This window comes from Pseudomonas sp. ERMR1:02 (assembly GCF_002277815.1).
Lineage (GTDB): Bacteria > Pseudomonadota > Gammaproteobacteria > Pseudomonadales > Pseudomonadaceae > Aquipseudomonas.
In genome coordinates, this window is the sequence record NZ_NKJI01000017.1 from 1 (window position 1) to 56,490 (window position 56,490).

Here is a 56,490-nt window from a genome sequence, read left to right on the forward strand (position 1 = left end):
TGCCCATTACCAGCCTTACACCGCTGAAGAGATCACGACATTACGCGCCACAACCATGCTCAACCTGCCCGGCACCCGTGCTGAGTTGATCAAGGCCATGCGTGCGCAAGGTATCGCCATCGACGACGGCATGAACTACTGAGCAGGATCGATAGCGGCCAGCCTGAGTACGCTATAAGCGTCCACCAGTTGATCAAGGCTGAACGCTCGGTTTCGCCCACTGGGGTTGGGCAAAACCCACACCGCCGCATTGCCGAAGGTCTTCGCTTGAAGCCCCCAGGCCACTTCGCTGACCCGATAGCGCCGAGTACGCCGCCTTGCCGAGAAACGCCACGAAACGTGGCGCATAGCGCGCGATCTTCTGTTCGAAATCCGCTGCCGCTGCGATGAATCATGCAGCGACAGCTGATCCGCACGCGCCGTCGGTCGCTCGACCACGGCGGTCAAGCCGCATTGAAAGTGCAAGATCGTCCGATCGTTTTCCGGGCGCACTTCTTCAGGGGTAAATCCGGCCAGGTGCAACGTGCGCCAGAACCGATTGCCACGCCCCGCAAAATGATGACCCTGGGCGGCGGCCAGCACGCCGGGGTTGATGCCACAGAAAATCACCGCCAGCCGTTCGGCCAGAATGTCTTCGAGTCCTTCACTCACATCGACCTCATCCACCGCAGATCACGTTGACCGCGTTACGCGCAAGCTCGCTCAACTCTTCACGCGGTTTGCCCGCCCGTGCACGGATAGAAATGCTGTGCAGCAGTGATGAGGCGAGTACGGCCAGCGCTCCAGCATCGACATCGCTTTTTAACTCGCCAGTGTCGATGGCCATTCGCAGACGCACTTCCAGATCGGCATCGAGCCTGCTGAGACGGTCTGACAGAACCTCGCGTATTTCAGGGTCCTCGACGGCCTCGGTAGTCGCCGTACCAATTGCGAAGCAGCCGCGCGCCGAACCTTCACCCGAGTAGTAAATCGACAACTGACCCTCGTAGAAGCGCAACAGCGCGTCGCGCAATGGCAGTTCGTTGTCCGTCAGCGCTGCCTGCATATCGGCGGCGGCGAACTCCCAGTACTGCTCAAGCGCCTTGATATACAGCGCATGTTTATCGCCGAACGCTGCATAGAGGCTGGGCCGATTCATGCCGGCCGCCGTAGCGATGCTATCCAGCGAAGCGCCGGAATAGCCGGTGCTCCAGAACACACCAAGCGCTTGCTGCAGCGCTGTCTCGGGATCATAGGCGCGAGGCCGGCCGCGGCCTTTTCCTTCTGTAACTTTATTTTGTGCCATGTCGTATAAAACTCTTGTCGGAAGATGAGTGCAGGGATATTCTTACACCATCGCACAAAATAAGGAACCAGAAGTTCCTCAATTCACGTTTGTTGTAGCGAAGCTCGAACCGGGTATTGCAGCGACGAAACAAGCGAGGCGGAGCAACCCTCCTCACCACGCACGGGTTTGCTTACTAACAGCAATTATTCGTTTTGAGGTGTTTTCGATCATGACCAAACAGTTCGATATCCCGGCTTCGCAGACCTTCGAGCACCCCGAGCGGATCAAGAAACCGCTTAAGGAAAAACTGCGCCCATGGCTGATGGTTGGCGTACCTGCGCTCTTCGCTGTCATCGGCTACACCAAGTACGTGGCAGGCGAACCCTTCGTTACCACCGATAACGCTTACGCCCGGGTGGCCAAGGCCTCGATCAACGCGCGGATTTCCGGGCAGGTCGTGGAAATTGCGGTCGAGGACAATCAGCCAGTGCACAAGGGCGATGTGCTGTTTCGCATCGACCCCAAGCCGCTGCAGATCGCGATTGACCGTGCCCAGGCCCAACTGAGCGTCGCGCGGTTGCGCATCGACGGCCTCAAGGCCAGCTACCGCCAGCAGCAGGCGGAATTGCAGTCGGCTAAAGAGTCGGCGGACTTCGATCAAAAGGAATTTGGCCGCAAGAAAGCCCTGGTCGCCACCGAGTTCGTTTCCCGCGCCATTTACGAGCGCGCAGAAACCGACCTGAAGATTTCACGGCAGCGCATCGCTTCGATTGAACAACAGATCGCCAGCACCGTTGTGGCCTTGAATGGCAACCCGAACATCGAAGCCGACAGCCACCCGACTGTCCGCGAAGCCAAGGCGCAACTGGACGAGACGCAACTTTATCTCTCGTACGCCACGGTTTATGCGCCGGCCGACGGCATTGTCGCCAAGGTCGATGATCTGCAAGTTGGCAATTACCTCAATAACGGCGCGCCAGCGTTTGCGCTGATTTCCGATCACGAGATCTGGGTCGAGGCCAACTTCCGCGAAACCCAGGTCACGCATATGCGCCCGGGCCAGGAAGCGACCATCAGCATCGACACTTACCCGGATCGTGTATTCAAGGCCCACGTCACCAGCATGAGCCCCGGCGCCGGGTCGGACTTCTCGCTGTTGCCACCGGAAAACGCCACCGGCAACTGGGTGAAAGTGGTTCAGCGGGTACCGGTTCGTCTCGAACTGGATGAACTGGACCCTGCCCTGCCGCTGTTTTCGGGCACCAGCGCCACCGTCAAAGTCGACACCGGCCATCGCACGCCGTGGTGGAGCCCGCTCAAATCGCTGTTGACCGCAGGTAACTTGTGATGAACGCCAACCCCGGTGCAACTTCAGGCGCAGGTGCTGCAGGCTCGCTCAGGTTCGCCGTGCTGTTGGCGACCTATATGCAGTCGGCAAACCTGCCTTTGCCAAACGCGGTGCTCAGGCTGATTCAAGGCAGCTTGTCGATGACCGACGACCAGGCCGGCTGGATTTTCACGGCTTACCTGGCGGCAAGCGCCATCACCCTACCGATTGCCCAGTGGCTTGCTGGCCGCTTTGGCTTGAAGCGGGTGTATCAAGCCGCATTGGCCTTCTTCATGCTGGGCCTGCTGCTCGGCACGGCGTCCTCGACACCGCTGGAATTCATCGGCGCTCGTATCATCCAGGGCATGGCCGCTGGTGTGCTGGGGCCGCTTTCGATGGCGATTGCCCTGGAGACGCTGGCACCGGAAAAACGCATGAAATTTGGCGCAACCCTGGCGGCAGTCGTGCTCATGGGCATCGCCACCGGTCCAGCTATCGGCGGCTGGATCGCCGAGCATTTCGACTGGCGTCCGATCTTCTACATCAGCCTGCCGTTGTCGGCCTACATCTTCCTGGTGATTGCGCTGTTGCTGGCCGAGAAGAAAGCCGAGAAGACGCCGACCTACGACTTCTTTGGCTTCGGCACCTTCACGCTGGCGATGATCAGCCTGCAAATGCTGCTCGACCGTGGCGAACGCATGGACTGGTTCGACTCGCCTGAAATCTGGATCGAAGCAATAGCCTGTGGACTGGGGCTGTATTTGTTTTTTGTCCACGTGCTGACCAGAAAGGTGCATTTCTTTAACAAGAGCCTGCTGCGCGATCGCAATTACGTGCTGTCGACGCTGATCTTTTTCGCCATCGGCTTCGTGCTGCTGTCGACCATGGCGCTTACGTCGCCGATGCTCGATGAAATTCTCGGCTACCCGCCTGACACCACGGGCGCCCTGACCCTGCCGCGCGGTGCGGGAATGGTCGCTGCATTCATGCTGACAGTGCGTCTTCCAGAGCGTTTCGACCGCCGGCTGTTCGTTGCCATAGGCGTCGCTTTGGTGATCTATGCCAACTGGCTGATGCTCAGCTACTCGCCGCTGATGGACTGGCCGCCGGTAGCGATTGCCGGGGCCATTCAGGGGATTGGCATCGGCATGTCGATGGCATCGCTGGCCAAGGTGGCGTTCAGCACGCTGCCCCCCAACCTGCGCCCGGAAGCCACCGGTCTTTACAACCTGTTGCGTGCGTATGGAAGCACCTTGGGCGTGGCGATTGTGCAGATCTACTTTTTCAACAACACACAGGCGATGCATCAGGCGCTGGGCGCCAATATCACGCCCTATCGCGCAGCGTCGATGTCCTTGCCGGCACTTGAAGGGATTAACCATCTGATCACGCACCAGGCTGCTTTTATCGCTGTTATCGACCAGTTCAAGATTTTGATGGTGGCGATGCTCGTCGTGAGCCCGCTGGTTGTTTTCTTCGCAAACCCGTTCCGACCAACTAGCTATTGTGGAGTGTGCCAAATGAAATCCAGTCATCTGTTCCAAACGCCATTCCCAACGAAGCTCAGTGCTCTGTCGGTGTTTGTTTCCTCGCCGCCTGTACCGTCGGCCCTGACTTCAAAAGGCCTGCCGATAGCACTTCGCAGCACTATGACCAACAGGCCGAGCAGCGTCTTGGTCAGGGTGGCGATCAGCACATCGAGTTCGGCAAGAAAATCACCGGCCAATGGTGGTCTGCCTTTCGCTCGCCCAAGCTCGACCAGGTCGTTCGCCGGGCCATCGACGGCAACCTCGAACTGGTCGCCGCCGACGCCACCATCCGTCAGGCGTCCTCCTCCGTGGCCGCGGCCGAAGGTGCGTTGTATCCGCAGGTTGACTTCGGCGCAGCAGCAGGCCGCGCTCGCACACACAACGCCAAGGAGCCTTCGATCAACAACTTCTATGCGATCGGGCCACGGGTCGGCTTCGACCTGGATGTTTTCGGTGGCAACAAACGGCAAGTCGAAGAGCAGCAAGCGTTTACCGATTTGCAAAAGCGTCGTTACGACGCGGCGTACCTGACCATGACTGGCAATGTGGCCAGCCAGGCGTTGCTGGTGGCTTCGGCCAACGCGCAAATGAAGGCGGTAGAAAAGTTGCTCGCCAACGACACCAAGAACCTCGAACTGGTGCGCGCGGCGCATATCAACGGCACCACCACGCAGATCGATGTGTCGCTGGCCGAGACGCGGCTGGCCCAGGACCGCACACTGTTGCCGCCGCTGGCCCAGCAGCGTGATGCAGCGAGCCATGCGCTGTCGATTCTGACCGGCAAAGGTCCGGCCGACTGGATCGCGCCGCAGTTCGATCTGGCCGACTTCACCTTGCCCGCCAATGTGCCCGTCAGCTTGCCTTCGGAGATGGCCCACTCTCGGCCGGACGTGCAGCAGGCCGAGGCCGAGTTGCATATCGCCAGCGCCGCCGTTGGCGTGGCGACTGCCAATCTCTACCCAAAGGTCACGCTGTCAGCGTCGCTGGTGCAGGCCGCTTCCGGCAATGGCGGCGCGGCACTCTGGGGCTTCGCGGCGGGTATCGCCGGTCCGATCTTCAATGGCGGCACGCTCAAGGCTGAACGTCAGGCCGCCGTCGAGGGTTACAACGCGACGCTCGCCGGCTACCAGCAGACCGTCATCAGCTCGTTCGGCCAGGTCGCCGACACGCTGCAGGCCATCAACCATGACGCCGAGGAGTTCCATGCCCAGGAAGACGCGTTACGCGCCGCCGAGACCAGTTCTCGCTTGAACCAGCAAGCCTATGCCCAGGGCGAGAACAGCATCCTCCAGGTGCTGGAGGCCGAACGCGCTTACCAGCAGGCATTGCTGGGCTATATCCGCGTGAAGACTGCGCAGTATCTCGACACGGTGCAGTTGTTCGTGGCGCTGGGCGGAAATTCCGTGGGTGTGTTTGAGCAAACCGTTGCCAGTCGCGAAACGCGCAACCCGTTGTAGGAACGAGCTTGCTCGCGATGGTCGTTAGCGATGACGCGTGTTAGCTGGATGAACGCGGCGCTCTCGAGACCATCGCGAGCAAGCTCGCTCCTACAGGGATTTTTTAGAACCTGTTAGAGAGTGGGAATCCAGACATGTCTTACGAACCGTTTTTTGATGAACTGGCCGACACCCGATTTGCGCTGAACAATGGTTCGGGGACAATGCCCGCCGTCGGCTTCGGCACCTTGTTCGAAGACCCCGGCGTGACCACCGAAGCGGTCAGCCATGCGCTGCTAAGCGGCTTTCGTCATTTCGATTGTGCCGAGCGTTTTCGCAACGAAGAGCAGGTCGGCGTTGCGTTGCAAGCATTCATGGAAGCGGGCAAGGCCCGGCGCGAAGACTTGTTCATCACCAGCAAACTGTGGAACAACAACCATCATCCGGAACGGGTGTTGCCGGCCTTCGAAGCCAGTCGCCAACGGCTAGGGGTGGACTACCTTGATTGCTACCTGATCCATACGCCTTTTGCCTTTCAGGCCGGCGACGATCAGGACCCCAGGGATGTGTTCGGCCATATCCTGTACGACTCGGGCGTGACCTTGATTGACACCTGGCGCGCGATGGAGCGCCTGGTGGATAAAGGCCGCTGCAAGTCCATCGGCTTGTCCAACATCAATCTGCAAGCGTTGCAGGAGGTCGTCGCCGTGGCGCGGATCAAACCCGCCGTTGTGCAAGTGGAAGCCCACCCTTATCTGCCGGAATGGGAACTGCTCGAATTCTGCCAACAGCACGGGATCATCCTTCAGGCCTTTTCCCCGCTCGGCCATGGCCTGGAGCCAAGCGTGTTGAAAGATTCGGTGCTGACCCAAATGGCCCGACGCCTGCAGAAGACTCCGGCGCAAGTTGCATTGGCCTGGGCCGTACAGCGCGGCACGGCGTTTCTGACCACCTCTGCATCATTGAGCCATATTCAGCAAAACACCGATATTTCGACCCTGCCCCACCGGGCCATGCATGAAATCCGTCAGGACATCACAACCCGGGTGCGATTCAACTCGGTGGCTGAAACCGGTGTCCACCTGTTTATGTCACCCACCCGGTAATCCCTGAACCTGTAGGAGCGAGCCTGCTCGCGATGGACTAATGAGCGCTGTGTTTAACCGGTAAATACGCGTTATCGTTAACGACCATCGCGAGCAAGCTCGCTCCCACAAGGGGGTCGTTGTGCCAGCCAGCCCTTATAATTTTCGAATTCCCCCCTCGAGGTGAAAACGATGGATGTTTTCCAGACCATGCGGTTTTTCATGGCGGTCGCCCAGAGCGGCAGCTTCACGGCGGCGGCCGATCTGCTGGACACCTCGACGACCAACGTCTCCAAAGCCGTGTCGAGCCTGGAGACCAGGCTGCAGACACGCCTGATCAACCGCACGACCCGACGCCTGGCATTGACCGAGGCCGGAACACGTTATTTGCTGCGCTGCGAGAGAATTCTGGAGGAGTTGCGCGAGGCGGAGGAAGAAGCGGGTACTGCACAGCTCAACCCTGTGGGCCGCCTGAAGATTCACGCGATGTCGGCCATCGGCAACCATTACGTGATCGATGCCATCGCCCAATACCGCGAGACGCATCCCTCGGTATTGTTTGATTTGACCCTGACCAATCGGCTGCCCGATATGCTGGAGGAAGGCTATGACATGTCGATCGTGTTGGCGCGAGACCTGCCCGACTCGGGATTTGTCGCTCAGCGGCTCGGCATCACCTACAGCATTCTCTGCGCCTCGCCGGCGTATCTGAAGAAACGCGGAATGCCCGACACGCCGGGTTCGCTCAATGCACATGATTGCCTGAGACTCGTCAACACAGTCATGCCGGCCGAGCACTGGGTATTTGAAGGCCCCGAAGGCATGGAGACCGTCCACACTCCGGTGTCGCCGTTTCACGTCAATACCGCCGATGCCATGACGACCGCCCTCACCCGTGGCATGGGGATCGGGATTCAGCCACTTGCTTCTGCAGCTGCCGGTCTCAAGGCTGGAACGTTAGTACGGGTACTGCCCGAGTATCATTTTGAAGAGTTGAATCTGTTTGCGATCTATCCATCACGAAAATTCGTCGATGCAAAAATAAAAACCTGGGTGGAGTTTTTGAAGGACTACATTCCCGGGTTGTTGGCTGCCGATGAAAAAATTGCTCGTTCCTCAAAAAACGTCGAAACCGTTTGATTGTGTTTGCGCTACCCGGATGGAGTGTCGACCCTCCACCGTCCGCACAGCACTCAACCGTTCGAACATCCGGTGCCTAACACTTGATACTGCAGGATATGGCGTTGACCTTGAGAGTCTTCATAGGTCATTTGCGCAGAAACCGGACCGCACTCAGGCGGAATATCGGTCACTGCGATGACCTTTTTATGTCCAGGTTCGAGCCGTAGGTGTAGGTCTCGATTGGTGGATTGTTGGTTTGCGTCTTGGCTTGGCTTTCTTCGGCAAAGGCTTGTGCGCCGATACAACTGAGCGCGAGAAAAATCGCGATTTTTGAAATGTTCATGGTGTTCACCGTCTCGTTCTGGTGGGTTTGTTTAGGCCTTGTGAACCGGTTGTCTTGGTTCATTTGGTAGAGACGATGCTAGGGGTTTGATCCGGTGCCAAACAGCGCTGGGCGGGACAAACACTGTGAACAAAATGCGTATGAATGGGTTGCCTGAAACACCGCCTTCGCCAGCAAGCCGGCTCCTACAGGTGTGTGTTCTGATCGTTCCCACGCGCAGCAAAGCAATGCATCCCGTGACGCTCCGCGTCACCATTGCGCAAGGCTGAAGTCCGGCGTCGTCAGCAAAGAAGCGCGGTATGCAGGCGTACCTCGACCCTGTAGGAGCTGGCTTGCCAGCGATGATCGCGAACGATTACGCGCATTGTTTGGTGAAACAGTGGCAGGCGTCGACCGTGACGAAATGGATTGGCCCTAACCCAATGTGATCTGGACGCTTTCAGGTTCTGGCGACGCTGCTCTGGAAATCTGTCGCCAGGACCTTTTTTATATCAGCGCCAATGAGGCAGGCTCTTGTGCGTTACCCGGCGTGGTGCGCGCCTGCATTGGCCCACTGCGGCACAATGGGGTGTTCTGGCGCTTGGCTCGCTGAGTCAACACCAGCATTGTCAAGAAGCCCAGCACGATCAGCACCGGATACGCCATCAACAGTTCGGAGAGAGAATATTTCCAGGCCAGCGGACGCCCGACACCGAGCATGGCGGCATACATCCAGGACACCGCCGACAGCGAGCCACAAAACAGGGCCAGCATCCGCGCACTGAACCCGAGGTCGAGCAAGGAGCCGGCCTTTTGTATTGCCGGCAATACCAAGCGGTGCAGCAGAGTTCCGTTGTAGGTCAGCAGCAGGACAATAATCACCTTGGCTTGAAGCTTCGGATTCATAAAGTATTCCGTGCCTTTGTCCAGGTAATCGATGCCGACAATGGCAGCGCCTGTCACCCATAGACCGATCAATGCCAGGACGACAGACTTCTGAAGACTTTCCATGTGCGCATGATCATGTTCAGTGAATGCCTTGCGTTTCAGCAGATCCCTAACCATTGCAATATCACTGGTCAACACTAAACCAATCGCCACGCAACAGGCGACCAAATGAACGTAAACAACGCCCAGCCGCAAAAACTCCATGCATTCTTTGTTTTCGATCAGGCTCATAATTGTATTTATCGCCACGGGTATTTTCTCCACCTTATTCGATAGTACAGATCGGCCAATCAACAGAGCATTTATTGTAAACAACCCTGAACGACCTTGCTCATACAAGAAAACGAAACAATAGGTTTATTATCGAAACCCTATTGATCCAGTTAGGAAATTGAAGAAAGCTTAGTTCGTACCTCTCAAATTTTTGGTAAAAAAATCCCCATTTGCATTAACTGCATTTGAGGTTCTTGTTCCACTTCTTTAATGCGATCTCAAGAGCAGCCATGAGGTGACATGCTGCAGGATCTGAGGGCCACAGCCCCGAAATGTTCATTTTTGAGCACGTCACCGACAAGCGGTCGCTGGCTGGAGGCCAACGGCAACCGCAATTGCTCATCCACTTCCCCCGTCGAGGCCCATTCCGACTGCGCTGGTTAACTTACATGAACCTCGACATTGCCAATTGGATCCACTAGTTGCCCCTCAAGCAAAAAATACGAGCCACAGAGATCAACTATCATTTACACCCTGACTACCAAAACAGTCATACTATTTTTCGATAATATTGAGCGCGCAGGAGAACGCCATTAAAAACAAGTTCAAGCATATCCTGCCTGATAAACCAACTTCGTAATTAGATGTACTGCGAGATAGTTAAACTCAGATCAGTTCCCAGCACTTTAAATCCGCCAGGCCTTAAACGTGTTCAAGTCCTGGCGACGCTGTCCCGAAATCTGTCGCCAGGATTTTATTTCAACTCAAGCGAGCTTGACCACGACGTTGATGTTGTTGCGCGTGGCTTTGGAGTACGGGCAGTACTTATGTCCGGTGTCGACGAGTTTCTGAGCGGTTTCACGGTCCAGGCCTGGCAGGCTGACATTGAGCCGTGCCTGCAGCAGGTAGCCACCTTCATTGGTGCCCAGGTCGACTTCGGTGTCGACGGCCACATCCTTGGGCAGTGCAACTTTCAACTCCTTGGCCGCAACGCCCATCGCGCCGATAAAGCAGGCTGACCAGCCGGCAGCGAACAATTGCTCCGGATTGGTGCCACCGCCCCCCGCGCCCGGGGACGACAGTTTGATATCGAGAATGCCGTCCGAGCTTTTGGATGCGCCGTCCCGGCCGCCCGTGGTGTGGGTTTTGGCGGTGTACAGTACTTTGTCGAGCTGGGTCATGATGATCTCCTGATTGAATTGAGGTCTATGCGAGTTCAGGTGAATCAGAAAAACGGTCTTGAAGCCTGATGCCGGTCATTCAATATAGACGTCGCTGTTCGACCTGTAGCTCGATCCGACAAAGGCACCTTTTCGCTGATTGCGGGAGCGGCGGTGCGACTTGCTCGCGAAGGCTTTGTGTCAGGCGAAGAGGGTTTTGAGGGTGTACATATCCATTCCTGCGGTAACGGCCACTGACGGTTTCGCCCTTACGGCGAGTCCCTTTTCCAAACGCCGAAAAGGAACCAAAAGGCTTTGCCCCACCACTCGGTGCCTCGCTTAGGCTCGGCATACCCTCACTCCGGCATTGCTCCGTGGGTCGCCGCGATGGGCCGTCCCTGGCCCAGCGCGGCTAAACCGGCGTCCTGCCGGTTTACCCACGGAGCAATGCCTGCGTTCGGCCATCGTGGTTTAACGGGGCGCCTGGATCAAAAGCCAAAGCGAGGCGGCCTGACAGCCGACCTGATTTCAAGTAAACGCATTCCACCTGTGGGAGCGAGCCTGCTCGCGATGGACGTCAACGAAAACGCGCCCTGTCTGAATGATCGCGTTGTCTGGACGTTTTTCGCGAGCAGGCTCGCTCCTACAGGAGGCTGTTCCAAGTGACTCGCTGTAAGGGCGAAACCCTGAGTCGCCGAGACTGTCAGAAATTTTGTGTTCGGGCATAACATGTTGAAAAGGAGCATGTATGCCGACCAAGAAGAAAACGGCCTCGGAGGCCAAACCCGAGCTTCCTTCGATCCCGAAGGAGCTGATTGATCAGTTCGTCAAAGGTCCAATGAGCGCCGAGGCGATTCAGGACGCCGCGATGGCGTTCAAAAAGGCGCTGATTGAACGAGCCCTTGGCGCCGAACTGGGTCACCACCTTGGCTATCTTCAGGGCGCACAGCGCCCTGAAGAGACGAGTAACCAGCGCAACGGCACAAGCGGCAAGACCGTGTTGACCGACGATGGCCCGCTGCGGCTGGACATCCCGAGGGATCGCGACGGCAGCTTTGCGCCGATCCTGATTCCCAAACACGAGCGTCGTTTTACGGGTTTCGATGACAAGATCATTGCCATGTACGCCCGTGGCATGACCGTTCGCGAGATCCGGGCATTCCTTTCGGAGCAGTACGGGACTGACGTTTCCCATGATTTCATCAGCTCGGTCACCGACGCGGTCTTAGAGGAAGTTGCTGCCTGGCAGCAACGCCCACTTGAGCCGATGTATCCGGTGATTTTCTTCGATGCTCTGCGGGTCAAAATCCGTGAGGAAGGGCTGGTTCGCAACAAGGCCATTTACCTGGCGTTAGGGGTACTGCCAGACGGCACCCGAGATATCTTGGGCATTTGGATTGAGAACACTGAGGGGGCCAAGTTCTGGATGAAGGTCTTCAACGACCTCAAAACCCGAGGCGTCGAAGATGTGCTAATCGCGGTGACCGATGGCCTCAAAGGCATGCCAGAAGCCTTGAGCGCGGTGTATCCGACAGCGACCTTGCAGACCTGCATTGTGCATCTGATCCGCAACAGTCTTGATTACGCCGCCTGGGACAAGCGCCGTGAATTGGCCAAAGCCCTCAAGCCGATTTACCAAGCGCTTAATGTAGAAGCTGCCGAGCAAGCGCTGGACGCATTCGAAACCGGGCCTTGGGGCAAGCAGTACCCCACAGTCGTAGCCGCTTGGAGACGCGCCTGGGATCGAGTCATCCCGTTTTTCGTCTTCCCGCCTGGCATCAGAAAAGTGATCTACACCACCAATGCCATCGAGAGCATCAATGCTCAGCTGCGCAAGATCATCAAGACAAGAGGCCACTTCCCGACTGACGATGCGGCAACAAAGCTGATTTGGCTGGCACTGCAAAACATCACTGCCAATTGGGGCAGCGCGGCGCACGACTGGAAGACAGCCATGAATCAATTTGCGATTCTTTATGGAGATCGATTTACCAGGTCAAACTGGTGAAATGAGGGCTTGCCTGACGGCAGGCCGTTACCGGCCCGCACACAAAATATCTGACACTCCCTGGTCGCCGTTACCGCGGCAATGGATATGTTCCCCGCCAAAGCCTCAAACCTCAACAAACCTCAAACCTCAAACCTCAAACCTCAAACCTCAAACCTCAAACCCTCACTTACGCGCCAACTTATACCGAACGCAATCTTCATAAAAACTCTCCCGCAAAGCTGCAGGCTTGATCCGCGTGGGACTGTCATAAGTCTGCTCTGTAATTCCCATAGCCATCATGCGCATCCATGACTTGGCAAACTTGTAAGCCTGAATCTTCTGCCGCGCCGCATACAACGAAACGCCGGACAACTTGAGCTCCTGCGCTCTTGCCGCGGTACCCGCCCCCCAACTGCACATATAACGATCATTGGGCATCAGCTCCCTGGCCTGGGCAGACACTGCAAGACTCGCGATACCGACCGAGATCAACGCGATCCATATAATGCGCATTCGCTTTTCACCCTAACCGACTGAAATTTAAGCGATTCTGGGGACAAGCGAGCAACCTGGGGGCCAGCATAATGCCTTACTGCGCATTCTCTGAGCCCACGTCAGCAAACGAGAGTCATTTTCTTACGTCTCGCCCCCCGCTACGCGGAGTTTCTGCTTTACGCTCCCGCAGAGATCACACCCGACTGTCCACTCATGGCAGGTTCGACCCTTCATCGCTGGGGTTTCGAGCGACTACGGCGGAACGAAAGTAATTGGTCGAAGCAAACACACTATTTTTGCTGATGCAGGTATTTCTGAATTGCGTCAATTTCAAGTTTGCTTGGCTTTGCACCGTTGTCAGACTTGAAGCCAGCGCCAGCCCAATGCGGCATTGGCGCCTTCAGAGGCTGTCCATGGTCGTCGATACCGCTCAACACCGCTCGCTCAAATACTTTTGATTTCCATTCACTGGCATCTCCGGCTAGCTTAGGCGCCGATCCTCCCATGCCTCGAGCCCCGTGACAGACAATGCAGTTATCTTGAAAAAGTGTTTCGCCATCTGGCGGTGATGCCATTGCCGATGAGCAGATAAGTAGGGTTATGAATGTAACAAATGCGCATTTCATTTTAGGCTCCTGGCGACCCAACAGTGACGTGAGCTGCTTAGGGGGCGCTAAGTTAAAGCCTAGCAGGAGGCGAATGACGATGGAGCGAGAGAATTTCAGGTAACGAAAAGCCCGGCCCTGGGCCGTAATGCTGTTCAGTTAAGCGAGAATGATCCACTGTAGGAGCGAGCCTGCTCGCGAAGACGGACTGGCATTCAACATCGATGTTGGCTGGACGGTCGCCTTCGCGAGCAAGCTTCGCTCCTACAGGAGATCTGCGTCGCTCCAAAGACCCTATGGGCAAACTCGATCACAGCGCTCTATGATTGAACCCCATGACCACCTCTGCTCCGATACGCCAACCCTGCCCGCCCGGCGCCTGCGATTGCGGGCGTGACCCGTTGCTGCAAACACCGGGTGCGGACGCGCGCATCCTGTTTCTGACGCGCACGGAAGAGAAGCGCCTGATCGAGCGTCTGGAAAACCTGCAAAGCCTCAAAGACCTGGAGCACCTGCAACGGCGGATGTTCGAGCAACTGGGCATCCGCATCGACATCGTGCCCAGCTTCAACGAAGTGCGAACCATGCGTGGTATCGGCATCTACGTCGGAGAACTGCCGGGGCTGTGCCGTAAAACCCGCGCATCGATCCCGGCCGCGATCCGCCGCGCCATGGAAAAGCGCCCGGAAATCGCCTACGAAGTGCTCAACGCCAATGACCTGTTGCGGGATGCATGATGAACCCTGTTCTGGAATTCCCCATCACCGACGAAATACTCACGTCGTTCGCGCTGGCGGTCGGCACTGACCTGCAGGGCTATCGCAATCACATCTATCGCGTGCTGAATTTCTATTGCGCGCTCAGCGGTACCGAACAGCCCGGTGAGGCCGTGCAAATCGCGGCGGCGTTTCACGACCTGGGCATTTGGACCGACAACACCCTCGACTACCTGCCCCCTCGGTTCGCCTGGCCACGCATTATCTCGACACCCGGCAACGCGGCGACCTCAATAGCGAAGTGAATGGGCTGATTCTGGAGCACCACAAGGTGCGCCCTATCGATCGGAACACGCGACGACCGTTGAGACTTTCCGGCGAGCCGATCTGATTGATGTGTCCCTGGGACTGGTGCGCTTCGGCCTGCCACGGGCGTTTATCAAAACGGTGCAGTCGACGTTTCCCGATCATGGTTTTCACGCAATGCTGATCAGACTTTGCGCACGGCAATTCATTCGCTCTCCGCTGCGCCCGCTGCCCATGTTGCGCTGGTGAAACAGGCGTCCATCACACCCCTTGAAAATACCCCGAAACAGGATCAGCGGTCGTACGCGCGATGCGGCGCGCTGCTATGCCTTCACATGGGAGCTTTCGCTACACACCAGCCAGGACGGAACTGGAAACCCTGCGAATCTGGTCCAGGCGCCAACCAGATGAGTGAAGGAAAACAGGTGCCAATCCGCAACAGGAGGTGGCAAATGTTATTCATCGTCACTTGGTCGATCAGCCCGGACAATCGCAATGCTGCAGTCGAACGCTTTCTCAAGACCGGTGGAACACCACCGGCCGGCGTCACGATGAAGGGACGCTGGCATGCCGTCGGTAGCTCGGCCGGTTTTGGCGTTGCCGAGGCCAGTGATGTGGTGCCGATTCAGCAATGGGTGCTGGAGTGGAACGACCTCATGAACATGGAAGTCCACGCGGCATTGACCGATGAACAGATAGCGCCGCTGCTGGCAGGCATTTCCGGCAAATAATCGTCATTGGGGCGGCGGGTGCTGCTCGCCGCCTTATCGCTCGAGTTCAAAACAGCCGACTGGATTTTTAACGATTTGAACCTACGCTCTTTTCCCGGGACTCCATATTTGCAGCGCTGTCGGGGAACGGATCTCGGTATAGACGCCATGCAGCCAACAGTAACCGCTCTGCCCGTCGTCACCCTTGCTCGCCCAGTGCTATCAGCAAGCCTGGGCGGGCGGGATCATGCGTTATGAAATCGGCACCAATAATACCGGCCTCGCCAACGCCGGGGCCGCTGCTCGGGCCCAGGGACCTTCGACCATTGCCGGCAACCAGACGATGCCCGTTCGACCACCATCGACGCAGGCTTCAAGGACACCTGGCACCTGTCGCTTGGCGCGCAATACCAGGCCACCCGGCAACTCCCGTGGAACCTGGGTGTGGCTTACGACAGCAGTGCCGTTTCGGACAGCAGGCGCTCGGTGATCGCGCCAATGGCCGAATCCTGGCGCATTGCGACGGGAGCCACCTATGCTCTGAACAGGGACACCGACGTCAACGTCAGTTGGGCCATGATCTGGATGGGCGACATGCCGGTGGACCAGACCAAATCTGTGTCGGGCAATCGAATTTCCGGTCAATTCGACAACGCCTGGATTCATGCCGTGACCGGAAACATGACCTGGCGTTTCTGATTGTCTGCTAACGAAATAAGACTTAATCCAAGGAGCACACAGCACTATGAACCTGTCCCGCAAATTGCTCGTCGGCGCTGCACTGACCGGGCTCCTGCTCGGTGGTTGCACCTCCAAAGTCACCGAGAAGGAGCAGTACTCCGGCTTCCTGTCCAACTACAACAACCTGCAAGAGGTCGCCACGCCCAGCGGCGGAACGGCAATGCGCTGGGTGAGCCCGTCGTGGAACCCGAACGCGTATGACACGGTGGCCTTCAACCGGCTGGAACTCTATCCGGCGCCCAAGCCCAATGAACAGGTCAACAAGAAGACGTTGGACGACATTCAGAACTACATGACCAGCAAAGCCAAAGCCACGCTGGGGCAAAAATACCGGGTGGTTTCCAGCGCGAGCGCAGCACCGGCCGGTGCGAAAACGCTGATCATGCGCGCCGCCATCACCGGGGTCAGCGCCTCGAACGCAGGCATGCAATGGTATGAAGTGGTGCCCATCGCAGCGGTGGTCGGAGCGACTCAGGCCGCCACCGGCCACCGGGACCAGGACACCGAACTGTTTATCGAGGCCGAGTTCATCGACGCGAAAAACAATCAGACAGTGGCAAAGGTAGTGCGCAAGGTATTCGGCAAGCAGCTCTCGAATGAAAGCCAAAAAGTCACCGCTCAGGACTTCAAGGCGGCAATCGACAAGCTGGGCACTGACTTCCAGGCGTTTATAAAATAACTGGATTGCTTTTCTGTAGGAGCGAGCTTGCTCGCGAAGGTCGTGAACGATAACGCGTAAACCAGATGCCCAACATCGCCCTCTGGTTTTTCGCGAGCAAGCTCGCTCCTACAGAGGCGTACGATTATTTTTTCATGCCGACTCGCCGCCGCATCTCGGCGGTGATCGTCTGCCGGGTTTTCTTCATGTCGGCCCAGGGCTCGTCGCCCACTTCGGCCAGGCGTTCGTGCACGTTGTGCACATTCCACTGGTTGCCGCCCTTGAGCTCAGCGACCTCTTCACGAAAAATCGGCACCGACACCGGCAGCCCTTCGCGGGTGCGCACGGCGTAGGCGCAGATGGTGGTGGCGCCAAGCCCGTTGCGCAGGTAATCAATGAAGATCCGCCCCACCCGGTTCTTCGGCCCCGAGACCGCGGAAAAACGCTCCGGCAGCATCTTCGCCATGTGGCTGACAATCCCGTGGCTGAAATCCTTGACCTCATCCCAACCGAGTTTGCGGGTCAGCGGCACCACCAGGTGAATGCCCTTGCCGCCGCTGGTCTTGAGAAACGCCTTGAGTCCCAGCTCATCGAGCACCGACAGGGTTAATTGGGTCGCCTCGATCATGCGTTTCCACGGTAATGCCGGGTCAGGATCGAGGTCGAGGACGAAACGGTCGGGCTTGTCGAGGTTGTCCGAGGTGGCGTTCCAGGTGTGCAGCTCCACGGTGCTCATCTGCACCGCGCCGACCAGCGCTTCGGCGTTGTTGATGATCATCACCGGTTGGCCCGTGAGTTCCTTGTCCAGGGTGGTAATGCCGGGAATGGCCAGGCGCTCGGCGTTTTTCTGGAAAAACAATTCGCCGGCAATCCCGTCCGGCGCACGCACCAGCGCCACCGGGCGATCCTTGAGCTGCGGCAAAATCCACTCGGCGACGCTGGCGTAATACTCCGCCAATTGCACTTTGGTGGTGCCGCTCGTGACATCGATCACCCGGTCCGGATGGGTAATGCGTACCTTACCTTCGGCCAGACCGAGTTGTGATGGCGCAGGTTCGGCTTTCTTTTGCGCCGCGGATGGCTTGGCGGCGGCCGCTTTTTTCTCAGGGGTAGGTTTCGTAGGGGTAGGCTTCGCAGGGGCAGTTTTCACGGCGCTCGGACGCTCCTCGGTGATGTCTTTGGCAGGTTTGTCGTCACGCAGGCCATGGAACACCGCATGGCGCACCGAACCTTCCTTGGTTATTTCAGCAAAGGCCACTTCCGCCAGCAGGCGCGGTTTCAGCCAATGCACGCCCTTTGATTCCACGCCACTGGGTGGATTGACCACCGTCGGCTTTTTCGTCTGCAAGGGTTTGAGTTGCTCATGAATGCTGCCCAAGGTGGCTTCGGTAAATCCGGTGCCGACCTTGCCGGCGTAGCGCAACTCGCCGCTGTCGTGATCATGCAACCCCAGCAGCAATGCACCGAATGCACTGCGTGAGCCTTTGGGATCGGTGAAACCGACGATGATGAACTCCTGCCGATGCTTGCACTTTAGCTTGATCCAGTCGCTGCTGCGCCGCGATACATAAGGCGAGCCCAGGCGCTTGCCGATCAGCCCTTCCATGCGCATCTGGCATGCGCTGTTGAGCAAGGCTTGCGGTTCTTCACCGAAGCTGTCGGAAAAACGCAGCAGCGGGTCTTCACTGGCTTTTAGCACCGTCGCCAACGCAGCCCGGCGCTCCTCGACTGGCACCTCGCGCAGATCCACGCCATTGAGGTACGGCAGGTCAAACAGGTAGTACAGAATATTGCCGCTACGATTGGCATCGAAGGCATTTTGCAGCGCCTGGAAGTCCGGGATGCCCTGCTCGTCCGCCACTACCATTTCGCCATCGAGCCAGGCGGACTCCAGGCCCAGCCCCGCCAACGCCTTTGCCTGGCCGGGCAGTTTGTGGGTCCAGTCATGGCCGTTGCGGGTGAAGAGTCTTACTTCGTCGTGGTCGATACGCGCCATGATCCGATAGCCGTCGAACTTGACCTCATAACTCCATTGGCCGTCCGGGGCCTTTTCCACCAGTGTCGCCAGTTCCGGCTTGAGCTGATCCGGCAATTTGGCTTTGTGCGCACCGGTGAGTTGCGCGGGCTTTTCCTTGCGCGCTTCCTTAGGCGCCGCAGCGGCCGGTTTTTTTATGGCTTTAGGTTTGGCGGCTTTTGCAGCCTTGGGCGCCTTGGCGACAATGGTTCGGTCGCTGAGCACACTGTTCGGCTCGGCGGCGACCACGTCGTAATCGACTTCAGGCCGGGCGGCGCCGTCCTGATGCTTGATCAGAAACCACTGTTCCTGCTTGCCCGGCATGTGCGTGCGCACCAGGTTCCACAGGCCGCCGAGCTTCTCGCCTTGCAACTCGAACTTGAGACGGCCCTTGGCGTAGGCCTTGGCCGCATCTTCCTGGGGAATCCACACGCCCCGGTCCCAGACAATCACATCGCCCGCGCCGTAGTGACCTTCGGGGATGCTGCCTTCGAAAGTGGCATAGTCAATCGGATGGTCTTCGACATGCACCGCCAGGCGCTTGACCTTGGGGTCCAGCGACGGACCTTTGGGCACCGCCCAGCTCTTGAGCGCGCCGTCGAGCTCCAGGCGGAAGTCGTAATGCAGGTGTGAAGCGTCGTGCTTCTGTATGCAGAACTGCAAGGCGTGATCCGTGGCGTTTTTTCTGCCCTTGGGTTTGACGGCGGCAGGCTCGGACGTCGCCGAAAAATCACGCATGCGGTTGTAGTCATCGAGGTCCTTGTTCATGGCTCACCCTGCTGGTCGCTGCAGGACGCGCAATCAACGCGTCTCTTCCTCAGCAGAGCGAGCCGCACGGATAAAAATTCCATTGGCATTGAAATTGCCCGGACAGACGGCCCCGTGGTACGGCTGCCCTCGCTGACTGATCATTCCCACGCTCTGCGTGGGAATGCCTCACGGGACGCTCCGCGTTCCTGCCCCGTAACCTGAGCCGTGCACGACATTTGTGACGCAGAGCGTCACGGGCTGCATTCCCACGCAGAGCGTAGGAACGATCATCAAACAGCACCACCCCTCGCTTGTTGTTCCAGGTGTACCTGTAAATCCGGATCGATGTTCAGCGCCGCAGCCAGCTCATCCAGATAATTACGCTCGGCATCCTGCTGATCATCAACAACCATCACGCTGGCCAGGTACATCTCGGCAGCCATGCCGGGGTCGGTGGCCAATTGCGCCACCTCGGCAGGGTCCAGCGGTTTGGCGACTTCATCGTCCAGCCATTGCTGCAATTGTGGATCGTCGGTATGGCGGCCGATTTCGGTGCTGATCATCTGCTTCTCGGCCGGGTCGATCCGGCCATCGGCCTTCGCCGCTGCTATTAATGCACGCAGGATCGCATGGCTGTGCTCCTCGACTTGCGGACCGGCCAACAGATCCACCGTGCGCATCGCCTGTTGTGGGGCCTGTTGCTGCTGCGTAGTCTGACTGCGTTGCCAGGCCTGATACGCCTGGAACGCCATCATCCCCAGCGAAGCGAGCGCGGCATAGTTGGTGCCACCCCCGGAGCGCGATTGTGGTGAACCGCCCATCGGCGAGCCACCGCCCAGCAAACCACCGAGCAATCCGCCCAGTCCACCGGCACCAGCGCTGGAACCACCGCCCCCGCCACCACCCAGCAGACCGCCGAGCAATCCGCCCAGATCTCCGAGCCCACCTTGAGTCGACGCCCCACCGCCGCCCTGTTGCGGCATCGAGCCCTGGCCGCCGCCCCGCAGTAATCGTTCGAGCAGATCGCTGGTGTTCATGACGACATCCTCTTCGTTGGAGTTGATCCAGTCAGACAACGATAGTCCTCGCCGGCAAATGTGCTACCACCGTTTGGCCGACATGCCCCGAAACATAGCTCGTAATATAGCCCCGGAACATAGCCCCGCACCTGCCTTCGCAGATTAATCCAAGGCCTTTTTTTACGGCCCAGCTAAGATTCATAGGCGGTGAACCTTATTCCCGGATACCCGGTCGATACCTGCAATCCGACCCGGTTTGCCGCCGCCTTCGATGCTGAAGGCGATGACTGGCTTGCTTCACTTTCTGGAGAACGCCCCCGTGATATCGACTCTACACATCGCCAGGCTCAAAGCGTGGGGAGCCCATGGTTTTACCGCCACCGGCGTGGTCACCGCCTTCCTTGCGACCCTTGCCCTGCTCGATAACCAGCCGACCAATTGCCTGCTCTGGCTGGGCGTGGCCCTGATCGTCGACGGCCTGGACGGCGCGCTGGCGCGCAAGGTCAATGTGCAGTCGGTGCTGCCGAGTTTCGACGGCTCGATCCTGGATCTGGTCATCGACTACCTGACGTATGTGTTCATTCCCGCGCTGTTCATCTATCGCTACATTCCGCTGCCGGACTACACGCTGTTGCTGACGGTGTCGCTGATTCTGGTGTCGTCGCTGTTCTGCTTCTGCAACGTCAATATGAAAAGCAAGGACAACTACTTCCAGGGCTTCCCCGCCGCGTGGAACGTGGTTGCCCTGTGCCTGTACATCATTGCGCCGTCGCCGTGGATCACCTTCCTGACGGTGATCGGCCTGGCACTGCTGACGCTGACCCGGATGAAATTCCTGCATCCGTTCCGTGTGCGCCGCTTCATGCCGATCAATATCGCCGTGACGGCCATCTGGCTGCTGTGCAGCCTGTCGCTGGTGATCAACCACCCGGTGATCAACCCGATGGTGATGGGGCTCTGGCTGCTGATGTCGGCCTATTTTCTGGGGATCTGCTTCTGGCGTACCGCGCTGGAGTGGTTCGACGAATCGCGGCTCAAGTAACGCCATGCCTATCCATATCGTGCGACTCGGCTCGCCTCGAAGCCCCGGTGAAGGCCTGCGCCTGGGCACCGTGCGCCGCCCGCCCCGGGGCGTACCGAAAGCCGAGTTTGCCAAGCGCGATTTCTTTGACGTGTGGCAGCCGCAGCTGTCACCCAGCGCGGAGCTGGTTGGCGAAGCACTGGCGGCGGACGATGCCAAGGCCTGGGCCACCTTCGTGCGCAAGTTCAAAGCCGAAATGAAACACCCGGCTGCCAGCCAGATGCTGGATCTGCTGGCCGCCCTCTCCCATCACACTTCCCTGGCCGTGGGTTGTTATTGCGAGGATGAAGCGCATTGTCATCGGTCTGTGTTGCGCGAGTTGCTGGAGGCTCGGGGTGCGGAGGTGATTTAAATCCCCAAACGCCACGAATCCCTGTAGGAGCCGGCTTGCTGGCGAAGACGGCTGTCCAGTCAGCTATCCAGCGCCTGATACACCGCCATCGCCAGCAAGCCGGCTCCTACAGGGTCCTGCGCCCCCGATCAACGCCTTGTGATAACCACCTCCAGATACTCACTAGGCACCACCAGCGACCTGTCCCCCGCCCTGTTCGAGCGGTTCAGCAGCTCGGTCAGGTCATTTTCCAGAGCCTTGGCGCCGTCCGCCGGCAGCGCCGCGAACGCCTTGTGCAGCGGGCCGTACCAGCTGCGGAACGTATCGATGAAATGCCCGGCGTTGCGATAGCGGAACGTGAAGGTCTTGCGCGTCACCTGCACCAGGAAGTTGCGCTCGTTGAATTGCGAGTGCAACCAGGCTTCGGTGCCCCACTGCGATGGCGGTTGTGCGCCTGGCGGTGGTGGCATGTGCTTGCCAAGGGTCTTGAACATCTGGCCGACAAAGCCTTCCGGGGTCCAGTTGGCCAGGCCGATCCGGCCTCCCGGCCGACAGACCCGCGCCAGTTCCGCGGCAGCCTTGGGCTGGTCCGGCGTAAACATCACGCCGAAGGTCGAAAGTACGGCATCGAAACTGGCATCGTCAAAGGGCAGCGCTTCGGCATCCGCCACTTGAAAGGTGACGTTGAGGCGTTCAGCCCTCGCCCGGTCTTCGCCGCGTTCGAGCAGTGCGGCTACATAGTCGGTGGAGGTGACAAGGCAGCCACGGCGCGCCGCAGCCAACGTGGCGTTGCCGTTGCCGGCAGCGACATCCAGCACTTGTTCATCACACAACAGGTCGCAAGCTTCGGCCAGATTCTCACCGACAATCTGCAAGGTGGTGCCGATCACGGCGTAGTCGCCACTAGCCCAAGCGACCATTTGACGGTTTTTCAAGGCAACAAGATCAATAGGTGTACTCATGAATTCCACTCCGTTGCGGGTTGGAACGCAGCCCGGCTTATTCTGCCGTGGTCGGATCGATGATGGACGTGACTTGGGAAACGCGGTTGGCCGGGAAACCGCTCTGCCTGGCGTGCTCCTGAATCAGCTCTTCGCTCGGTGCAATGTATACGCAGTAAAGCTTGTCACCGGTGACATAACTTTGCAGCCACTGCACCTCTGGCAACTCGCGCAATGTCCTGCAGGATTTTTGCGCCGCTGCTTTCAAATCCCTTTCTGACAGTGTTCCAGCACCTGGTATTTCGCGTTCAATAACGAACTTCGGCATGGCAACCTCTCATACTTTTTATTGATGACAGGGTCGGCAGTGGCCCTGTAGACGAACTATCGCTCTGGCGCACGCCGGCGTCCTGCCCGATCGTCGGCCAAGACTGTCCGATCGTCCGGAGATTCCACGCTACGCGAGGACGCGTTCACAATCAGGCTCTTCACCCACAGCCCCTTACACGGGAAAAGACAATGGACGCCCTGTCACAGACCCTTCGTGTCGTCCGCCTGGTCGGCGCCATTTTCATCAACGCCAGGTTCACCGCGCCCTGGTGCTACCAGTCGCCGAGTGCCGACACCGCAGCACCGTTTCTGGAGCCGAACGCCGAACGGGTGGTGATCTTTCACCTGATCACCGAGGGCGAGTGTTACGTCGAACTGGGGGATGATCCACCCCTGCTGTTGACCGCCGGCGATGTCGTGGTTTTCCCCCACGGCGATGCCCATCGCATGAGCTCCCGTCCCGGATTGACCCCGGCCAGTGGGACGCGGCTGGATAAGGTCCTGGCGCGGCGGCCTCGGCAATTGAGCTATGGCGGCGGCGGTGCGGTCACGCGTCTGGTGTGCGGCTATCTGGCGTGTGATACGCGGCTGGCGGGCATGTTGCTGACCGGATTGCCAGCGGTGGTGAAGGTCAATGTACGCGGCTCGAATGCTGGAGTCTGGCTGGAATCTTCCGTGCGTTACGCCCTTGCCGAAGCCCGCTCGCCAAGGCCCGGCGGCGAAGGCGTGCTGGCGAAACTGGCCGAGGTGTTGTTTATTGAAGTGCTGCGCCTGTACATGCACGAACACGGCAAGGGTCGCACCGGTTGGCTGGCGGGCGTGAGCGACCGAATCGTCGGCGCCGCCCTCAACGCCTTGCATAAAAAACCCTGCCACGGCTGGACCCTGGATGAACTGGCGCGTACTGCCGGCACGTCAAGATCGGTATTGGCCGAACGCTTTCAGCAATTGGTGGGGTTTCGCCGATGCAATACCTGACGCAATGGCGCATGTTGCTGGCGGCCAATCTGTTACGCAGCAGCAACAGTTCCCTGATGCGGATTGCCGAAGAGGTGGGTTATCAGACCGACACGGCGTTCAGTCGGGCCTTTCGGCGTGAATATGGAACCCCGCCAGCGGCGTGGCGGCGTACTCATGCTGCTGCGGTTCATTGATTAGCCCTGCGTTCCCTGTAGGAGCAAGCTTGCTCGCGAAAATGTCTGGGCAACGCGTTCGTTCTGGCAGTACGCGTTATCGTTGACGTCCATCGCGAGCGAGCTCGCTCCTACAGGTTTCGCCAGCTGCCTTTTGCGGGTTTACGCAGCTGGAGAAGCGGTCTTGGCTTGAGCCTTGGCCTCGTCTAGCAACTGCTGAATCACCTTCTCTTGCGTGTCATAACTCCCTTCACCAAAGTGTGTGTAACGCACCTGGCCCTTGGCGTCGATTATGTAGTGCGCAGGCCAGTACTGGTTGTCGAAGTTGCGCCAGATCGCGTAGTTGTTGTCGATCGCTACCGGGTAGGTGATGCCGTATTCCTTCACCTTGTCCTTGACGTTGTCGATGATGCGTTCGAACCCGTACTCAGGCGTGTGCACGCCGATTACCACCAGTCCATCCTTCTCGTATTTCTTTGCCCAGTCCTTGACGTAAGGCAGGGTGTGTTTGCAGTTGATGCAGTCGAAGGTCCAGAAATCCACCAGCACCACTTTGCCTTTGAGCGATTCGTTGGTCAGTGCCGGCGAGTTGATCCATTGCACGGCGCCGGACAGCGATGGCATGGCACCCTGGGCGTTGTCCATGGACTCGGCCTTGACCTTGCTGACGAAGTAGTCGACGACTTTCGGTACGGTTTCCAGCACGCCTTTTTCGACGCTGCTGACACCTTGCGAAGAGGTGTTGGCCAGCAGCACGTTATCGGCACCAGTGGAGATCACCGCCGCACCGGCCAGCACCGCGACACCGGCGCCACGACGCAGCCAGCCCGTGACCGGAATCGATGGTTTCAAGCGATTGACCAGACCGCGACCGGCGAAGATGAGGGTGCCAAGGGACAACGCGCTGCCCAGTCCGTAGGCCAGCAGCAACAGACTGGTGTTGGCGTTCGCGCCTTGCAGCATGGCACTGGTGAGGATCACCCGAGGATCGGCCCTGCGCAGGGTGCCCAGAGCAGACCGGTGGCGACGCCGATCATCAACGACCCCAGCGGGCCGGAGACTTTGCGGCTGTTCGGGTCGAGGCGATTGCCCAGCAGGACGAAAGGACGTGCCAACCAGTCGCCGACTCGGGCGGAGATCAGCGACAGGGCAAACAGCACCATCACGATCAGGGCTACGTGACGGCCGGCGTTGCTGGCTTGTATCACCCATTCGCTGCTGACCACGGCCAGGCTGGAAATCAGGGCAAACGTCAGGGCCATGCCGCCGAGGGTCAGCAGGATCGATGAGCGCTTGCGGTCGGCACCGGCGAACAGGAACGGCACGACCGGCAGGATGCAGGGGCTGAGGACGGTCAATATGCCGCCCAGGAAAGCGATGAGGAACATGGGATCACCTTTGAGAATGAGCGGGACGTTGCACCGCAACCCCCTGTAGGAGCGAGCCTGCTCGCGATGGTCGTACATTCGAAATCTTCATCGACTGACACACCATCGCGAGCAAGCTCGCTCCTACAAGGGATCGGTGGTGTTTGGGCTTTAGGCGGTTTGTTCATCCAGCCACTTGCCCTGGGTCGTACGGCTGGAGCCGTTTTCGGCGAGCAAGGCATCGGCGCCCTCCTTCGCCACCGGCGTCAGTTGAAAGCAGGTGCTGCTACCGCAAGCGCTCTGTTCTACAGCGGTATTGGCGTGGGCCGCGGCACCGGCGACGGAGAAGGCAATGGCGGTCAAGAATCGGCTGACGTTGATCATGGTTTTGTTTCTCGCTTCAAAAGGGATGAGCAGTGGTTGGTCGCAGGACTCAGTTGTCATTGCTGCAGTTGTCAGCAAATTTGCGGTAGTCCAGTACCTGGGTTTTGTTGTGCGAATCCAAGTAGGTCAGCTGCGCATCCACCACCCCGCAGGAAGGCGAAGCATCCTCTTTCAGCGACACCACTTTCTTGATGTCCAGTTGCGTGCCGTAGCTGTAGGTTTTAGGGCTGACATCGGCTTCGGCCCGGGCCGACAGGGTGCAGATGTTCAGAGCGGCAAACAGGCAAGCGGCGTAGATGGCTTTGGTGTTCATGGCGGATTCCTCGAGGTTTAAACAGGTAATTCGTGAGTTGGGCCAAGGCGGTTTGGGTTTGCCTCGATGGAACCTATTTAAAGCTCGCGAGGTATCGGGCATGTGTCGGGAAAAGGCGCGTGTAAATCGGTAAGTATCAAAGCCGGGCCGAGATACAGAGCGATACAAACCAGGGGAAAACGTGCGTTTTTTTGTCTGTGTGTATCCCTAGACAAGCCAGATACACTGCAATACAAAGCCCTGCGGGCGAGCGGACAAAGGCTCGATAGACTGTGCGACATCCCCCACTGACAGAGGCAAGTCCCCATGGAACACGTCGATCACATTCTCATCGTTGACGATGACCGCGAGATCCGGGAACTGGTGGGCAACTATTTGAAGAAAAACGGCTTGCGCACCACGGTCGTGGCGGATGGTCGGCAGATGCGCACGTTCCTCGAATCGACCCCGGTGGACCTGATCGTGCTGGACATCATGATGCCGGGCGACGACGGCCTGATGCTCTGCCGCGAGCTGCGCGCCGGCAAACACAAGGCCACTCCGGTGCTGATGCTCACCGCCCGCAACGATGAAACCGACCGCATCATCGGCCTGGAAATGGGCGCCGACGATTACCTGGTCAAGCCATTCGCCGCCCGGGAACTGCTAGCCCGGATCAACGCCGTATTGCGCCGCACGCGGATGCTGCCACCCAACCTGGTAGTCACCGAATCCAGTCGCCTGCTGGCCTTCGGACGCTGGCGCCTGGACACTTCCGCCCGGCACCTGCTCGATGACGACGGCACCCTGGTCGCTCTCAGTGGCGCCGAATACCGACTGCTGCGGGTATTCCTCGATCACCCGCAGCGGGTGCTCAACCGCGACCAGTTGCTCAACCTGACCCAGGGCCGCGACGCCGACCTTTTCGATCGCTCCATCGATCTGCTGGTGAGTCGCCTGCGCCAGCGTCTGCTGGACGATGCCCGCGAACCGGCCTACATCAAGACGGTGCGCAGCGAGGGCTATGTGTTTTCCCTCCCGGTGGAAATCGTGGGTGCGCCAGTATGAACCTCTCGATGCGTTGGCCTCGCACCCTGGCTTCGCGGCTGTCGCTGATTTTCCTGATCGGCCTGATCCTCGCCCAGGCGCTGTCCTTCGGTGCGCAGTATTACGAGCGATATGAAAGCGCGAAAAACACCATGCTCGGCAACCTCGAAACCGACGTCTCGACCTCCATCGCTATCCTTGACCGCCTGCCCGTCGAAGAGCGGGCCAGTTGGCTCCAACAACTGGAACGACGCAATTACCGGTATCTGCTTGACGAGGGCACACCCGGTACGCCCATGGGCGAGGACATGCCCGATGCGCCCATCGCGATGGCTTCGATCAAGGACGCCATCGGCAAGGATTACCCGATGACCTTCAGCGACATTCCGGGGCCGAGAAAACACTTTCAGGTGCACCTGAAACTGTCGGATGGCAGCCCGCTGACCATCGATGTGCGGCCTTCGATGGTGCCGCTGTCGCCCTGGCTGCCCATGGTATTGCTCGGGCAACTGGCGCTGATGATCGCCTGTACCTGGCTGGCCGTGCGGATCGCCATCCGTCCCCTCACCCGTCTCTCCAAGGCCGTGGACACCCTCGACCCCAACACCCACCCGATACTGCTGGACGAGAAAGGCCCGACCGAAGTGGCTCACGCGGCCACGGCCTTCAACGCCATGCAGGCGCGCATCGCGGCCTACCTGAAAGAACGCATGCAATTGCTGGCGGCAATCTCCCACGACCTGCAAACGCCGATCACCCGGATGAAACTGCGCGCCGAGTTCATGGACGACTGCGTGGAAAAAGACAAACTGTGGAACGACCTGAGCGAGATGGAACACCTGGTGCGCGAAGGCGTGGCCTATGCCCGCAGCGTGCATGGCGCCACCGAAGAAAGCCGCCGTACCGATTTGGATTCGTTCCTCGACAGCCTGGTGTTCGACTATCAGGACATGGGCAAGAACGTTCAGCTGAGTGGTAAAAGCACCAGCGTGATCGACACCCGCCCCCACGCCTTGCGGCGGGTGCTGGTGAACCTGACGGACAACGCCCTGAAATTCGCCGGCGCAGCGGAGTTGCTGGTAGAGAAAGAGGCTGATGGCGGCTTGTCGGTGAAGGTCATGGACCGTGGTCCGGGTATTGCCGAAGCGGAATTGGCCCATGTCATGGAGCCGTTCTACCGCGTGGAGAATTCACGTAACCGCAGCACCGGCGGCACCGGTCTGGGCCTGGCGATTGCGCAGCAACTGGCGTTGGCGATCGGGGGATCGTTGACCTTGAGCAATCGTGAGGGCGGCGGGTTGTGCGCCGAGCTCAAGCTGAAAACGTAAAGGCATCACCGTCACGACGCTCACTCGCCCCACTGTAGGAGCGAGCATGCTCGCGAAAAACCCAAGGGCACCGCAGAACATCTGGCTTTACGCGTTATCGTTCACGACCATCGCGAGCAGGCTCGCTCCTACAGAATCCAGGCGCCGATCTTTTTTCACATGACGCGGTATTTTTTCTCGGCGTGATCTACGGTTAATCATCGTTCCCACGCTCCGCGTGGGAACGCAGCCCGGGACGCTCTGCGTCCCATCCAGAGCCGAACGCGGAGCGTCCGTTGAGGCATTCCCACGCAGAGCGTGGGAACGATCAGACAAAAACACCAACTACTCCCTCCCCATGCATCTGCCGCAACAACGCCAACCCGTTATCAAAGAACTCCTGCGACCCGCTCTTCCCCGCCTCCACCGCCAACCCTTGCAACTGCGCACGCCCGCTCAACTCGGGAAACTCGTCAATGCGCTGCAACAAGCGCCACGCCAACGGGGTCAACGCGGAAAACTTCACACTCCAGTCGTCTGCACGGCGCACCAGCAGCAACGTTGGTTCGGCCGGCGCTACATCGGGCTGGTAATCCGGCCCCACCCGCTGCACCGGCCAGGCATACGCCAGCGGCCAGGCCAGCGGCGAGACCTGCAACGGGCGATCCAGCAACAAGTCTGCATCGCCGGGTAACAACGGCTCGGCCTCGGATTGTTGCAGGGCCATTTCCACCCATTCGTAGTGCGCCAGTTCGACCATGAACGGCGGCCACGGGCCGTCGGCCAGCGCCGGTGGTTCGCAGGCGAGAAACTCGACGAACTCCCCGGCGATTTCACCGAATTTCGGGGTGTGGGCCCGATAGTCACGCAGGAAGATCCGCACCAGCGCGCGCCACTGTTTGTCGCCAAGAATCTTCACCAGCACTGGAAAGGTGCCGCTGATCAGCGACGACAGGTTGGCGAACACCAGGTCGCGATAAACCTGTGCGCGGGCCGGGTCCATTTCCGGCGGTGGCGCGCAGCGGTCGGGATCGCGCAGGTACAAACCCATGCTGTTTTGCTGATCAAACAGCGAGCGCTTAGCCACGGTTCACCTCCTCAGTTTGCAACCGGCGAATGGTCTGCAATTCGGCGACCAGGTCGCAAAACGCCGGAAAGTTGAAGTCCCGTTCCAGCAAGGTCGGTTGCGCGCCGAACCGGGCATAGGCCTCGGCCAGCAATGACCACACCGCCGGTTTGACCGATGCGCCATGGGTGTCGATTTTCAAGGTGTCGGACTCATCGAAGTGCCCGGCGATGTGCATGGCCACCACACGGTTCGCATCGATGCCAGCGAGGAAGGTACGCGGATCGAAGCCGTGGTTGATCGAGTTGACGTACACATTGTTGACGTCCAGCAACAGGTCGCAATCGGCTTCGCGCAGCACGGCGTTGGTGAAGGTCACCTCGTCCATGTCCTGCTGCGGCGCGGCGTAGTAGGAGACGTTTTCCACTGCCAGGCGCCGACCGAGAATGTCCTGGGCCTGTCGGATGCGCGCGGCGACGTGATGCACCGCCTCTTCGGTAAAGGGCAGCGGCAACAGGTCGTACAGGTGACCGTCATCGCTGCAGTAACTCAGGTGCTCGCTGTACAGCGGCACGTTGTAGTGATCGAGGAAGACCCGCACCTCTTGCACAAACCCGACGTCCAGCGGCGATGGCCCGCCAAGCGAGAGGGACAAGCCATGGCAGGACAACGGATAGCGCTCAGCCAGGGCCCGCAGCGCCGCGCCATGGGCGCCGCCGATGCCGATCCAGTTCTCCGGCGCGACTTCCAGAAAATCGAAATGGCCGGCCGGGGCGGCCTGGAGGTCCTTCATTAAACCGCGACGCAAGCCGAGCCCGGCGCTGGCCTTGGCTGCTGTGATGGGGGTCTGCATGGTGTCGATCTCAAGGGTTGTCGGAACAAAAACACAGTTAATCGCAGTGATGTATCGGGTCTGTGTTTGGCGGAGCGCCGCTATTGGAGGGCACTGTATCGAGAGCCTGGTTAGATACATTGCGATACATGCGAAGCCACTGCGCACGCACGCCCCCCCTGTAGGAGCGAGGCTTGCCCGCGAAGGCGCAGTGTCAGACAACATCCTTGCCGACTGATACTCCGCCTTCGCGGGCAAGCCTCGCTCCTACAGGGGCTCAGCGGTAATTCATGGGAATGTGGTCGACAACGGACTTTCGTCGCCTCGGGTACCCGCTTACAACCCCCGAACTAAACTTACTTCACCCAGGACATGCTTATCGTCCTGTTCATTCCCACGACCACCGCCCAGAAGCGAACGCCTCGATAAACAATGCCTCTGGACCGTGATCCTCTTGAAGGAGCACACGTGATGGACGAGGCCAGACTCAATGATTTCATGGGCAAACTGGTGAATGACATGGGCGGCGCGGCGATGCTCGCCAACGTCATCCTCGGCGAAGAACTCGGCCTGTATCGGGCAATGGCCGACAGCCGGCTGATCAGCCCTGAAACACTCGCCGACAAGACCGGCTGCAATCCTCGCCTGGTGCGCGAATGGCTCAGCGCCCACGCCGCCTCCGGCTACATGGAACACTTAGGCGGCCAGTTCCGCCTGCCCGAAGAGCAAGCGCTGGCCTTGGCCATCGAAGACTCACCGGTCTACATAGCCGGTGGTATCGGGGTGGTCGCGTCGTTTTTCCATGACAAGGACAAACTGGTCAAAGCCATGCGCGGCGACGGTGCCCTGCCTTGGGGCGATCACCATCCGTGCATGTTCAGCGGTACGGAACGGTTCTTCCGGCCCGGATACAAGGCGCACCTGGTCGCCGAATGGCTGCCGGCCCTCGACGGCGTGGTGGCCAAACTTGAGGCTGGGGCCAAAGTGGCGGACATCGGCTGCGGCCATGGCGCCTCCACGGTGATCATGGCTCAGGCGTTTCCGGATTCGCGCTTTGTCGGCTTCGACTACCACGCACCCTCCATCACTGTCGCCACCCAGCGCGCCGAAGAAGGTGGCGTGTCCGGCCAGGCCCGGTTCTTCCAGGGCACGGCGAAAAACTACCCCGGCAACGACTATGACCTGGTTTGCTACTTCGACTGCCTGCACGACATGGGCGACCCGGTAGGTGCGGCCAAACATGCCTATGAGTCGCTAAAACCGGACGGCACGGTGTTGCTGGTGGAACCGTTTGCCAATGACTCCCTCGACGACAACATCACGCCGGTGGGTCGACTGTTCTACGCGGCGTCTACGTTCATTTGCACACCCAACTCGCTGTCCCAGGAAGTCGGCCTGGGGCTCGGCGCCCAGGCGGGCGAGGCGCGGTTGCGCAAAGTGTTTACCGAGGCGGGGTTCTCGAGTTTCCGTCGGGCCATGGAGACGCCGTTCAACCTGATTCTGGAAGCACGTAAGTAACACTCACCACTGTAGGAGCGAGCATGCTCGCGATGGAAGACAAAACACCGCGGGGCGTCAGACGGCCAGTGTTATCGTTGACGTCCATCGCGAGCATGCTCGCTCCTACAGCGTGGATTCAGGGTGACCCGCAGTGTTGAACATGCTCGACAGCCTGATCCATGAACAGCTCGACCGCCTCCAGCAGCTCATGGCTGATGAGCCGTTTATGGTCCTGACCGGTGCCGGTATCAGCACCCCGTCGGGCATTCCGGATTATCGCGACAATCAGGGTGTGCGGCGTGGCCGGCAGCCGATGATGTATCAGGAGTTTCTCTCAGCGCCCGAGTCCCGGCGGCGGTATTGGGCCCGGGCGATGCTCGGCTGGCCGCGAGTGCGCCAGGCGCTGCCGAATGTTGCCCACGATACCCTGGCCCGCTTGCAGAGCTCGCGACGGATCAGCGGCTTGATCACGCAAAACGTTGACACCTTGCACGACCAGGCGGGCAGCCATGACGTGATCGAACTCCACGGCAGCCTGCACCGGGTGCTGTGCCTGGACTGCGGCAAGCGCAGCGAACGGGATTCGATCCAGCATCTGATGGAAGCGCAAAACCCTTATCTGGCAGGCGTGGACGCTGTGCAGGCCCCGGACGGCGATACCCTGCTGGACGCAGCCTTCGAAGCGCGCTTTCAGGTCCCGCATTGCCCGCACTGTACTGGCGAGCGCATGAAACCGGACGTGGTGTTTTTTGGCGAGAACGTCGCCCAGGAAACCGCGGCCAAAGCGATGGCCGCAGTGGAAAAGGCTGCGGGGTTGCTAGTGGTCGGCTCGTCGCTGATGGCGTATTCGGCATTTCGCTTGTGCCGGGCGGTGGTGGATCAGGGTAAGCCGTTGCTGGCGATCAATCTGGGCAAGACCCGGGCGGATGAGATTCTGGATTTGAAGATAGAAGCGTCGTGCGAACAGCTGTTGCCGTTGTTGGCACAACGCCTCGTGACTGACGAAACCCAACCCCTGTAGGAGCGAGGCTTGCCCGCGAAGAGGCCGGCACATTCAGAATTGATGCTGACTGACACGACGCCTTCGCGGGCAAGCCTTGCTCCTACAGGGGCAATGATCAATTCACGGAAAATCGCTCATCAAGGTTTTCCTCTTTCAGCACATCAAACAACGCCTGCGCCGCCGCCGACAACTCTCCCCCGGCAATGTCAGCACGCCAATGGCCCGCTCCACCACCGGGTCGTGCAAGGTGATGCAGCGTGCCCCCAGCTCCCGCATCTGCCCGGCACACAAGGCCGGCACGGCGCTCACTCCCAGCCCGCTGGCGACCATCCGCCCGACCGTCGCCAATTGATGACTTTCAAACTCCACAGGCAGCTTCATGCCCCGGGCCTGCAAATGTTCTTCGAGCATCACCCGCAGCGTCGACGGCCGTTGCAAAGTGATGAACGGTTCCTTGAGTAAGGTCTGCCAGTCGATTTCTTGCAGGTCGGCCAGCGCCGAGTCATGGGGCACGACCGCTACGAACCGGTCGATGTACAACGGCGTGAATTGCAACGACGAACTCATGGTCGGCTCGAACGCCACCCCCAGTTCCACCTGGCGGTCACGAACCATTTCCAGCACTTGTTCGTTGATTACATCGTTGACCGTGACGTTGACTTTCGGATACCGGGCGCGGAAGGTCTTAAGGATCGGGGGCAGCAGGTTGCCGGCAAACGACGGCATGGCCGCCAGGGTCACGCGGCCGCGCTGCAGGGTGAAACGCTGGCGCATTTCATCCTCGGCATTGTCCCAGTCGGCGATCAGGCGCCGCGCCAATGGCACCAGGGATTCGCCCTCGGCGGTCAGCGCCACGTTGCGCGTGTTACGGGTAAACAGCCGACCACCCAGGCCCTCTTCCAGCGCCTTGATGGTCAGGCTCAACGCCGATTGGGACAGGTGCAGGCGCTCGCAGGCCACGGCGAAACTCAGGCTCTGGGCCACGGCCAGGAAGGCTCGGATCTGCTTGATGGTCATGGTCGCTTTGCTCCAGTTGTAAGCTGCAAGCCTTAAGCTGCAAGATGAAAAGCAGCGATTTATTGAGTTTTATCTATCAATCAACCTTAAAAATCAACTTAACAAATAAATACTCCGGCGCGACACTCCATCCATACGGCTAGCCAGCCGCCCACAAAGAATAAAGAGGTGCATATGGCAGGTTTCGACAAGCGCGTGAGTTCCTACGAGGAAGCTTTGGCAGGTCTTGAAGACGGCATGACCGTGATCGCTGGCGGCTTCGGCCTGTGCGGCATCCCGGAGAACCTGATCGCCGAGATCAAGCGCAAGGGCACACGCGACCTCACCGTGGTCTCCAATAACTGCGGCGTCGACGGTTTCGGCCTCGGTGTGCTGCTGACAGACCGCCAGATCAGCAAAGTGGTGGCCTCCTACGTCGGCGAAAACAAGCTGTTCGAAGAGCAACTGCTAAAAGGCGAAATCGAAGTCACCCTGACCCCTCAAGGCACCCTCGCCGAAAAAATGCGCGCTGGCGGCGCCGGCATCCCGGCGTTTTTCACCGCCACCGGCGTTGGCACTCCAGTTGCCGAAGGCAAGGAAGTGCGCGAATTCCATGGCCGCAAGTACCTGATGGAAGAATCCATCACCGGTGACTTCGCCATCGTCAAAGGCTGGAAAGCCGACCATTTCGGTAACGTCATCTACCGCCACACCGCCCAGAACTTCAACCCGCTGGCCGCCACCGCCGGCAAGATCACCGTGGTCGAAGTCGAGGAAATCGTCGAGCCCGGCGAGCTGGACCCGGCGCAGATCCACACCCCTGGCATCTACGTCGACCGGGTCATTTGCGGCACGTTCGAGAAGCGCATCGAACAGCGCACCGTGCGTAAGTGATCCCCTGCCCCCGGACCGAATGAAGGAATAACAACAATGGCACTTTCCCGCGAACAAATGGCTCAACGCGTCGCCCGCGAAATGCAGGACGGCTTCTACGTGAACCTGGGCATCGGCATTCCGACCCTGGTCGCCAACTACATCCCTGAAGGCATGGAAGTCATGCTGCAGTCGGAAAACGGCCTGCTGGGCATGGGCCCCTTTCCTACTGAAGAAACCATCGATGCCGACATGATCAACGCCGGCAAACAAACGGTGACCGCACGTATCGGCGCGTCGATCTTTTCCTCGGCCGAGTCCTTCGCGATGATCCGCGGTGGTCATGTCGACCTGACCGTGCTCGGCGCCTTCGAAGTGGACGTGCAAGGCAACATCGCCTCGTGGATGATCCCCGGCAAACTGGTCAAGGGCATGGGCGGCGCCATGGACCTGGTGGCCGGCGCAGACAACATCATCGTCATCATGACCCACGCGTCCAAGGATGGTGAGTCCAAGCTGTTGTCCCAATGCAGCCTGCCGCTGACGGGCGCCGGCTGCATCAAGCGTGTGCTGACTGACCTGGCGTACCTGGAAATCGAAAACGGCGCATTCATTCTCAAAGAACGTGCACCGGGCGTCAGCGTCGAAGAGATCGTCGCCAAAACCGCCGGTAAACTGATCGTGCCGGACCACGTGCCGGAAATGCAGTTCGCTGCCCAGTGAGGAATCATTCCATGCAAGAAGTCGTCATTGTTGCCGCCACGCGCACCGCGATCGGCAGTTTCCAGGGTGCCCTGGCCAATGTGTCCGCGGTGGACCTGGGCGCGGCGGTGATCCGTCAGTTGCTGGCGCAAACCGGCCTGGATCCCGCGCAAGTCGATGAAGTGATCATGGGCCAGGTGTTGACCGCCGGCGCCGGGCAAAACCCTGCGCGCCAGGCGTCGATCAAGGCCGGCCTGCCTTTCGCCGTGCCGGCCATGACCCTGAACAAGGTCTGCGGCTCCGGCCTCAAGGCCCTGCACCTCGCCACTCAGGCCATCCGCTGCGGCGATGCCGAGGTGATCATCGCCGGTGGTCAGGAAAACATGAGCCTGGCCAACTACGTCATGCCAGGTGCCCGCACCGGTCTGCGCATGGGTCACGCGCAAATCGTCGACACCATGATCAGCGACGGCCTGTGGGATGCGTTCAACGATTACCACATGGGCATCACTGCCGAAAACCTGGCCGAGAAGTACAGCCTGAGCCGTGAGCAGCAGGATGCGTTCGCCGCCGCCTCGCAGCAGAAAGCCACCGCAGCCATCGAAGCCGGGCGTTTTGCCAATGAGATCACGCCGATCCTGATCCCGCAGCGCAAGGGCGATCCGTTGTCCTTCGCCACCGACGAACAGCCACGGGCCGGCACCACCGCCGAATCCCTGGGCAAGCTCAAAGCTGCCTTTAAAAAGGACGGTTCGGTGACCGCCGGTAACGCTTCGTCGCTGAACGACGGCGCCGCCGCCGTGATCCTGATGAGCGCGGAAAAAGCCAAGGCTCTGGGCCTGCCGGTACTGGCGAAAATCGCCGCTTACGCCAACGCCGGCGTGGACCCTGCGATTATGGGCATCGGCCCGGTATCGGCCACTCGCCGCTGCCTGGACAAGGCCGGTTGGACCATCGACCAGTTGGACCTGATCGAAGCCAACGAAGCGTTCGCCGCGCAATCGCTGGCCGTGGCCAAGGACCTGGAATGGGACTTGAACAAGGTCAACGTCAACGGCGGCGCCATCGCCCTCGGTCACCCGATCGGTGCCTCGGGCTGCCGCGTGCTGGTGACCTTGCTGCATGAAATGATCAAGCGCGACGCCAAAAAAGGCCTCGCCACCCTGTGCATTGGTGGTGGTCAGGGCGTGGCATTGGCGATCGAACGGGCGTAGAGCGTTCAACAGACTGCGCGGGGACCCACGAAGATCCGCGCAGTCTGGAAAAACACCCGGTGCATCTTTGGTGACACCGGGTTCTTTTTTTGATCGCCTGTAGGAGCGAGCACGCTCGCGATGGACGACAACGATAACGCGGGGAGTCAGACTGCCCGCGTTGTCCGAGCCTCCATCGCGAGCATGCTCGCTCCTACACAGGGTGGGGATTGGGTTTTAGCCGAATTTCACCAGATTCAAAATCGGCAACGGTCCGCCCGGAAACTGCGCCAATCGCGCACCGACACTTAACGTCCCCAGGTCGATCCCGAAGAAGCCTGTTCGCTCGATCAAGGCTGCCACTTGCGCCTTCGCATCAGCATCATCGCCAGAGAGAAACAGCACCCGTCGACCACCCTCCGCTGCCGGATCGCTCTCAAGCAAACGCGCCGCCAAGTGATTGAACGCCTTGACCACCCGCGCCCCCGGCACCCACTCAGCAAACACTTCACTGGACATACGCCCTTGTAAATCCACAGCCTTGAACGAGGGTGTTTCTATCGAATTGTTGGCATCAATGACAATCCGCCCGCCAAAGTCCGGCAGGCCAGCCAATGCCACCGGCAACCTCGACCAGTTGACCGCCACCAGCACGACAGGCTGGGCCGCGGCGTCTTCACGGGTGCCGGCACGTGCGGTTGGACCGAGTTCCGCCACCAGGGACGCCAGGCTCTCAGGGCCGCGACTATTGGCAATGACCACTTCAATGCCCTGACGGGACAAGGCTCTGGCAAAGGCTGCGCCGATTGCTCCGGCGCCGATGATTCCGATGGTGCTCATGGGTTTTCACTCCGAGTGGTTGTCGTTGGAGTGAATGCTGCGCTTGCCATTAGGTTTTGATTAGCGGGTAATGATTTGAATAATTTTCAAGCATTGCTTGCAGGTAGTGACCATGGAAACCCTCGCCAATCTCGAATCTTTCGTACGCAGCGCCGAAACCGGGAGCTTTTCCGCCGCGGCACGATTACTCGCCCTGACTCCGGCCGCCGTCAGCCGCAACGTGGCAGTACTGGAACGCAACATCGGCGTGCGCCTGTTCCAGCGCTCTACCCGCAAATTGTCTCTGACCGAAGCTGGCGAAGGTTTTCTGGCGAGCATCAGCGGCAATCTGCAGGCGTTGCAGGCGGCGATCAACGCGGTCACCACTGATAAGGGAGAGCCTGCGGGCGTGCTCAAAGTCAGCCTGCCCCCGACATTTGGCATCAGCCACGTATTGCCATTGCTGCCAGCCTTTCTGGCGCGCTACCCGCAAATCCGCCCCGAATGGCACTTCGAAAACCGCCAGGTGGACTTGATTGCCGAGGGCTATGACGCAGCCATCGGCGGGGTTTTCGAGCTCACGCCGGGGGTTATTTCAAGGAAACTGGCATTGGCGCACGTCGTGGCAGTTGCCTCACCCGCGTACCTGGCAGGACGCACCTTGCCCACCCACCCGACAGAGTTGACCCGACTCAACGGCATCGTGATGCGCGGCAGCCGCACCGGGCGGATTCGCCAATGGGTCATGCAAGAGGGCGCAGGCAATGAAGCAAGCGCCAGCCTGAACGAAAACATCGTGCTCAACGACCCGGCGGCCATGCGCGAAGCGGCCATCCTTGGTCTGGGTGTGACGTTGCTGGTGTTGCCCGATGTGCTGGCGAACATCCAGCGCGGCGAACTGGTGCGCATATTGCCGGACTGGCACGGGGATGCGGGGGCGATTTCGCTTTACTACCCGAGCCGGACGCTGATGCCGGCCAAGACCCGGGTGTTCATTGATTTTGTGGTGGACGCGTTTCAAACACAGAACGCGTAATCGTTCTTCGCGAGCAAGCCCGCTCCCACATTTAACCGCGTTCCCCATGAGAATGCAGTCGAATGTGGGAGCGGGCTTGCTCGCGAAGAGGCCCGCCCAGTCAACCCAAAAACTGCAGGATCTACCAGCTATTAGCCCCACTGATCACCCCAAACAACCCTCAAGCCAACACCTGCGTCGGCAAGCGATTCACAAACGGCCCCATCAGTTGGTGATCGTTGGTCATGCGAATCAGCGGATACAGCGCAAACGGCAATTGCAAACTCAATACCACCTGGCTCAGCACCAGCAACTGGTCAACGGCTACGGTGCCCGCCACTTCCGGCGGACAAAACGGCGCGGTACCGACTTTGGGCAAACTGAATTTCACGCGATGATCCATCAATGGGCGGGAGGCGCCCAGGTTAGACGCTCCGCTGCGCGCGCAACACCCTGTGTAGGAGCTGGCTTGCCAGCGAAGGCGGCGGTTCACTCAGCATCGTCGTTGAATACGAAATTGCTTTCGATGGCAAGCCAGTTCCTACAGGAAATCGTTTTTGTATACAATATTTGTGCGCATATCGAGCAATCCATACCATGCAATGCTAACGTTGCCACCTGACAAAGATTGGGAATGTAAGCGTGCTAATGCTCAAACTGCTGGTGATTCCAGGTTTTCTGCTGCTGATTTCCCTGGCCGGTAAGCGCTGGGGGCCAAGTGTGGCGGGTTGGTTGTCGGGGTTGCCGGTGGTGGTTGGGCCGATCCTGTTTTTCCTCGCCATCGAACAGGGCGAACTGTTTGCCGCGCAATCGGCACTGGCGGCGCTGTCGGCAATGTTCGCGATGATCGCTTTCTGCGTGACCTACGCACAGGTCGCCCAACGGACGGGATGGCCGCTGGCGTTGACGATTTCGCTATCGGTCTGGGCCATGGTCGCCGTGGTACTGTCGTTAACTCCGTCCTCGTTACTGTTTTCGGTGATCGCCGCCACAACGGCCCTTTTGGCCGCCCCCTACCTTTTCCCCTCGGTGCAACCAATCGTTTCAGGCCCGGCGCCCAAATCCGACAAACTGCTGCTGCGCATGATTGCCGGCGCCCTCCTCACGCTGGCCGTCACCTTGCTCGCCAGTACCGTCGGCGATCGCTGGAGCGGGCTGCTCGCGGTGTTCCCGGTGCTGGGCAGCGTAATGGCGGTGTTCTCCCAGCAAACCCGTGGCCCGGCGTTTACCGCTGCCCTGTTGCGGGCAACCGCCACCGGCATGTACTCGTTCTCGGCGTTCTGCCTGGTATTGGCGCTGGCATTGCCGAGTATGGGGATGAACGCGTTTGCCCTCGGCGTGGTGGTGTCGGTGGCAATGCTGGGCGTGACCAAACGTTTGCTGGCGCGGCCGGTCGGCCCGGTGGCGGCGGACGCTGGACGAACCGCGATCAAGCGCTAAGCTGCATCTGGTCATCGGGCAAGGAAGTCGCCCGCTCAACGACTGAGGGAACAGACATGGCCACGTCTCGCGTCCGTAGTGCCCACTGCGCCACCGCGGTCGGTGTGATCGCCATCTTTCTCTGGTCCTGTCTGGCGTTATTGACCACCCTCACCGAAGGCCTGCCGCCGTTTGAAGTGCTGACCCTGAGTTTCGGTGTCGCGTTTATCGCGAGCCTGGTGATATTGGGCCGACGCGGGCTCAGCGGTTTTCGTAGCTGGCGCCAGCCCTGGCCTGTTTGGGCGACGGGTTTTGTCGGAATCTTCGTCTACCACGCGCTGTACTTTTTCGCGCTCAAGGCCGCGCCGGCGGCCGAAGCCAGTCTGATCAACTACCTGTGGCCGCTGTTGCTGGTGCTGCTCTCGGCCTTCGCCGCCGGAGAAAAGCTGCACAAGCGCCAGGCATTCGGCGCCCTGCTGGGTCTGGCCGGCACGGCGTTCATCATGCAGCAACGCGGCTCGGACACCTCCGCCGCCATGCCGATCCCCGGATACCTCGCGGCGTTTGGCTGTGCCTTGATCTGGGCCGGCTATTCGGTGTTCAACCGTCGGTTCAAAGATGTACCGAGCAGCATTATCGGGGGCATTTGCGGGATGTCTGCCGTGGGTGGACTGGTCTGTCATCTGGCCTTTGAAACCAGCGTGTGGCCCGACGCGAGGCAATGGACAGCGATTGTCGTGCTCGGGTTGGGCCCGGCGGGGCTGGCGTTTTTTGCCTGGGACCACGCCACCAAACACGGCAATTTGGCCACGCTGGGCGCGCTGTCCTACCTGGCACCGCTGATTTCCACCCTGCTGTTGATTGTCGTCGGGCGCAGCCAAGCCAGCCCGATCCTGATGATCCCCGCGTTGCTGATCATTGCCGGTGCAGTGATTGCCACCTCACAACCGACGCTCAAAGCCCCCGCAACACCTTCGATGGTTTCGCACGAGTAGCCCAACGCGAGGGGGCTTCCCTCGCCACAAGCGTTGTGTATTTTTTGAGGTCCTACAAAGGCTGACGAAAATAAAAAATCGAGGATTTTTCCCACGATTTTTTTTTAGGTTGGTCGTCGCAAGCGGAGTGTTTACGATTCGATCCGTGGCTTGTCCGGGTCGACTGCATCCAGCCAACGACGACAGCGAGCCACATTCCGAATTGACTGTTGCACATTGGTCCTGGAGGTCACTATGAGCGCCGAACTTTCCCCCATCGTTTCAGAGTTTGAGACCGAAGAGCAGGCTGCCAGCTATGATCGCTGGTTCCGCGCCAAGGTACAGGCTTCGCTGGATGATCCGCGGCCGAGTATTCCGCATGACGAAGCCATGGCCGAAATGCGAGCCCTTCTTGAGTCAAAGCGCAACAAGCGCGTTGCTGGTTGAGTGGGGATGATTTACCAAGTAACGGATCAAATCGAGATTGTGAGTGTTGTACATGCCCGGCAGGAATACCCGTCTACCTAAGCATCAACGACCGTCCGTTAGCCCACACTGGAATGCCCGACAACCTCCATGGGATGATCGCCCCCCACCGCGCGACCATCCCTGGAGATTCACCCATGTCACTGTTGAGTAAAAAAACCGCTGTCCTGTTGCTGGCGGCGGTTGCCACTTTGGGGGCTTTGAATGCGCACGCCGCCAAGGCCACAGCCAAAGAGACGGCATCGACCCAGAAGGTTTCGATGCTTGGCGGCAAGTTCACTTTCACCCTGCCCAAAGGCTTCGTCGCCAACCCGCTGCCGACCAGCCCCACCGGCGCGAGTGGCACCATGTACGCCAACCAGACCACCAAGACCGTGATCATCGCTGCAGAAAACAGCCTGCCTGAAGGCACCACGGTCAAGGACAACGACGGTGCGTTTCTCGATGGCACGGTGGCTGATTTCGACGCGGCACAACACAAGGCCCTGCCGGATTACAACAAGCTCAGCGAAAAAAGCCTGACCCTGAAAAGTACCGGACTGGGCGTACGCCAGGTCGACAGCACCGCCACCCAGGGTGGCGGCATGACCCTCAACACCACACTGATGGCGGCGTCCGGCAGCCACATGACCGTCATTCAGGTCATCTCCCGCCCGGGCGACATGGCGGCGCACGAGACGCTGATCAAACAAATCGTCAGCGGCAAATAAGCCTCAGGGGTTGAGGCGCTGCAACCAGGCGCTCAAGTCCTGCATCTCTTCGGCGCTGATGTTATGGCCAACACCTTGATAGGCGTGAAACTCGGGCTCAAGTGAGACGCTCTGCAACAGGCTGTTGGCCTCGGTGCCGTCGCTGTACGGCAGACGTTTGTCCGCCGTGCCATGTCCGATGAAAATCGCCAGCGACTGGCGTTTTTCATCCGGCTTCAGTTCGGACCTGAGCACCGGCAGAATCCGCCCGCTCAACGCGGCGATCCCACCCACTGCCTCGGGATGGCGCAAGGCGACTTCGTAGGACATGATTGCACCCTGGCTGAACCCCACCAGAAACACTTTTCCGGGTTCGGTGTGATATTTCTGCGCTGCCTTCGCGATGAAATCCAGCAACAACTGGCCGCTGGACGTCAGATCATCGGTCTCACCGTTGTAGGCACCTTCGCCCTTCTTGCGAAACCACTGGTAACTGCCCTCTTCCATCACCATCGGCGCCCTGACTGACAGGTAATTGTATTGCGCGGGCAGCTCATCCTTGATACCGAACAGATCCTGCTCGTTACTGCCGTAACCGTGGAGGAAAACCACCAGGGGTTGATCACGCGAATCGGGGTTGGCCTGCTCCAGGTATTTGAGCGGCAGATCGGTTTGCAGCGGGGTTTGAGCGTGGACAGCGGCGGATGCCAGCAGCGTGAGCAGAGCGAGAAACTTCAACATGAGCCTTCCTTCACAGTGCGCAGGATTCGGGGCAGAGCCTAGCACTGTGAAGCATGCCGAGGAATCTTCGGTGTGCCGACTGCCGTCATCGCCAGCAAGCCGGCTCCTACAATTAAACGATTAACCCTGTAGGAGCCGGCTTGCTGGCGATGGCGCCCTATGAGCCACCGACGATTCCGGATCAATCGTTTATCAGCTTCCCGACCCGAATCGGCTCACGCCCCGCCACTTTCGCCTGCCAGGTCCCCGGCTGTGTATAACGCCCGCGATCAATGGCAAACAGCACGCCACTGGTCCCGGCTTGCACGGTAGTGACCTTATCGTTCAACGGGTCGACCACTTCAAACAGTGCATCGCCCTTCTCCACCCACTCACCGGCTTCGCGCAGAAAACTGACCACCCCGTGATGCGGTGCGAACAGGTATTGAGTGCCTTCAAGCGGCATGCCTTCACAACAATCGTCCGGTGCCGCCGGCCAGGTGCCCTTGATCAATCCCTGTTCGGCGAGAAAGCCCAGAATCGCCTCGCAATTGGCTTGCGCCTGGTCGACCCGAGTGTCCCCCATGCTTCCCAGCTCCAGGGTTGTCGCCAGGTTGGCCGGTGGAATCGCGGCGTCGGGGAAAGCCCTGGCCAGACGCAACCACGCAGAGGAACAAGACTCGTCAAAGGAACTGCCGCCGGAATCTTCACACAGCAACGCCACGCCAGCCTTCAAGCGCGCCGCCAGGGATTGCCACTGCGGCCAGTGTTGCGGCAACGCGTAAATATGAATCGCCGCGTCGAAGTCGCAATGCAAATCGAGGGTGATGTCAGCGTCGCAAGCGTGACGCAACAACAGGCGATGCATCGCCTCCAGTTGTGAAGCCGGAGCTGGCAAGCCGTCGAGTACCTCGCCCATGGTCTGGCGAATCAGCGCAATGTTGGCCTCGGCATCGCTGCCCAGACGATCACCGATCAACTGTGCCACCGGTTCACTGAGTTCGACGAACGCGCGATTGAAGTTCTTGCCACTGCCCAATTCGAAGCGGCCCATGTGACTGCCTTGCAGATGCTGATCGAGACCGATGGGGTTGGCCACCGGCACCAGTTCAATCACGCCCTGCAACTGCCCCTGGTTTTCCAGCTCGGTCAGGCGTTTCTTCAGCTCCCACGCGGTGCGCATGCCCGGTAGCTCATCGGCGTGCAGGCTGGCCTGAATGTAGACCTTGCGAGGGCCTGCGCCATAACGGAACACGCTGAGGGTGCGTTCGGTTCCGAGGTGGCTCCAGGGTAGTGAATGGTCGATGCGTTGCATGTGGAGCTCCTACAGAACTTGTAGGAGCTGGCTTGCCAGCGAAGACGTCGGCACATTCAACAAAGTGTGTGACTGTCAGACCGCTTTCGCTGGCAAGCCAGCTCCTACAGTTGAGAAACGTGTTGGACGGGATCAATTATGAGCATAAAAAAATGGCAGCCGCGTCAACGGCTGCCACTTTTTTAATCGGCTCGATTACTCGCCGTATACGTCAAACTTGAAGTACTTGTCCTGCACTTGCTTGTACTTGCCGTTGGCGCGAATTTCGGTGATGGCGGTGTTGAATTTGTCCGCCAGCTCTTTATCGCCCTTGCGCACAGCGATACCGGCGCCGCCACCGAAGTATTTCGGATCGTTGTACTCAGGGCCAACGAAGGCAAAGCCTTTACCGGCATCAGTCTTCAGGAAACCGTCGTCAAGGTTGACCGAGTCGGCCAGCAGCGCGTCGATGCGGCCAGAGACCATGTCCAGGTTGGCTTCCTGTTGGGAACCGTAACGCACCAGCTCAATACCGGCCGGCACCAGCACTTCAGTGGCGAAGCGGTCGTGGGTACTGGCGCGCAGCACACCGACTTTCTTGCCCTTGAGCTCGGTCAATGGGTCCTTGATGTCGGTGCCTTCCTTCATCACGAAGCGCGCCGGGGTGTGGTAATACTTGATGGTGAAATCGACGTTCTTCTTGCGGTCGTCGGTGATGGTCATGGACGACAGGATGGCGTCGATCTTCTTGACCTTCAGTGCCGGAATCAGACCGTCGAACTCTTGCTCGACCCAGGCGCACTTCACTTTCATCTGCTCGCACAGCGCGTCGCCGATATCGACGTCGAAACCAGTGAGTTTGCCGTCAGGGGTTTTCATCGAGAATGGCGGGTAACCGGCTTCGATACCAATGCGGATCGGCTTGGCGTCGTCGGCCATGGCGGTCAGGGACAACATCGACAGTGCCAGGGCACCGAACATCACTAGCTTCTTCATTTATAACTCCTGTGTGCGGAGGCTTTTATTGGCAGCTTTGATAGGTAGCTTTCGGTCCTTCGCTTGTGGCGGCAAAGACCGAAGAGGCCGGCAGTCTAGAGTGGCTTGTTCGGGGCAAATTGTTTCGATGCGACAAATACTTATAAAAAATTGCCAAGATTCCAGTGAAGAATCCAGCGTGCGCCAGAGCGGTGCAGGTACTGTCAGACAATTAGCGTTTTCAGAAAAAACCTACACCAATCCGGGTTCGTTCCGACTGATGAGTCTTGCTGGCGAAGGGCTCTTTTTTGCGGCACATTGACTGCCAATCTGCCCACTCAAGAGAAGCGTGATGCCCGAGTTGAACCTGATCCAGCACCACCCCGCCGAGGGTCCGGGCGCCATCGCCACATGGGCCGCCGCCCGCGGGGTGACACTGAACATCTTTCGTGCCGACCTCGGCCAGTTACCACCGATAAGCCCGGCGCCAGCGATTCTGTTGGGTGGACCCTATGAGTCCAACGCCGGACCGGCATGGCTGGAAGCCGAACGCCAATGGCTGGCGGGCAACCTGAAGCAAGGCGCGCCCGTGTTCGCCATTTGCCTGGGGGCGCAGTTGCTGGCCCTGAGCCTGGGCGGCAATGTGCGACGCATGGCGCAAAGCGAAACAGGATGGATCACCGTGAACTTCATCGATGGTCAGCGTTTGAAGGTACTGGAATGGCACGAAGACGCCATCGACCTGCCACTCGATGCGCAATTGCTGGCCAGCAGCACCCAGTGTGAACAGCAGATGTACCGCGCTGGGCCAACGCGGGTGGGTTTACAGTTTCATCCGGAGTGGAATGCCGAATCGGTGGCGGTGCTCAATCAGCACTTTGCCAATGAGTCGCCGCTGCCCCGAGAACCACAAGACAGCGCCGACTATGCTGCTGTTTTTGATTGGTTACAGGTGACGCTCGATCAGTGGTGGGCTGCGGTTTAAATGTAGGAGCCGGCTTGCTGGCGAAGGCGGTGTATCAGTCACTGCATTGGTGGCTGGACTGTTGTCTTCGCCAGCAAGCCGGCTCCTACATTAGTGATATCAGCATTCGCAACTGACAACGGTACTGGCCGGCCGCTGCACCGCAACACTCAACTCAAACCCTTCATCCAGCCACCCGGTCACGCCGCCGATCATCTCCTTGACCGAATAACCCAACGCCGCCAGTTTCACTGCCGCCTTGTTGGCGCCGTTGCAGTGCGGGCCAGCGCAATAGACTACGAACAGGCTGGTCTTCGGGTAGGTCGCCAGTCCTTCAGCCGTGAGCAATCGTCCCGCAATGTTAATCGCACCTGGCACATGCCCGCGCTCGAACGCCAGCGGACCGCGCACATCCACCAGAACAAAATCGATTTCGCCGGCCTGTTGGCTGCCGTGGACATCGGAACAATCGGTTTCGAATGTCAGGCGATTGCTGAAATGCATCAGGGCGATGGCCGATGGGGCGGCGGGAATTTCGCGGACCAGGCTGGTCATGGGCAGTACTCCAGAGTGTCAGTGGGTGTGAACAGACTGTATCTGCCTGCCACTTGCCGCTACAGTGGCGCACAAGACACTCATCGGGAATTTTCCGCCAAATGCAGCCTGCCCCTGGATTGGTCGCGATTCTGGCCTACGACGGCCTCTGCACTTTCGAATTCGGCATCGCCGTGGAGATCTTCGGTCTGCCGCGCCCGGAGTTCGATTTTCCTTGGTACGAACAGCAGATTGTCGCCGTCGATCAAGGACCGATGCGCGCCATGGGCGGCATCCAGGTATTGGCCGACGGCGGCCTGGAACTGCTCGGGCACGCCCGGACCATCATTATTCCCGGCTGGCGCGACCGCAACGCGGCCGTGCCCGAAGCGTTGCTCGCGGCCCTGCGCCAAGCCCATGCCCGTGGCGCGCGGTTGTTGTCGATCTGCTCGGGAGTATTCGTGCTGGCGGCCAGCGGGTTGCTCAATGGTCACGGCGCCACGACGCACTGGCGCTACACCACGGAACTGGCCGAACGATTTCCCGACATTCTGGTGGACCCGGACGTGTTGTATGTCGACTCGGGCCAGTTGATCACCTCGGCCGGCAGCGCGGCCGGCATCGACGCCTGCCTGCATCTCGTGGCACGGGATTTCGGCACGCAGGTGACCAACGCCGTGGCGCGGCGTTTGGTGATGTCGCCGCAACGCACCGGCGGTCAGGCGCAGTTCATTCCAACGCCGGTCGGTCCTACGCCGCGCAGCGATCTTTCCCGCGTCATGCAATGGGCACGTGAGCGTCTGCACGAACCGCTGGAGGTGCGCGACCTGGCCAGCGAGGCGGCGATGAGCGAACGGACATTCCTGCGGCGCTTCACAGAAGCCAGCGGTCAGTCGCCCAAGACCTGGTTGCAACACGAGCGCCTGGGCCGCGCCCGCGAACTGCTGGAAAGCACCAATCAAAACACCGAACAGATTGCCCAGCATTGTGGTTATCGTTCGGTGGAAAGTTTTCGGGTGGCGTTTCGCAGTGTGGTCGGGGTGCCGCCGTCGGTGTATCGGGAGCGGTTTGGGCGTGGGATCAAAGCCATTTCTTCAAGGGCCTCTTCGCGGGCAAGCCTCGCTCCTACAGGCCATAACCGATCCCTGTAGGAGCGAGGCTTGCCCGCGAAGGCGTCCTCCCGGACAACTAATGCCTTAAGGCTTACGCAACAGATAGGTATCCATAATCCACCCATTAGCCAAACGAGCCGCCTTGCGCACCCGCTCAATCTCACCCGCCACATCCTTGAGTTTGCCGCTGATCAGGATTTCATCCGGCGTCCCAAGGTAAGCCCCCCAGTAAATCTCGGTGTCCTGATCCGCCACCTGGTGGTAGGCATCCTGCGCATCGAGCATCACCACCAGACTGTCGGCTTCGCTTACCTGCCCCGCCGCCAGCCGCCGGCCGGTGGTGATCTCGACCGAGCGGCCAATCTGATTGAGCGGTACCTTGTGCTGCGCCGCCAGTGCCTGGACGCTGGTGATGCCGGGGATTACCTCGAACTCGAACGCACAGGCGCCTGATGCAAGAATCGCCTGCAAGATGCGAATGGTGCTGTCGTACAACGCCGGGTCGCCCCAAACCAGGAAACCGCCACACTGATCGTCAGACAGTTGCTCATTGATAAGCCGTTCAAAGGTCCGCTGCTTGGCAAGGTTCAAGTCATCGACACTGGACGTGTAGTCCACATCGCCACGCTCGCGTTCCGGACTTTGGGCTTCGACAAAGCGGTAATCACGTTCGGTGATATAGCGCTCGCAAATTTCGCGGCGCAGGTCGATCAACTTGTCCTTGCTCTGGCCCTTGTCCATGAGGAAAAACACGTCGACCCGATTCAGCGCCTTCACCGCCTGCATCGTGATGTAGTCGGGGTTACCGGCGCCGATGCCGATGACCAGGAGTTTTTTCATCAGAGTGTTCCTTCAGGCTCAATGCCCGGCAAGCGTAGCCGCCAGCAACCATTGAACCTCAGTTCGATGGCCGACATCGGCTCAACATCAATCAGGTTGAACGCCGAACCTTGCAGCACATGCGTCAGCGCGGCGCGGATAATAAACGGATGAGTCACGGCGACGACATGACCGGGTGTCGCCTCCAGTGTCAGCAGCCACGCGGCCACCCGCTCAACGATTTTCGCCACTGACTCGCCACCGTGGGGCGCCGAACTCGGGTCAGCGATCCAGCTTTCAAGCAGTTCGGGTTCGGTTTTTTGCAGGTTGTTGATGCGTTCCCCGTTCCAGCGACCGAAATCGCAATCCCTGAGTGCGTCGACAATTTCCACGGTGTTGCCAAACAGTTCGGCGGTTTGCCGGGCCCGCCGTTCCGGAGCGCACATCAGCCTTGGCGAACCCTTGAATAGAGCACTGCGCGAACCCTTCGCAGACTGCCAATCCATCTCCAATGGCTCATTTGTGGGAAAACGCGCCAATTTTTGTGCGACGGTTCTGGCGTGGCAAATCAGGGTCAAACGGGTCGCCTGCACGAAATTTCTCACTGTCGATAGAACGGAAAAACGGCGTCTTGCCGTGGAGTACTGGGCAATTGTGCCGTAACAAGGGTGATCGGGGGCGTTTCGTTTCAGCCAATGATTTGGGCTCGCACAGTCATTTCATCCCAAAACAACAGCCATATCCGACATCCCTATAGGCCATGCCCTACAAGGTCGATCGACATCCGCGTAGCCTCGTGCCCATGCGCATTCGCCCCATGACCGGGCGTTCAGATCGGCGCGAAAATTAACTAGACACGCAATGCGCGTTAACTAAATACTGGTTTCAACGGATTACCAACACACCATCCAGCAGGAGCCCGGATGTCCTCATTCAATGACCCGATCGTCTATTCTGGTCTGGACCGTACCCCGTCCGAACGCATGCTTGTCTTGCGTCCAGTGCAGTTAACCGACCTGCTCCAATTGCAGCGACTTGCCCGGGAAAGCCTGGTAGGCGTCACGTCCTTGCCGGACGATAGCGAACGCTTGCGCGATAAAATTCTCGATTCTTGCACTTCGTTCGAGCAAAACGTGCACAGCCCCGGCCCGGAGAGTTACTTATTCGTGCTGGAAGATCTGGCGAACGAGCGTCTGGTGGGTTGTTCGGAGATTCTCGCCATTGCCGGCTTCAGCGAACCGTTCTATAGCCTGCGCAACCGCCATTTCAACAGTGCCTCGCGGGAGCTGAACATCGAGCATGACGTGCCGGCGCTGTCGGTATGCCATGACCTCAGCGGCCACACCTTGCTGCGCGGGTTCCATATCGATGCAGCGTTACAGCGCACAGCATTCTCGGAACTGTTGTCCCGGGCGCGACTGTTGTTCATTGCGGCCCACGCACGGCGTTTTTCCGAAGCGGTGATCACCGAGATTGTCGGCTACAGCAGCGATGAGGGTCACTCGCCGTTCTGGGATGCTGTGGGCAAGCATTTTTTCGACCTGCCCTATGTCGAGGCGGAGCGGCTTTGCGGCCTGGAAAGCCGGACGTTTCTCGCCGAATTGATGCCGCACTACCCGATCTACGTGCCGATGCTGCCCCAGGCCGCACAAGACTGCATCGGCCGCATCCATCCGAGTGGCCAGGAAGCCTTCGATATCCTTGAGCGCGAGGGATTTGAAACCAACAGCTATGTTGATCTGTTCGATGGTGGCCCGACGCTGTTTGCACGAACTGGCGCCATTCGGTCCATTGCTCGCAGCCACACCGCTTCGGCGAAACCCGGTACCTCCATCGACGCCCGTGGCCGCTACCTGGTGAGCAATGACTCGCTGGAAAATTATCGCGCCATCGTCGCCGAACTGGACTACATCGCCGGGCAACCCGTGACGCTGGACGCCGGCATGTGCGCAGCGCTGAAGGTGAGCGAAGGCAGTCCTATCCGGCTGATCGCCTTGTGAGCGTCTACCGTCCCGCTGCCCAACGACAACGTCCGAACTGGTGCGAAACAGGAGCTGCAGCATGATCGTCCGTCCGGTTCAGGTCACCGACCTGCCCGCCTTGCGCGCGCTGGTCCGACAGGCGGGCCGCGGATCGAACAGCCTGCCCGCCAACGAAGAACGCCTGACCCATCGTTTGCGCTGGGCCAAGAGGACGTTTGCCGAACAGGTCGAACGCGCTGATGCCGATTACCTGTTCGTTCTTGAAGACGACGATCAGCAAGTAATCGGCGTCAGTGCCCTGACGGGCGCCGTCGGCCTGCGCGAGCCCTGGTACAACTATCGGGTCGGGCTGACGGTCAGCTCATCAGCGGATCTGGGCATTCATCGGCACATCCCGACCTTGTTCCTGAACAATGAAATGACCGGGCAATCGGAACTCTGCTCGTTGTTCCTGCGCCACGATCAGCGCCAGGGTGATCACGGTCGATTACTGTCTTTGAGTCGCCTGATGTTTGTCGCGGAATTCCCGCATCTGTTCGGCGATAAACTCATCGCCGAACTGCGCGGCGCTGCTGACGAACAAGGTTGTTCGCCCTTCTGGGACAGCGTGGGCCGGCACTTTTTCAAAATGGATTTCAGCCATGCCGATCACCTGTCGTGGCTGGGCAACAAGTCGTTCATTGCCGAACTGATGCCACGCCAACCGCTTTACGCCTGCCTGCTCACCGAACAGGCCCAGGCCGTGATCGGCAAGCCTCATGCGAACAGCGAACCGGCGCTGAAGATCCTTACCGCCGAGGGTTTTGCCCACCAGGGCTACATCGACATCTTCGACGCGGGCCCGCTCATCGAGGCCCCGGTATCGAACATCCGTACCGTGCGCGACAGTCAATTACTGGAATTGGCCATCGGCACACCGGACGATCAGGCGCCGAAGTGGCTGATCCACAACCGTCGCCTGGAAAACTGCCGTATCACCACCGCACCGGCGCGGCAGGTCGGCCATAGCCTGATGGTCGATCGGCTCACCGCCAAACGCCTGCAACTGCAACCGGGTGATTCGGTGCGTTGCGTGCTGTTGCGCAATCAACAGCGGCAGGCTGTGGCGGCTTGATCGTCGGGATGGTCCCGCGCCCAGGCACAGCTGCGATCAGCAATCACTCGACCAAAATGGCAGCAATCACGTTAAATTCGTCATCATTCTTAACATGCCCCCGTGATAGCCTTTAACACTTTCGGCGTTGACACTTTTGCTCAAGCCCTTCCATTTCCATTGGTGGAACTCATATGTCCAGGCTGTCTCATCAAGATTTACGCCGCAATTTTCGCCAACTGCTCGCTTCCAACACCTGCTATCACACGGCATCGGTTTTCGATCCGATGTCGGCGCGCATCGCCGCCGACCTGGGGTTCGAGGTGGGCATCCTGGGTGGTTCGGTTGCATCGTTGCAGGTGCTGGGCGCGCCTGACTTTGCCTTGATCAGCCTCAGCGAATTCGCCGAGCAGGCCACCCGCATCGGCCGTGTCGCCCAATTGCCAGTGATTGCCGACGCCGACCATGGTTACGGCAACGCGCTCAACGTCATGCGCACCATCGTTGAGCTCGAACGCGCCGGCGTGGCGGCCCTGACCATCGAAGATACCTTGCTGCCGGCGCAATTCGGTCGCAAATCCACCGACCTGACCACGGTCGCCGAAGGTGTCGGCAAGATTCGCGCGGCACTTGAGGCCCGGTGCGATTCGGAAATGGCCATCATCGCCCGCACCCACGCGGGGATTCTGCCGGTCCAGGAAATCATCAGCCGCACCCGGCAATACCAGGCCGCTGGCGCGGACGGGATCTGCATGGTGGGGATACGGGACTTCGATCACCTGGAGCAGATCGCCGAGCACTTGAGCGTGCCGCTGATGCTGGTGACCTACGGCAACCCGGCGCTGCGCGACGACAAACGCCTGGCCGAACTGGGCGTGCGCGTCACCATCGACGGCCACGGCGCTTACTTCGCGGCGATCAAGGCGACGTACGACAGCCTGCGCGAACAGCGCCAGATTTTTACCCAGGCCTCGGATTTGAACGCTACCGAACTGACGCATACCTATACCCAGCCGGAGGAATACATCCGTTGGGCGAAGGAGTTTATGAGCGTTAAGGAGTGATGGGCAGCAGGTATATCTTCGTCGCCTGATCTGACGCCATCGCGGGTAAACCCGCTCCCACAGCAATTGCACAAAACCTGTGGGAGCGGGTTTACCCGCGATGGCGTCAGTCATTACACCGCTAAACCGTAGCCTTGTAGCCCTCCTCCCGCTGCAACGCCCTTGCCTGGATCACATCCAGCACAGCGCACCCTTCGCGCATGAGCAGATGCACGGCGCGAGTCACCCGCGTCAGATCGCAATCGGAAATGTCTTTGAGATTGAGGCTGGACAAAGTGTCCGCCAGATCGCGAACCACCGTGAAACGGTGCATGGCGCACGCGGCCATGTCGCTGAGTTCTTTGTGGGTGTTGATGAAGAGCACCGGGTTGGTGGCGTCGTAGGTGTCGATGGGGAGGTAACGGGGCATGACTTGGTCGAACATACGTGAAACTCCAGGTTGCGCTACCACCTTTCGCGGCCAAGCAAAGATAAGGTGGCAGCCGTGTGCGGGTTGGCCGACCGGTACCTGAAAAACCGGCACACCCGAAGATGTCCCGCGCACAGCCGCCATAAAACCTGCAGCACTGTGAAGTTTCAGATACCGACCGGCCAAGGTCGATCGCGGAGTTTTCCGCGAGCACGAACTATAGGAGTCGATACCGAAACGTGGCAACAGGGTACGTTGTAGGAAACGTCTTGAAAAGTTGTGCGCCGCATATTGATCGCTCCCACGCTCTGCGTGGGAATGCAGCCCGGGACGCTCCGCGTCCCTTACGGAGCCGAACGCGGAGCGTCCGTTGAGGCATTCCCACGCAGAGCGTGGGAACGATCATGGGGTGAGTATTGAGGGCTTTTGCTCTGGCTTTTGCTCTGGCTTTTGCTCTGGCTTTTGATCCACCCGCCCCATCGGGAGGCTGAGTGGAGGTGTTCATCCGGGGATTGGCGCGCAGCGCCGTTCGACGCAGTCGAACACATTGCATGTAGGTGCAGCGAAGCCAACCGGAGGGCAATGCCCCCGGATGGATACCGGAGCGAAGGAACGCCGAGCCCCAGCGAGGGGCCGGACGCTCGGGGCGAGCCTTTTTTGCTTACTTTTTTTGGCGTTTGAAAAAAAGTGAGTCGCCGTCAGGCGAAACCATAAGCGGCCGTTACCGCAGCAATGGATATGTACTCAGTCAACAACAATAGGTCGGCTGCCAGGTCGTCTTCGCGGGCAAGCCTCGCTCCTACAGGGGTTGTGGTGGAGATCAGACCGAGTCGAGCAGTTCGTGATGCGGCCGACCATCACCACAGCAAATCACGCGATTACGCCCGGTCGTCTTGGCTTCGTACAACGCCTGATCAGCATCGTTGAGCCACAGAGTGGCATCGGTGTGGGCCGGGTCGAAGTCCGCCAGACCGATACTCAGGCTGACTTTCAGCGCCGGGTTTTGCTCATAGCCCAGGGTGGCGAAGCGGTCACGCAGGGCATCCATGGCAGCGGCGGCGCTGTTCAGGGGCAGGTCCGGAAGGATCACGCAGAACTCGTCGCCGCCGTAACGCCCGGCGACATCGGTGGCGCGCAGGTTCTGTTTGAGCATTTTGCTCAGATGCCGCAACACGATGTCACCGGCGACATGGCCGTAGGTGTCGTTGATGCTTTTGAAATGGTCGATGTCGATCAGGGCGATCACCGCGCCCTGATGCTGGCGTTGACAGCGCTGAAATTCGACTTCCAGTTGGTCCTTCCAGGCGCCGTGATTGAGCAGGCCGGTGAGGCTGTCGGTGCGGCTCAGGGCAAGCAGTTCACGCTTTTGCCGACCGAGGGTATGGGCCTGGCGAAAGCAGATCAAACCCAGCACCAGCGGATAAAAACACATCAGCGGCAAGCAAGCGTAGAGCTGGAATTGACTGGTTTCAGGGATGAAGAGCGGGAGGAAGATCAGCCCTCCGACGCCAATGCCGAGTATCTGCGCGACGGTGCCCACCAACAAAAAACGCAAGCCGCCGATAGCCACGTTGTTCATTGCCATCATGGAAATCGTGGTAGCGCTGGGCAGCGGATTGAAGTGCATGGCGGCGACCCAGAAACCGCCCATAAAGGCGTCTACCAACAAATTACGGTGTTCGGCGTGATAGGGCGTCGTGGATCGTCGCGCCCATTGATAGGCCAGGTGCGGCCAGAGCAAGCCATTGAACAACATCAGGGCCCAGACCCACGGCGCCGGGTTCAATGGGTACATTGTCACGCTCACGCATAGCAAACCCAATACCAGTCCGATGGCGCGCGATGTGTAGAGCCTCCTGGCCAGTGAAAGTCCGTTTCCTCCCATCTTTTCCATTGGGACCTCTGCACCACAGAACGGAACCTGATCACACCGGGATTACAGGTGTGCCAGAAGTCTATCAGGGCGACGTTAAATAGCCATCACCGACGGGCGGGCTGAATACCCCGCCATCCGGCAATCTGGCTATCTGTAGGAGCGAGGCTTGCCCGCGAAGAACAATAACGCGGTACATCAGGTAAACCGCGTAATCGTTCTTCGCGGGCAAGCCTCGCTCCTACAGAGGCAGAAGCAAAAACCCCCACAGAAACGGCTATACATGAAGATAGGGTTGGACCCATAGCGACAAACAGGAGAACCATGCAGACCTTTGAAGTGTTGATCATCGGCAGCGGCTTCGGCGGCCAGTGTGCAGCGGTCAATTTGCTCAAGGCCGGTATCACTGACTTTCGTCTGCTGGAACGGCGGGACTTCTTCGGTGGCACCTGGTGCCAGAACACCTATCCCGGTGCGGCCGTCGACGTGCCCTCGCCGCTCTACTCACTGTCCTTCGCACCTTACCGCTGGACGCAGATGTTCGCCGAACAGGCCGAACTGCACCGCTACACCCGCTACGTGGTGGAGCGTTTCGGCCTGCGCGACCGGGTGGAGCTGCAAGCCAATGTCGAGCGAGTGGAATGGGACGAAACCGGCAAACGCTGGGCGGTGCACACCGCCAAAGGCACGTTTCATGCGCAGTTCCTGATCAATGCCACCGGCCCCCTAAGTCAACCGGTGGTGCCGCACTTCGCCGGCCAGGAACGCTTTCAGGGCAAGACCTTTCACACCAATAACTGGGACCATTCCTACGATTATCGGCAAAAACGCGTGGCCATCGTCGGTAGCGGCGCCAGCGCGGCCCAGGTGATTCCGGCGATCGCCCCGGATGTCGAGCACCTGCATGTGTTCCAACGCACGCCGCATTGGGTATTGCCCCGGCCAGACCGTACGTTCGGACGTTTCCAGCGCTGGCTGCTGGGGCTCAAGCCGGCCTACAAGCTGCTGCGCTGGATGATCTACTGGCAATTTGAAACCCGGGTGATTGCTTTCAAATACTCGAAACCGGCGATACGCATGGTCCAGCGTCAGGCCCTGCGCTTGATCAAACACCAGGTGCCTGACGCCGAGCTGCGGCGAAAACTGACACCGGACTACACCATCGGCTGTAAACGGGTGATTCTGTCCAGCACGCTGTACCCGGCGCTGGTCCGCAGCAACGTGACATTGCATAGCCGTGAACAAGGGATCGCCGAGATCGACGAAACCGGCATCGTCATGCAGGACGGCCAGCACATAGACCTGGATCTGATCGTCTGGTCCACCGGTTATGACGCCACCGACGGGGTGATTTCCTACCCGGTCACCGGCAAAGACGGCATCCGTCTGAAGGACGTCTGGGCTCAGTACCCGCGGGCCTACCTCGGCACTGCCCTGCCGGACTTTCCCAACCTGTTC

General features: G+C 59.4%; 51 protein-coding genes and 9 pseudogenes (1 of these 60 only partly in view). 33 read left to right on the forward strand and 27 right to left on the reverse strand.

Features of this window, described 5'->3' with window-relative positions:
* A pseudogene (locus CES87_RS33575) lies at positions 1-142 on the forward strand (cytochrome C); the annotation flags it as partial.
* Here CES87_RS33575 and mug read toward each other — a convergent pair.
* Positions 136-651, reverse strand: a complete 516-nt coding sequence (gene mug, locus CES87_RS24210) for a G/U mismatch-specific DNA glycosylase (protein WP_178081478.1) — start codon at positions 649-651, stop codon at positions 136-138. The pseudogene CES87_RS33575 and the gene mug sit on opposite strands and share 7 nt — an antisense overlap.
* 7 nt (positions 652-658) lie before the next feature.
* A complete protein-coding gene (locus CES87_RS24215; protein WP_128608088.1) occupies positions 659-1,285 on the reverse strand; it encodes a TetR/AcrR family transcriptional regulator in 627 nt (208 codons plus the stop codon).
* A gap of 211 nt (positions 1,286-1,496) precedes the next feature.
* Between CES87_RS24215 and CES87_RS24220 the strand changes: the two genes are divergently transcribed.
* From CES87_RS24220 to CES87_RS24240, 5 genes and pseudogenes are all read left to right on the forward strand, one after another.
* On the forward strand, positions 1,497-2,615 hold the full coding sequence (locus tag CES87_RS24220; protein ID WP_128608089.1) for an HlyD family secretion protein: 1,119 nt from the start codon (positions 1,497-1,499) through the stop codon (positions 2,613-2,615).
* A pseudogene (locus CES87_RS24225) lies at positions 2,615-4,095 on the forward strand (DHA2 family efflux MFS transporter permease subunit). Before CES87_RS24220 ends, CES87_RS24225 begins: the two are co-directional and overlap by 1 nt.
* A gap of 19 nt (positions 4,096-4,114) precedes the next feature.
* Positions 4,115-5,580 (forward strand): annotated as a pseudogene (locus tag CES87_RS24230) (efflux transporter outer membrane subunit).
* A 134-nt stretch (positions 5,581-5,714) separates the two neighbouring features.
* Positions 5,715-6,665 (forward strand): aldo/keto reductase, encoded by a 951-nt coding sequence (locus CES87_RS24235; protein ID WP_128608090.1) that lies wholly within the window; start codon positions 5,715-5,717, stop codon positions 6,663-6,665.
* 171 nt (positions 6,666-6,836) lie between these two features.
* Positions 6,837-7,784, forward strand: coding sequence for a LysR family transcriptional regulator (locus CES87_RS24240; protein ID WP_128608091.1), 948 nt, complete (start codon positions 6,837-6,839; stop codon positions 7,782-7,784).
* A 53-nt stretch (positions 7,785-7,837) separates the two neighbouring features.
* On the opposite strand, the pseudogene CES87_RS24245 reads toward CES87_RS24240, so the two are convergent.
* From CES87_RS24245 to CES87_RS24255, 3 genes and pseudogenes are all read right to left on the reverse strand, one after another.
* Positions 7,838-8,109, reverse strand: a pseudogene (locus CES87_RS24245) (DUF2790 domain-containing protein).
* A 486-nt stretch (positions 8,110-8,595) separates the two neighbouring features.
* Positions 8,596-9,285: a hypothetical protein gene (locus tag CES87_RS24250; protein WP_256591067.1), complete on the reverse strand. Its 690-nt coding sequence runs from the start codon at positions 9,283-9,285 to the stop codon at positions 8,596-8,598.
* A 728-nt stretch (positions 9,286-10,013) separates the two neighbouring features.
* Positions 10,014-10,430, reverse strand: a complete 417-nt coding sequence (locus CES87_RS24255; protein ID WP_128608092.1) for an organic hydroperoxide resistance protein — start codon at positions 10,428-10,430, stop codon at positions 10,014-10,016.
* Between the two features lie 727 nt (positions 10,431-11,157).
* Between CES87_RS24255 and CES87_RS24265 the strand changes: the two genes are divergently transcribed.
* Entirely contained in the window at positions 11,158-12,417 is a 1,260-nt protein-coding gene (locus tag CES87_RS24265; protein ID WP_128606128.1) for an IS256 family transposase, read from the forward strand.
* Between the two features lie 165 nt (positions 12,418-12,582).
* Here CES87_RS24265 and CES87_RS24270 read toward each other — a convergent pair whose 3' ends face one another.
* Together CES87_RS24270 and CES87_RS24275 are read right to left on the reverse strand one after the other, a co-directional pair.
* Positions 12,583-12,912, reverse strand: a complete 330-nt coding sequence (locus CES87_RS24270) for a hypothetical protein (protein ID WP_128608094.1) — start codon at positions 12,910-12,912, stop codon at positions 12,583-12,585.
* 272 nt (positions 12,913-13,184) lie between these two features.
* Entirely contained in the window at positions 13,185-13,520 is a 336-nt protein-coding gene (locus CES87_RS24275; RefSeq protein ID WP_128608095.1) for a cytochrome c, read from the reverse strand.
* A gap of 314 nt (positions 13,521-13,834) precedes the next feature.
* Here CES87_RS24275 and CES87_RS24280 point away from each other — a divergent pair, with 314 nt between their 5' ends.
* The 5 genes and pseudogenes from CES87_RS24280 (at position 13,835) to CES87_RS24300 (ending at position 16,651) form a co-directional block, all read left to right on the forward strand.
* Complete coding sequence (locus CES87_RS24280; RefSeq protein WP_128608096.1) at positions 13,835-14,236, forward strand: hypothetical protein; 402 nt, start codon at positions 13,835-13,837, stop codon at positions 14,234-14,236.
* Positions 14,233-14,520, forward strand: coding sequence for a hypothetical protein (locus tag CES87_RS33580; RefSeq protein ID WP_256591068.1), 288 nt, complete (start codon positions 14,233-14,235; stop codon positions 14,518-14,520). The genes CES87_RS24280 and CES87_RS33580 overlap by 4 nt, the downstream gene beginning before the upstream one ends.
* A 453-nt stretch (positions 14,521-14,973) precedes the next feature.
* Positions 14,974-15,252, forward strand: a complete 279-nt coding sequence (locus CES87_RS24290; RefSeq protein WP_128608097.1) for a DUF3303 domain-containing protein — start codon at positions 14,974-14,976, stop codon at positions 15,250-15,252.
* A gap of 324 nt (positions 15,253-15,576) precedes the next feature.
* Positions 15,577-15,930: pseudogene (locus CES87_RS24295) on the forward strand (outer membrane protein transport protein); the annotation flags it as partial.
* A 46-nt stretch (positions 15,931-15,976) separates the two neighbouring features.
* Positions 15,977-16,651, forward strand: coding sequence for a DUF3313 domain-containing protein (locus CES87_RS24300; RefSeq protein WP_128608098.1), 675 nt, complete (start codon positions 15,977-15,979; stop codon positions 16,649-16,651).
* A 124-nt stretch (positions 16,652-16,775) separates the two neighbouring features.
* On the opposite strand, the gene ligD is transcribed toward CES87_RS24300, so the two are convergent.
* The gene (gene ligD, locus CES87_RS24305) at positions 16,776-19,412 is read right to left on the reverse strand and encodes a DNA ligase D (protein ID WP_128608099.1); all 2,637 of its coding nucleotides are present in this window, start codon (positions 19,410-19,412) and stop codon (positions 16,776-16,778) included.
* A 272-nt stretch (positions 19,413-19,684) separates the two neighbouring features.
* Positions 19,685-20,431 carry a tellurite resistance TerB family protein gene (locus tag CES87_RS24310; RefSeq protein WP_128608171.1) on the reverse strand — a complete coding sequence of 249 codons (747 nt, stop codon included), beginning with the start codon at positions 20,429-20,431 and terminating at the stop codon, positions 19,685-19,687.
* 301 nt (positions 20,432-20,732) lie between these two features.
* On the opposite strand from CES87_RS24310, the gene pcsA reads away from it, so the two are divergent.
* Together pcsA and CES87_RS24320 are read left to right on the forward strand one after the other, a co-directional pair.
* A complete protein-coding gene (gene pcsA / locus CES87_RS24315; RefSeq protein ID WP_008063006.1) occupies positions 20,733-21,455 on the forward strand; it encodes a phosphatidylcholine synthase in 723 nt (240 codons plus the stop codon).
* A gap of 4 nt (positions 21,456-21,459) precedes the next feature.
* Positions 21,460-21,846 (forward strand): DUF488 domain-containing protein, encoded by a 387-nt coding sequence (locus tag CES87_RS24320; protein WP_128608100.1) that lies wholly within the window; start codon positions 21,460-21,462, stop codon positions 21,844-21,846.
* Positions 21,847-21,974: 128 nt separating this feature from the next.
* Here CES87_RS24320 and CES87_RS24325 read toward each other — a convergent pair whose 3' ends face one another.
* Positions 21,975-22,787: a class I SAM-dependent methyltransferase gene (locus CES87_RS24325; protein WP_128608101.1), complete on the reverse strand. Its 813-nt coding sequence runs from the start codon at positions 22,785-22,787 to the stop codon at positions 21,975-21,977.
* Between the two features lie 37 nt (positions 22,788-22,824).
* On the reverse strand, positions 22,825-23,094 hold the full coding sequence (locus CES87_RS24330; protein ID WP_128608102.1) for a DUF4242 domain-containing protein: 270 nt from the start codon (positions 23,092-23,094) through the stop codon (positions 22,825-22,827).
* 191 nt (positions 23,095-23,285) lie between these two features.
* On the opposite strand from CES87_RS24330, the pseudogene CES87_RS24335 reads away from it, so the two are divergent.
* Positions 23,286-24,250, forward strand: a pseudogene (locus tag CES87_RS24335) (AraC family transcriptional regulator).
* 141 nt (positions 24,251-24,391) lie between these two features.
* On the opposite strand, the pseudogene CES87_RS24340 reads toward CES87_RS24335, so the two are convergent.
* The 3 genes and pseudogenes from CES87_RS24340 to CES87_RS24350 form a co-directional block, all read right to left on the reverse strand.
* Positions 24,392-25,617: pseudogene (locus CES87_RS24340) on the reverse strand (cytochrome c biogenesis protein DipZ).
* A gap of 150 nt (positions 25,618-25,767) precedes the next feature.
* Entirely contained in the window at positions 25,768-25,980 is a 213-nt protein-coding gene (locus tag CES87_RS24345) for a hypothetical protein (protein WP_128608103.1), read from the reverse strand.
* A gap of 49 nt (positions 25,981-26,029) precedes the next feature.
* The gene (locus CES87_RS24350) at positions 26,030-26,293 is read right to left on the reverse strand and encodes a DUF2790 domain-containing protein (protein WP_128608104.1); all 264 of its coding nucleotides are present in this window, start codon (positions 26,291-26,293) and stop codon (positions 26,030-26,032) included.
* A gap of 306 nt (positions 26,294-26,599) precedes the next feature.
* Here CES87_RS24350 and CES87_RS24355 point away from each other — a divergent pair, with 306 nt between their 5' ends.
* A complete protein-coding gene (locus CES87_RS24355) occupies positions 26,600-27,340 on the forward strand; it encodes a response regulator (protein WP_128608105.1) in 741 nt (246 codons plus the stop codon).
* Positions 27,337-28,647: an ATP-binding protein gene (locus CES87_RS24360; RefSeq protein WP_128608106.1), complete on the forward strand. Its 1,311-nt coding sequence runs from the start codon at positions 27,337-27,339 to the stop codon at positions 28,645-28,647. The genes CES87_RS24355 and CES87_RS24360 overlap by 4 nt, the downstream gene beginning before the upstream one ends.
* A 307-nt stretch (positions 28,648-28,954) precedes the next feature.
* Here the strand turns inward: CES87_RS24360 and CES87_RS24365 are convergent, their stop codons facing one another.
* Complete coding sequence (locus CES87_RS24365) at positions 28,955-29,713, reverse strand: DUF2063 domain-containing protein (RefSeq protein WP_128608107.1); 759 nt, start codon at positions 29,711-29,713, stop codon at positions 28,955-28,957.
* Positions 29,706-30,545 carry a DUF692 domain-containing protein gene (locus tag CES87_RS24370; RefSeq protein WP_128608108.1) on the reverse strand — a complete coding sequence of 280 codons (840 nt, stop codon included), beginning with the start codon at positions 30,543-30,545 and terminating at the stop codon, positions 29,706-29,708. Before CES87_RS24370 ends, CES87_RS24365 begins: the two co-directional genes overlap by 8 nt.
* 450 nt (positions 30,546-30,995) lie before the next feature.
* Here CES87_RS24370 and CES87_RS24375 point away from each other — a divergent pair, with 450 nt between their 5' ends.
* Together CES87_RS24375 and CES87_RS24380 are read left to right on the forward strand one after the other, a co-directional pair.
* A complete protein-coding gene (locus tag CES87_RS24375; protein ID WP_128608109.1) occupies positions 30,996-32,042 on the forward strand; it encodes a class I SAM-dependent methyltransferase in 1,047 nt (348 codons plus the stop codon).
* 142 nt (positions 32,043-32,184) lie between these two features.
* On the forward strand, positions 32,185-33,045 hold the full coding sequence (locus CES87_RS24380; protein ID WP_128608172.1) for an NAD-dependent protein deacetylase: 861 nt from the start codon (positions 32,185-32,187) through the stop codon (positions 33,043-33,045).
* Positions 33,046-33,142: 97 nt separating this feature from the next.
* On the opposite strand, the pseudogene CES87_RS24385 reads toward CES87_RS24380, so the two are convergent.
* A pseudogene (locus tag CES87_RS24385) lies at positions 33,143-34,044 on the reverse strand (LysR family transcriptional regulator).
* Positions 34,045-34,218: 174 nt separating this feature from the next.
* On the opposite strand from CES87_RS24385, the gene CES87_RS24390 reads away from it, so the two are divergent.
* From CES87_RS24390 to CES87_RS24400, 3 genes are read left to right on the forward strand one after another with little or no spacing between them, the layout of a single operon-like run.
* Positions 34,219-34,917 carry a CoA transferase subunit A gene (locus CES87_RS24390; RefSeq protein ID WP_128608110.1) on the forward strand — a complete coding sequence of 233 codons (699 nt, stop codon included), beginning with the start codon at positions 34,219-34,221 and terminating at the stop codon, positions 34,915-34,917.
* Between the two features lie 36 nt (positions 34,918-34,953).
* Positions 34,954-35,619 (forward strand): CoA transferase subunit B, encoded by a 666-nt coding sequence (locus CES87_RS24395; protein WP_057399619.1) that lies wholly within the window; start codon positions 34,954-34,956, stop codon positions 35,617-35,619.
* Positions 35,620-35,630: 11 nt separating this feature from the next.
* Positions 35,631-36,812 carry an acetyl-CoA C-acetyltransferase gene (locus tag CES87_RS24400; protein WP_128608111.1) on the forward strand — a complete coding sequence of 394 codons (1,182 nt, stop codon included), beginning with the start codon at positions 35,631-35,633 and terminating at the stop codon, positions 36,810-36,812.
* Positions 36,813-37,028: 216 nt separating this feature from the next.
* Here the strand turns inward: CES87_RS24400 and CES87_RS24405 are convergent, their stop codons facing one another.
* The gene (locus CES87_RS24405) at positions 37,029-37,631 is read right to left on the reverse strand and encodes an NADPH-dependent F420 reductase (protein ID WP_128608112.1); all 603 of its coding nucleotides are present in this window, start codon (positions 37,629-37,631) and stop codon (positions 37,029-37,031) included.
* Between the two features lie 112 nt (positions 37,632-37,743).
* Here CES87_RS24405 and CES87_RS24410 point away from each other — a divergent pair, with 112 nt between their 5' ends.
* Positions 37,744-38,646: a LysR family transcriptional regulator gene (locus CES87_RS24410; protein ID WP_128608113.1), complete on the forward strand. Its 903-nt coding sequence runs from the start codon at positions 37,744-37,746 to the stop codon at positions 38,644-38,646.
* 160 nt (positions 38,647-38,806) lie between these two features.
* Here the strand turns inward: CES87_RS24410 and CES87_RS24415 are convergent.
* Positions 38,807-38,944 (reverse strand): annotated as a pseudogene (locus CES87_RS24415) (divalent metal cation transporter); the annotation flags it as partial.
* Between the two features lie 323 nt (positions 38,945-39,267).
* Here CES87_RS24415 and CES87_RS24420 point away from each other — a divergent pair.
* From CES87_RS24420 to CES87_RS24435, 4 genes are all read left to right on the forward strand, one after another.
* On the forward strand, positions 39,268-40,065 hold the full coding sequence (locus CES87_RS24420; RefSeq protein WP_128608114.1) for a hypothetical protein: 798 nt from the start codon (positions 39,268-39,270) through the stop codon (positions 40,063-40,065).
* Between the two features lie 56 nt (positions 40,066-40,121).
* Positions 40,122-41,039, forward strand: a complete 918-nt coding sequence (locus CES87_RS24425) for a DMT family transporter (protein WP_128608115.1) — start codon at positions 40,122-40,124, stop codon at positions 41,037-41,039.
* Between the two features lie 234 nt (positions 41,040-41,273).
* Positions 41,274-41,465, forward strand: coding sequence for an antitoxin (locus tag CES87_RS24430; RefSeq protein ID WP_128608116.1), 192 nt, complete (start codon positions 41,274-41,276; stop codon positions 41,463-41,465).
* 176 nt (positions 41,466-41,641) lie between these two features.
* Positions 41,642-42,214 (forward strand): hypothetical protein, encoded by a 573-nt coding sequence (locus tag CES87_RS24435; RefSeq protein ID WP_128608117.1) that lies wholly within the window; start codon positions 41,642-41,644, stop codon positions 42,212-42,214.
* A 3-nt stretch (positions 42,215-42,217) separates the two neighbouring features.
* On the opposite strand, the gene CES87_RS24440 is transcribed toward CES87_RS24435, so the two are convergent.
* From CES87_RS24440 to CES87_RS24450, 3 genes are all read right to left on the reverse strand, one after another.
* Positions 42,218-42,934 (reverse strand): alpha/beta hydrolase, encoded by a 717-nt coding sequence (locus CES87_RS24440; RefSeq protein ID WP_128608118.1) that lies wholly within the window; start codon positions 42,932-42,934, stop codon positions 42,218-42,220.
* A 181-nt stretch (positions 42,935-43,115) separates the two neighbouring features.
* Entirely contained in the window at positions 43,116-44,228 is a 1,113-nt protein-coding gene (locus tag CES87_RS24445; RefSeq protein WP_128608119.1) for a succinylglutamate desuccinylase/aspartoacylase family protein, read from the reverse strand.
* Between the two features lie 195 nt (positions 44,229-44,423).
* On the reverse strand, positions 44,424-45,203 hold the full coding sequence (locus CES87_RS24450; protein ID WP_128608120.1) for an ABC transporter substrate-binding protein: 780 nt from the start codon (positions 45,201-45,203) through the stop codon (positions 44,424-44,426).
* A gap of 331 nt (positions 45,204-45,534) precedes the next feature.
* Here CES87_RS24450 and CES87_RS24455 point away from each other — a divergent pair, with 331 nt between their 5' ends.
* On the forward strand, positions 45,535-46,167 hold the full coding sequence (locus tag CES87_RS24455; RefSeq protein WP_128608121.1) for a type 1 glutamine amidotransferase: 633 nt from the start codon (positions 45,535-45,537) through the stop codon (positions 46,165-46,167).
* Between the two features lie 99 nt (positions 46,168-46,266).
* Here CES87_RS24455 and CES87_RS24460 read toward each other — a convergent pair whose 3' ends face one another.
* A complete protein-coding gene (locus tag CES87_RS24460; protein ID WP_128608122.1) occupies positions 46,267-46,701 on the reverse strand; it encodes a rhodanese-like domain-containing protein in 435 nt (144 codons plus the stop codon).
* Positions 46,702-46,802: 101 nt separating this feature from the next.
* On the opposite strand from CES87_RS24460, the gene ftrA reads away from it, so the two are divergent.
* Positions 46,803-47,831, forward strand: coding sequence for a transcriptional regulator FtrA (ftrA, locus tag CES87_RS24465; RefSeq protein ID WP_128608123.1), 1,029 nt, complete (start codon positions 46,803-46,805; stop codon positions 47,829-47,831).
* Between the two features lie 45 nt (positions 47,832-47,876).
* On the opposite strand, the gene cobF is transcribed toward ftrA, so the two are convergent.
* Entirely contained in the window at positions 47,877-48,632 is a 756-nt protein-coding gene (cobF, locus tag CES87_RS24470; RefSeq protein ID WP_128608124.1) for a precorrin-6A synthase (deacetylating), read from the reverse strand.
* Positions 48,632-49,204, reverse strand: a complete 573-nt coding sequence (locus CES87_RS24475) for a histidine phosphatase family protein (protein WP_128608125.1) — start codon at positions 49,202-49,204, stop codon at positions 48,632-48,634. The genes cobF and CES87_RS24475 overlap by 1 nt, the downstream gene beginning before the upstream one ends.
* A gap of 390 nt (positions 49,205-49,594) precedes the next feature.
* Between CES87_RS24475 and CES87_RS24480 the strand changes: the two genes are divergently transcribed.
* The 3 genes from CES87_RS24480 to CES87_RS24495 all read left to right on the forward strand — a co-directional run bounded on the left by CES87_RS24480 (position 49,595) and on the right by CES87_RS24495 (position 52,750).
* Positions 49,595-50,611, forward strand: coding sequence for an arginine N-succinyltransferase (locus tag CES87_RS24480; protein WP_128608173.1), 1,017 nt, complete (start codon positions 49,595-49,597; stop codon positions 50,609-50,611).
* Between the two features lie 61 nt (positions 50,612-50,672).
* The gene (gene astA / locus CES87_RS24485; protein WP_128608126.1) at positions 50,673-51,707 is read left to right on the forward strand and encodes an arginine N-succinyltransferase; all 1,035 of its coding nucleotides are present in this window, start codon (positions 50,673-50,675) and stop codon (positions 51,705-51,707) included.
* Between the two features lie 173 nt (positions 51,708-51,880).
* Complete coding sequence (locus tag CES87_RS24495) at positions 51,881-52,750, forward strand: oxaloacetate decarboxylase (protein ID WP_128608128.1); 870 nt, start codon at positions 51,881-51,883, stop codon at positions 52,748-52,750.
* Between the two features lie 121 nt (positions 52,751-52,871).
* On the opposite strand, the gene CES87_RS24500 is transcribed toward CES87_RS24495, so the two are convergent.
* Positions 52,872-53,174 carry a hypothetical protein gene (locus CES87_RS24500; RefSeq protein ID WP_128608129.1) on the reverse strand — a complete coding sequence of 101 codons (303 nt, stop codon included), beginning with the start codon at positions 53,172-53,174 and terminating at the stop codon, positions 52,872-52,874.
* A gap of 805 nt (positions 53,175-53,979) precedes the next feature.
* Positions 53,980-55,053, reverse strand: a complete 1,074-nt coding sequence (locus tag CES87_RS24510; RefSeq protein ID WP_128608131.1) for a diguanylate cyclase — start codon at positions 55,051-55,053, stop codon at positions 53,980-53,982.
* Positions 55,054-55,356: 303 nt separating this feature from the next.
* Between CES87_RS24510 and CES87_RS24515 the strand changes: the two genes are divergently transcribed.
* On the forward strand, positions 55,357-56,490 hold the 5' portion of the coding sequence (locus tag CES87_RS24515; RefSeq protein WP_128608132.1) for an NAD(P)/FAD-dependent oxidoreductase. It continues 318 nt past the right edge of the window; only the first 1,134 of its 1,452 coding nucleotides appear in the window; the start codon lies at positions 55,357-55,359; its stop codon lies off the right edge, out of view.

Bases quoted from the DNA above. Each gene is read 5' to 3' on its own strand.
- CES87_RS24215 (WP_128608088.1), bottom strand. From the start codon at position 1,285: ATGGCACAAAATAAAGTTACAGAAGGAAAAGGCCGCGGCCGGCCTCGC.
- CES87_RS24220 (WP_128608089.1), top strand. From the start codon at position 1,497: ATGACCAAACAGTTCGATATCCCGGCTTCGCAGACCTTCGAGCACCCC.
- CES87_RS24235 (WP_128608090.1), top strand. From the start codon at position 5,715: ATGTCTTACGAACCGTTTTTTGATGAACTGGCCGACACCCGATTTGCG.
- CES87_RS24240 (WP_128608091.1), top strand. From the start codon at position 6,837: ATGGATGTTTTCCAGACCATGCGGTTTTTCATGGCGGTCGCCCAGAGC.
- CES87_RS24255 (WP_128608092.1), bottom strand. From the start codon at position 10,430: ATGACCCAGCTCGACAAAGTACTGTACACCGCCAAAACCCACACCACG.
- CES87_RS24265 (WP_128606128.1), top strand. From the start codon at position 11,158: ATGCCGACCAAGAAGAAAACGGCCTCGGAGGCCAAACCCGAGCTTCCT.
- CES87_RS24270 (WP_128608094.1), bottom strand. From the start codon at position 12,912: ATGCGCATTATATGGATCGCGTTGATCTCGGTCGGTATCGCGAGTCTT.
- CES87_RS24275 (WP_128608095.1), bottom strand. From the start codon at position 13,520: ATGAAATGCGCATTTGTTACATTCATAACCCTACTTATCTGCTCATCG.
- CES87_RS24280 (WP_128608096.1), top strand. From the start codon at position 13,835: ATGACCACCTCTGCTCCGATACGCCAACCCTGCCCGCCCGGCGCCTGC.
- CES87_RS33580 (WP_256591068.1), top strand. From the start codon at position 14,233: ATGATGAACCCTGTTCTGGAATTCCCCATCACCGACGAAATACTCACG.
- CES87_RS24290 (WP_128608097.1), top strand. From the start codon at position 14,974: ATGTTATTCATCGTCACTTGGTCGATCAGCCCGGACAATCGCAATGCT.
- CES87_RS24300 (WP_128608098.1), top strand. From the start codon at position 15,977: ATGAACCTGTCCCGCAAATTGCTCGTCGGCGCTGCACTGACCGGGCTC.
- ligD (WP_128608099.1), bottom strand. From the start codon at position 19,412: ATGAACAAGGACCTCGATGACTACAACCGCATGCGTGATTTTTCGGCG.
- CES87_RS24310 (WP_128608171.1), bottom strand. From the start codon at position 20,431: ATGAACACCAGCGATCTGCTCGAACGATTACTGCGGGGCGGCGGCCAG.
- CES87_RS24320 (WP_128608100.1), top strand. From the start codon at position 21,460: ATGCCTATCCATATCGTGCGACTCGGCTCGCCTCGAAGCCCCGGTGAA.
- CES87_RS24325 (WP_128608101.1), bottom strand. From the start codon at position 22,787: ATGAGTACACCTATTGATCTTGTTGCCTTGAAAAACCGTCAAATGGTC.
- CES87_RS24330 (WP_128608102.1), bottom strand. From the start codon at position 23,094: ATGCCGAAGTTCGTTATTGAACGCGAAATACCAGGTGCTGGAACACTG.
- CES87_RS24345 (WP_128608103.1), bottom strand. From the start codon at position 25,980: ATGATCAACGTCAGCCGATTCTTGACCGCCATTGCCTTCTCCGTCGCC.
- CES87_RS24350 (WP_128608104.1), bottom strand. From the start codon at position 26,293: ATGAACACCAAAGCCATCTACGCCGCTTGCCTGTTTGCCGCTCTGAAC.
- CES87_RS24355 (WP_128608105.1), top strand. From the start codon at position 26,600: ATGGAACACGTCGATCACATTCTCATCGTTGACGATGACCGCGAGATC.
- CES87_RS24360 (WP_128608106.1), top strand. From the start codon at position 27,337: ATGAACCTCTCGATGCGTTGGCCTCGCACCCTGGCTTCGCGGCTGTCG.
- CES87_RS24370 (WP_128608108.1), bottom strand. From the start codon at position 30,545: ATGCAGACCCCCATCACAGCAGCCAAGGCCAGCGCCGGGCTCGGCTTG.
- CES87_RS24375 (WP_128608109.1), top strand. From the start codon at position 30,996: ATGGACGAGGCCAGACTCAATGATTTCATGGGCAAACTGGTGAATGAC.
- CES87_RS24380 (WP_128608172.1), top strand. From the start codon at position 32,185: ATGCTCGACAGCCTGATCCATGAACAGCTCGACCGCCTCCAGCAGCTC.
- CES87_RS24390 (WP_128608110.1), top strand. From the start codon at position 34,219: ATGGCAGGTTTCGACAAGCGCGTGAGTTCCTACGAGGAAGCTTTGGCA.
- CES87_RS24395 (WP_057399619.1), top strand. From the start codon at position 34,954: ATGGCACTTTCCCGCGAACAAATGGCTCAACGCGTCGCCCGCGAAATG.
- CES87_RS24400 (WP_128608111.1), top strand. From the start codon at position 35,631: ATGCAAGAAGTCGTCATTGTTGCCGCCACGCGCACCGCGATCGGCAGT.
- CES87_RS24405 (WP_128608112.1), bottom strand. From the start codon at position 37,631: ATGAGCACCATCGGAATCATCGGCGCCGGAGCAATCGGCGCAGCCTTT.
- CES87_RS24410 (WP_128608113.1), top strand. From the start codon at position 37,744: ATGGAAACCCTCGCCAATCTCGAATCTTTCGTACGCAGCGCCGAAACC.
- CES87_RS24425 (WP_128608115.1), top strand. From the start codon at position 40,122: ATGGCCACGTCTCGCGTCCGTAGTGCCCACTGCGCCACCGCGGTCGGT.
- CES87_RS24430 (WP_128608116.1), top strand. From the start codon at position 41,274: ATGAGCGCCGAACTTTCCCCCATCGTTTCAGAGTTTGAGACCGAAGAG.
- CES87_RS24435 (WP_128608117.1), top strand. From the start codon at position 41,642: ATGTCACTGTTGAGTAAAAAAACCGCTGTCCTGTTGCTGGCGGCGGTT.
- CES87_RS24440 (WP_128608118.1), bottom strand. From the start codon at position 42,934: ATGTTGAAGTTTCTCGCTCTGCTCACGCTGCTGGCATCCGCCGCTGTC.
- CES87_RS24445 (WP_128608119.1), bottom strand. From the start codon at position 44,228: ATGCAACGCATCGACCATTCACTACCCTGGAGCCACCTCGGAACCGAA.
- CES87_RS24450 (WP_128608120.1), bottom strand. From the start codon at position 45,203: ATGAAGAAGCTAGTGATGTTCGGTGCCCTGGCACTGTCGATGTTGTCC.
- CES87_RS24455 (WP_128608121.1), top strand. From the start codon at position 45,535: ATGCCCGAGTTGAACCTGATCCAGCACCACCCCGCCGAGGGTCCGGGC.
- CES87_RS24460 (WP_128608122.1), bottom strand. From the start codon at position 46,701: ATGACCAGCCTGGTCCGCGAAATTCCCGCCGCCCCATCGGCCATCGCC.
- ftrA (WP_128608123.1), top strand. From the start codon at position 46,803: ATGCAGCCTGCCCCTGGATTGGTCGCGATTCTGGCCTACGACGGCCTC.
- cobF (WP_128608124.1), bottom strand. From the start codon at position 48,632: ATGAAAAAACTCCTGGTCATCGGCATCGGCGCCGGTAACCCCGACTAC.
- CES87_RS24480 (WP_128608173.1), top strand. From the start codon at position 49,595: ATGCTTGTCTTGCGTCCAGTGCAGTTAACCGACCTGCTCCAATTGCAG.
- astA (WP_128608126.1), top strand. From the start codon at position 50,673: ATGATCGTCCGTCCGGTTCAGGTCACCGACCTGCCCGCCTTGCGCGCG.
- CES87_RS24495 (WP_128608128.1), top strand. From the start codon at position 51,881: ATGTCCAGGCTGTCTCATCAAGATTTACGCCGCAATTTTCGCCAACTG.
- CES87_RS24500 (WP_128608129.1), bottom strand. From the start codon at position 53,174: ATGTTCGACCAAGTCATGCCCCGTTACCTCCCCATCGACACCTACGAC.
- CES87_RS24510 (WP_128608131.1), bottom strand. From the start codon at position 55,053: ATGGAAAAGATGGGAGGAAACGGACTTTCACTGGCCAGGAGGCTCTAC.